Source organism: Bacteroidota bacterium (assembly GCA_018266755.1).
Taxonomy (GTDB): Bacteria; Bacteroidota; Ignavibacteria; order Palsa-1295; family Palsa-1295; genus JAFDZW01.
The window spans coordinates 519041-576711 of record JAFDZW010000005.1; the positions used below are offsets into that span (position 1 = coordinate 519041).

50 protein-coding genes (2 of these 50 running past the window's edge) are annotated in these 57671 nt (G+C 55.1%); 15 read left to right on the plus strand and 35 right to left on the minus strand.

Going from position 1 to position 57671, the window contains the following annotated elements:
• Positions 1-1447 carry the 5' portion of an aminofutalosine synthase MqnE gene (gene mqnE, locus JSS75_06765; protein MBS1903384.1) on the minus strand. It extends 437 nt beyond the left edge of the window, so the window shows 1447 of its 1884 coding nt (coding positions 1-1447); it begins with the start codon at positions 1445-1447; its stop codon lies off the left edge, out of view.
• Between the two features lie 198 nt (positions 1448-1645).
• Between mqnE and JSS75_06770 the strand changes: the two genes are divergently transcribed.
• The 3 genes from JSS75_06770 to JSS75_06780 all read left to right on the plus strand — a co-directional run bounded on the left by JSS75_06770 (position 1646) and on the right by JSS75_06780 (position 9447).
• Positions 1646-2548, plus strand: coding sequence for a cobalamin-binding protein (locus tag JSS75_06770; GenBank protein MBS1903385.1), 903 nt, complete (start codon positions 1646-1648; stop codon positions 2546-2548).
• A 175-nt stretch (positions 2549-2723) separates the two neighbouring features.
• Positions 2724-7433, plus strand: coding sequence for a hypothetical protein (locus tag JSS75_06775; GenBank protein ID MBS1903386.1), 4710 nt, complete (start codon positions 2724-2726; stop codon positions 7431-7433).
• 16 nt (positions 7434-7449) lie between these two features.
• The gene (locus JSS75_06780; GenBank protein ID MBS1903387.1) at positions 7450-9447 is read left to right on the plus strand and encodes an OmpA family protein; all 1998 of its coding nucleotides are present in this window, start codon (positions 7450-7452) and stop codon (positions 9445-9447) included.
• Between the two features lie 8 nt (positions 9448-9455).
• Here JSS75_06780 and JSS75_06785 read toward each other — a convergent pair whose 3' ends face one another.
• Positions 9456-10190, minus strand: a complete 735-nt coding sequence (locus JSS75_06785; protein ID MBS1903388.1) for a hypothetical protein — start codon at positions 10188-10190, stop codon at positions 9456-9458.
• Between the two features lie 387 nt (positions 10191-10577).
• A complete protein-coding gene (locus JSS75_06790) occupies positions 10578-11105 on the minus strand; it encodes a hypothetical protein (protein ID MBS1903389.1) in 528 nt (175 codons plus the stop codon).
• A gap of 287 nt (positions 11106-11392) precedes the next feature.
• On the opposite strand from JSS75_06790, the gene JSS75_06795 reads away from it, so the two are divergent.
• Together JSS75_06795 and JSS75_06800 are read left to right on the plus strand one after the other, a co-directional pair.
• On the plus strand, positions 11393-12160 hold the full coding sequence (locus JSS75_06795) for a hypothetical protein (protein MBS1903390.1): 768 nt from the start codon (positions 11393-11395) through the stop codon (positions 12158-12160).
• Positions 12161-12286: 126 nt separating this feature from the next.
• On the plus strand, positions 12287-12775 hold the full coding sequence (locus tag JSS75_06800) for a hypothetical protein (GenBank protein MBS1903391.1): 489 nt from the start codon (positions 12287-12289) through the stop codon (positions 12773-12775).
• A gap of 80 nt (positions 12776-12855) precedes the next feature.
• Here the strand turns inward: JSS75_06800 and JSS75_06805 are convergent, their stop codons facing one another.
• The 17 genes from JSS75_06805 to JSS75_06885 form a co-directional block, all read right to left on the minus strand.
• Positions 12856-13542 carry a deoxynucleoside kinase gene (locus JSS75_06805; GenBank protein MBS1903392.1) on the minus strand — a complete coding sequence of 229 codons (687 nt, stop codon included), beginning with the start codon at positions 13540-13542 and terminating at the stop codon, positions 12856-12858.
• Positions 13543-13600: 58 nt separating this feature from the next.
• Positions 13601-14092 (minus strand): 2-amino-4-hydroxy-6-hydroxymethyldihydropteridine diphosphokinase, encoded by a 492-nt coding sequence (gene folK / locus JSS75_06810; protein ID MBS1903393.1) that lies wholly within the window; start codon positions 14090-14092, stop codon positions 13601-13603.
• 21 nt (positions 14093-14113) lie between these two features.
• Positions 14114-14485 (minus strand): dihydroneopterin aldolase, encoded by a 372-nt coding sequence (folB, locus tag JSS75_06815; protein ID MBS1903394.1) that lies wholly within the window; start codon positions 14483-14485, stop codon positions 14114-14116.
• The gene (gene miaA, locus JSS75_06820) at positions 14472-15332 is read right to left on the minus strand and encodes a tRNA (adenosine(37)-N6)-dimethylallyltransferase MiaA (GenBank protein MBS1903395.1); all 861 of its coding nucleotides are present in this window, start codon (positions 15330-15332) and stop codon (positions 14472-14474) included. Before miaA ends, folB begins: the two co-directional genes overlap by 14 nt.
• Positions 15332-16018, minus strand: a complete 687-nt coding sequence (locus JSS75_06825; protein ID MBS1903396.1) for a protein-L-isoaspartate(D-aspartate) O-methyltransferase — start codon at positions 16016-16018, stop codon at positions 15332-15334. Before JSS75_06825 ends, miaA begins: the two co-directional genes overlap by 1 nt.
• Before the next feature lie 27 nt (positions 16019-16045).
• Positions 16046-16894 carry a TIGR00159 family protein gene (locus JSS75_06830; protein ID MBS1903397.1) on the minus strand — a complete coding sequence of 283 codons (849 nt, stop codon included), beginning with the start codon at positions 16892-16894 and terminating at the stop codon, positions 16046-16048.
• Positions 16895-16918: 24 nt separating this feature from the next.
• Positions 16919-17905: a PhoH family protein gene (locus tag JSS75_06835; GenBank protein MBS1903398.1), complete on the minus strand. Its 987-nt coding sequence runs from the start codon at positions 17903-17905 to the stop codon at positions 16919-16921.
• A gap of 136 nt (positions 17906-18041) precedes the next feature.
• Positions 18042-18440: a LysM peptidoglycan-binding domain-containing protein gene (locus JSS75_06840; GenBank protein MBS1903399.1), complete on the minus strand. Its 399-nt coding sequence runs from the start codon at positions 18438-18440 to the stop codon at positions 18042-18044.
• Between the two features lie 347 nt (positions 18441-18787).
• Positions 18788-19141: a hypothetical protein gene (locus JSS75_06845; protein MBS1903400.1), complete on the minus strand. Its 354-nt coding sequence runs from the start codon at positions 19139-19141 to the stop codon at positions 18788-18790.
• A 191-nt stretch (positions 19142-19332) separates the two neighbouring features.
• A complete protein-coding gene (locus JSS75_06850; protein ID MBS1903401.1) occupies positions 19333-27387 on the minus strand; it encodes a hypothetical protein in 8055 nt (2684 codons plus the stop codon).
• Positions 27388-27734: 347 nt separating this feature from the next.
• A complete protein-coding gene (guaA, locus tag JSS75_06855; GenBank protein MBS1903402.1) occupies positions 27735-29282 on the minus strand; it encodes a glutamine-hydrolyzing GMP synthase in 1548 nt (515 codons plus the stop codon).
• Positions 29283-29607: 325 nt separating this feature from the next.
• The gene (locus tag JSS75_06860; protein ID MBS1903403.1) at positions 29608-31176 is read right to left on the minus strand and encodes a glycosyltransferase family 39 protein; all 1569 of its coding nucleotides are present in this window, start codon (positions 31174-31176) and stop codon (positions 29608-29610) included.
• The gene (gene gcvH / locus JSS75_06865; protein MBS1903404.1) at positions 31173-31550 is read right to left on the minus strand and encodes a glycine cleavage system protein GcvH; all 378 of its coding nucleotides are present in this window, start codon (positions 31548-31550) and stop codon (positions 31173-31175) included. Before gcvH ends, JSS75_06860 begins: the two co-directional genes overlap by 4 nt.
• Before the next feature lie 33 nt (positions 31551-31583).
• Complete coding sequence (gene accC, locus JSS75_06870) at positions 31584-32933, minus strand: acetyl-CoA carboxylase biotin carboxylase subunit (protein MBS1903405.1); 1350 nt, start codon at positions 32931-32933, stop codon at positions 31584-31586.
• Between the two features lie 71 nt (positions 32934-33004).
• Positions 33005-33484, minus strand: a complete 480-nt coding sequence (gene accB, locus JSS75_06875; protein ID MBS1903406.1) for an acetyl-CoA carboxylase biotin carboxyl carrier protein — start codon at positions 33482-33484, stop codon at positions 33005-33007.
• A 99-nt stretch (positions 33485-33583) separates the two neighbouring features.
• Positions 33584-34156, minus strand: a complete 573-nt coding sequence (efp, locus tag JSS75_06880; GenBank protein ID MBS1903407.1) for an elongation factor P — start codon at positions 34154-34156, stop codon at positions 33584-33586.
• Between the two features lie 315 nt (positions 34157-34471).
• Complete coding sequence (locus JSS75_06885; GenBank protein MBS1903408.1) at positions 34472-36040, minus strand: hypothetical protein; 1569 nt, start codon at positions 36038-36040, stop codon at positions 34472-34474.
• A gap of 111 nt (positions 36041-36151) precedes the next feature.
• On the opposite strand from JSS75_06885, the gene JSS75_06890 reads away from it, so the two are divergent.
• Positions 36152-38731 carry an ATP-dependent Clp protease ATP-binding subunit gene (locus JSS75_06890; protein MBS1903409.1) on the plus strand — a complete coding sequence of 860 codons (2580 nt, stop codon included), beginning with the start codon at positions 36152-36154 and terminating at the stop codon, positions 38729-38731.
• Between the two features lie 75 nt (positions 38732-38806).
• Here JSS75_06890 and JSS75_06895 read toward each other — a convergent pair whose 3' ends face one another.
• The 3 genes from JSS75_06895 to JSS75_06905 are packed head-to-tail and all read right to left on the minus strand — an operon-like array spanning position 38807 to position 40572.
• The gene (locus JSS75_06895) at positions 38807-39193 is read right to left on the minus strand and encodes a hypothetical protein (GenBank protein MBS1903410.1); all 387 of its coding nucleotides are present in this window, start codon (positions 39191-39193) and stop codon (positions 38807-38809) included.
• A gap of 53 nt (positions 39194-39246) precedes the next feature.
• Positions 39247-39810, minus strand: coding sequence for a ribosome recycling factor (gene frr, locus JSS75_06900; protein MBS1903411.1), 564 nt, complete (start codon positions 39808-39810; stop codon positions 39247-39249).
• Positions 39811-39852: 42 nt separating this feature from the next.
• Positions 39853-40572 carry a UMP kinase gene (locus tag JSS75_06905; GenBank protein MBS1903412.1) on the minus strand — a complete coding sequence of 240 codons (720 nt, stop codon included), beginning with the start codon at positions 40570-40572 and terminating at the stop codon, positions 39853-39855.
• Between the two features lie 56 nt (positions 40573-40628).
• Between JSS75_06905 and JSS75_06910 the strand changes: the two genes are divergently transcribed.
• On the plus strand, positions 40629-41693 hold the full coding sequence (locus JSS75_06910) for a hypothetical protein (GenBank protein ID MBS1903413.1): 1065 nt from the start codon (positions 40629-40631) through the stop codon (positions 41691-41693).
• Between the two features lie 20 nt (positions 41694-41713).
• On the opposite strand, the gene JSS75_06915 is transcribed toward JSS75_06910, so the two are convergent.
• The 9 genes from JSS75_06915 to JSS75_06955 form a co-directional block, all read right to left on the minus strand.
• Entirely contained in the window at positions 41714-42586 is an 873-nt protein-coding gene (locus JSS75_06915; GenBank protein ID MBS1903414.1) for an elongation factor Ts, read from the minus strand.
• 112 nt (positions 42587-42698) lie between these two features.
• Positions 42699-43475 carry a 30S ribosomal protein S2 gene (rpsB, locus tag JSS75_06920; protein MBS1903415.1) on the minus strand — a complete coding sequence of 259 codons (777 nt, stop codon included), beginning with the start codon at positions 43473-43475 and terminating at the stop codon, positions 42699-42701.
• Between the two features lie 172 nt (positions 43476-43647).
• A complete protein-coding gene (gene rpsI, locus JSS75_06925) occupies positions 43648-44055 on the minus strand; it encodes a 30S ribosomal protein S9 (protein MBS1903416.1) in 408 nt (135 codons plus the stop codon).
• Between the two features lie 17 nt (positions 44056-44072).
• Positions 44073-44531, minus strand: a complete 459-nt coding sequence (gene rplM, locus JSS75_06930) for a 50S ribosomal protein L13 (GenBank protein MBS1903417.1) — start codon at positions 44529-44531, stop codon at positions 44073-44075.
• A gap of 132 nt (positions 44532-44663) precedes the next feature.
• Entirely contained in the window at positions 44664-45479 is an 816-nt protein-coding gene (locus JSS75_06935) for an RNA methyltransferase (GenBank protein MBS1903418.1), read from the minus strand.
• Between the two features lie 81 nt (positions 45480-45560).
• On the minus strand, positions 45561-45758 hold the full coding sequence (locus tag JSS75_06940) for a T9SS type A sorting domain-containing protein (GenBank protein ID MBS1903419.1): 198 nt from the start codon (positions 45756-45758) through the stop codon (positions 45561-45563).
• A 31-nt stretch (positions 45759-45789) separates the two neighbouring features.
• Positions 45790-47013 carry a PQQ-dependent sugar dehydrogenase gene (locus JSS75_06945; GenBank protein ID MBS1903420.1) on the minus strand — a complete coding sequence of 408 codons (1224 nt, stop codon included), beginning with the start codon at positions 47011-47013 and terminating at the stop codon, positions 45790-45792.
• A gap of 207 nt (positions 47014-47220) precedes the next feature.
• Positions 47221-48993: an aspartate--tRNA ligase gene (aspS, locus tag JSS75_06950; protein MBS1903421.1), complete on the minus strand. Its 1773-nt coding sequence runs from the start codon at positions 48991-48993 to the stop codon at positions 47221-47223.
• 57 nt (positions 48994-49050) lie between these two features.
• Positions 49051-49452: a DUF3052 domain-containing protein gene (locus tag JSS75_06955; protein MBS1903422.1), complete on the minus strand. Its 402-nt coding sequence runs from the start codon at positions 49450-49452 to the stop codon at positions 49051-49053.
• Between the two features lie 80 nt (positions 49453-49532).
• Here JSS75_06955 and JSS75_06960 point away from each other — a divergent pair, with 80 nt between their 5' ends.
• Positions 49533-50138, plus strand: a complete 606-nt coding sequence (locus JSS75_06960) for a hypothetical protein (GenBank protein ID MBS1903423.1) — start codon at positions 49533-49535, stop codon at positions 50136-50138.
• Positions 50139-50163: 25 nt separating this feature from the next.
• Entirely contained in the window at positions 50164-50547 is a 384-nt protein-coding gene (locus JSS75_06965) for a GerW family sporulation protein (protein MBS1903424.1), read from the plus strand.
• A gap of 74 nt (positions 50548-50621) precedes the next feature.
• Here the strand turns inward: JSS75_06965 and JSS75_06970 are convergent, their stop codons facing one another.
• The 3 genes from JSS75_06970 to JSS75_06980 form a co-directional block, all read right to left on the minus strand.
• Positions 50622-51323: a 50S ribosomal protein L1 gene (locus JSS75_06970; protein MBS1903425.1), complete on the minus strand. Its 702-nt coding sequence runs from the start codon at positions 51321-51323 to the stop codon at positions 50622-50624.
• Positions 51324-51327: 4 nt separating this feature from the next.
• Positions 51328-51753 (minus strand): 50S ribosomal protein L11, encoded by a 426-nt coding sequence (gene rplK / locus JSS75_06975; protein ID MBS1903426.1) that lies wholly within the window; start codon positions 51751-51753, stop codon positions 51328-51330.
• A gap of 474 nt (positions 51754-52227) precedes the next feature.
• Positions 52228-52623: a hypothetical protein gene (locus JSS75_06980; protein ID MBS1903427.1), complete on the minus strand. Its 396-nt coding sequence runs from the start codon at positions 52621-52623 to the stop codon at positions 52228-52230.
• A gap of 482 nt (positions 52624-53105) precedes the next feature.
• Between JSS75_06980 and JSS75_06985 the strand changes: the two genes are divergently transcribed.
• The 6 genes from JSS75_06985 to JSS75_07010 all read left to right on the plus strand — a co-directional run.
• Positions 53106-53360, plus strand: coding sequence for a hypothetical protein (locus tag JSS75_06985; GenBank protein ID MBS1903428.1), 255 nt, complete (start codon positions 53106-53108; stop codon positions 53358-53360).
• Position 53361: 1 nt separating this feature from the next.
• Positions 53362-54270: a hypothetical protein gene (locus JSS75_06990; GenBank protein ID MBS1903429.1), complete on the plus strand. Its 909-nt coding sequence runs from the start codon at positions 53362-53364 to the stop codon at positions 54268-54270.
• Between the two features lie 487 nt (positions 54271-54757).
• A complete protein-coding gene (locus JSS75_06995; GenBank protein MBS1903430.1) occupies positions 54758-55240 on the plus strand; it encodes a hypothetical protein in 483 nt (160 codons plus the stop codon).
• Positions 55241-56008: 768 nt separating this feature from the next.
• The gene (locus JSS75_07000) at positions 56009-56908 is read left to right on the plus strand and encodes a hypothetical protein (protein ID MBS1903431.1); all 900 of its coding nucleotides are present in this window, start codon (positions 56009-56011) and stop codon (positions 56906-56908) included.
• A gap of 240 nt (positions 56909-57148) precedes the next feature.
• A complete protein-coding gene (locus JSS75_07005; protein ID MBS1903432.1) occupies positions 57149-57358 on the plus strand; it encodes a hypothetical protein in 210 nt (69 codons plus the stop codon).
• A gap of 30 nt (positions 57359-57388) precedes the next feature.
• Positions 57389-57671, plus strand: partial view of a 30S ribosomal protein S18 gene (locus JSS75_07010; GenBank protein MBS1903433.1) — the 5' portion only. 29 nt of this gene lie beyond the right edge of the window; 283 of the gene's 312 nt are visible here — the first part of the coding sequence; its start codon is at positions 57389-57391; its stop codon lies off the right edge, out of view.

Here is a 57671-nt window from a genome sequence, read left to right on the forward strand (position 1 = left end):
TCTTTTCCAACAGTACCCGCAGCAATTCGACACTCGTCGATGTCTCGGCCGTGATCCCGATGCGCTTGCCGGAAAGCTCATTCCACTGGAAGTGCGAGTACAGCAGCACGGAATATGCCTTGCCGCTGACCGCAACGCCGTAGTCCATCATCTCGAACTGATCCTGATTCGCGACGTAATCCATAAGCGACATCGGGCCGGCATCGACAAGTCCTTCCGTGGCGAACTGTCCGAATACATGCGGCACCAACGGCAGCAATTTCAGCTCTGCCGAGTCGGTACGGTACGCCGAGTAGAACGGCACCGAATTCAGATACGGCATCTTGCTGACGACCGTAGAATCCTTCGGCGGAAAGATGTGCAACGGATTATACCACACATCGCGCTCGACCGGGACTTTCCCTGCTTCGTGGATGATCGAGACCAATTTCTCTTTCGCCATCTGCATTGGGCTTGTTGCCCCGGCATCATGGGCGATACGTTCGTACCCAACCGTGCCGTCCATATCGTCGGCGCCGAAGTTCAACGCAATCGCTGCGACTTCCGCGGTGAGCATCACCCAGTATGCTTTGATATGGGGGATATTATCGAGCATCAACCGGCTTACGGCGATGGTCTTGAGGTCGTCGATGGCGCTCGTAAAATTATTACGGGTCTTGATCCCCGTATCTCCGGGTTGGAAGGCCAGCGGAATAAACGAAAGGAAGCCGCCCGTTTCGTCTTGTACATCGCGAAGCTTGATCATGTGCTCGAGCCGCTCTTCGATCGTCTCGACATGACCGTAGAGCATGGTGACGTTCGAGTTGATCCCCATCTTATGGGCGGTACGATGCACCTCAAACCACGTCTTGGCACCAATCTTCTGATTGAAGAGCAGTTTGCGTACGCGTTCGCTAAAGACTTCTGCACCGCCGCCCGGCATCGTTCGCAATCCGACCGCCTTGAGCTCACGAAGTACTTCCTCGTGTGTCTTCTTAAATTTCTTCGCAAAAAAGTCGATCTCGACGGCCGTGAATGCCTTCACGTCGATCAGCGGAAAATCTTCCTTGATGCGGCGGACCATATCGACGTAGTACTGCCATTCCCAATCCGGGTGCAGCCCCATCGTGATATGCACTTCACGGATGTCCGGGTTAAGCATCCCGAGCATTTCCTCGATCGTCTGCTCGTAACCTTCCGGATCCCCCTTCTTGACGGCAAAGTCGCAGAACTTGCAACTCAGAACGCAGATATTCGTCGGCTCGAACTTCTGATTCAGCACGAAATACACCGCATCGCCGCTCTTGGCGCGCGCGACCTCATTAGCCATACGGCCGAGACCGATCACGTCATGGGTATGATAGAGAACGACACCGTCCTCAAGCGAAAGGCGTATCCCTGCGCGGACTTTATCCCAGATCGGCGCCAGCGCCGGGTCACGAAACGTCAGTTGTTTGGATGATAGCATCGAGGTTCAGCGAGTATAACGGCTCGGTAAGCGAGACTACGAATAAGGCGCATAAAACAGATTGCGAGGCGGATTCAATCCGCTGCAGAAACCAAAGCCTCAGGCCACCCCACCAGGAAGGGCTATGAAGGTACTTTCGATGAGGATAAGCCGTTTCTGTTCGGGGACAACCTACTGCGCTTCACTGTTTTGCCGTCCATGCGTATCGTATCCCTGCTTCCATCGGCCACCGAGATCTGTTTTGCGCTTGGGCTTGAGGATTCGCTCGTCGGGGTGACTCACGAGTGCGACTTCCCCGACGGCGCACTCGCGAAGTCGAAGATCACCCGATCCAAGGCAAGCGAACACCTCTCGAGCCAAGAGATCGACGCTCTGGTTCGGTCGCAACTCGACGAAACAGGGTCGATTTATGAACTTGACCTCCACGCCCTCGAAGCGCTGAAACCGGACGTGATCCTGACGCAGCGGCTGTGCACGGTCTGTGCCGTCAGCTTCGATTATGTTGCGGAGCAGGCTGCGAAGCTAAGCACCTCGCCGACGGTGATAAACCTCGAACCTCGGACGCTGGATGAAGTCTTCGATTCGATCCAGACCGTTTCCGAATTGGCGGGTAAGCGACAACGCGGTATTGACTATGTGGCCGGATTACGCGAGCATGTCAGCAAGATCGCCTCTCAGGTCGCAGACCTGCCCACAGCAAGCGTGCTGTTTCTTGAATGGGCCGATCCGCCGTTCGCCGCCGGGCATTGGATTCCAGAGCTGATCGAACTCGCAGGCGGGCGCAATACCAAGGCGTTCAAGCATTCTCCCTCTCGAGAAGTAACCTGGGAGCAAGTGAACGAGGCACACGCTGAGATCATCGTATTGGCCGAATGCGGTTTCGGGGTCGAACGCCAACGACGGGACGCCGAGACCCTTCGGACAAACCTTTCTTATTCTCCCGGTGAAATCTGGATCGCCGACGGCTCGCAGTATTTCTCACGCCCCGGACCTCGGCTCGTGGAAAGTATCCAGATCATCGCCGGAATCATTCACCCGACGCTTCGCGGGCAATTTCTACAACCATTCCAGGAGATGGGTCAAGTCGCACGATACCTCTAAGGGGTTGTCGTCCCCATAACGTCGTATATTCGTTCTGGCAACTGCCGCACGGGGTTGTGTGTGATCTTTTTCCCCTTTTGCGTCACACCGTTGACGATCGGTGTGTCCTATACGTAGCATTCGCTCAATTGGAGGTTACAGAGTGAAGTCTCACATTTGTATTGCTGCGACAGCAATGTTATTGCTGTTGTCTGCTCACACCATTACTGCTCAATCGAGGAACAGCAAGGCGTCGGTGCTCGCTTCGGCGCGCCGCAATAACGCGTCGGTATTCATCCCGAATCGAGGACAGTTGGTCGATCAATACGGCAATCTGATGCCGGAAGTACTCTTCAGCACGCATGACAGCCGAGTCCGCTGTTACCTGACCAAACACAGCCTTCACTTTGTCTTCGGCCGACACCTGGGCACAACATCGGATGCTGATGAAATCGAACGACTCAGTCATGCCCCGAGCCATCCGTCTCACGAACACGATTCGCTCCAGTTGACTCGGTTGGACATGGAGCTTGTCGGAGCGAATCCCGATCCTACCATCGAGTCCATCGACCGTACTTCGAGTTACTCTAATTTCTATCTTGCACAGTGCGCACTCACCCATGTGCCCCACTACAAGACGATCGTCTATCGCGATGTGTATCCGAAGATCGATCTTGTCGTCCGGGCACGTGCCACAGGAATCAAACACGAATTTATTGTGCATCCCGGGGGTGATCCATCTGTGATAGCGCTCCGATATGCTGGGATGGATTCCCTTCGCCTTACGGGCAAAGGCGATTTGAATATTGCCACCCCGGCGGGACTGCTGACCGAAGACCATCCGTACTGCTATCAAACCCCACACGATGAGAGTGGCAATATCAACCCGGAGATCGGTTCGGGGTTTGTGATCGAGCGGGATGTAGTGCGGTTTCGTCTCGATCGCTACGACCATACGAAAGATCTCGTGATCGACCCGCTTCACCCGGCATGGGGCTCATATTTCGGCGGCACCGGCGGCGAAGAGCAGGCGCAATCCCCGGTCATCAACCGAGCAGGAAATATCTACTTCTGTGGCTTTACGCAGTCGAATACAAACATCGCATCGAGCGGCGCATACCAAACGACGCGAGGAGGCGGATACGACGCGTATCTTGCGAAATTCGATCCGAATGGGAATGAGTTGTGGAGTACCTATTACGGCGGAAGTGGTGATGACTATGCAGGTGGTGTCGCGCTCGATTCGAACGGCGATGTGCTACTCTTCGGTCAAACCTCCAGCGCAACAGGCATCGCAACCAGCGGTGTGTATCAACAAACGATGGCCGGCGCCCCGGATGCTTTCCTCGTTCGGTTCGACTCGACCGGCACACGGCAGTGGGGTACGTATTACGGCGGCCCCGCACCAGAGTTAGTAAACGGCTTGCGTTCGATCTGTGTGGACCATGCCGGACGAATTTTTATCACTGGTACGACCAATAGCAGTTCGGGCATTGCATCCCCCACCGCTTACCAGCAAAACTTAAGCGGAGCCGGCTACGATGTATTCGTCGCGTATTTTCACTCGACCGGAAGCATCGGTTGGTCGACCTATTACGGAGGCCCGGGAGAAGATGTCGGGCTTGCAATAGCTGCAGATGCAAATCGCAACGTGTACGTCGGCGGCTACACATCCACGAATGGAAGTGGGTTCGTCACGTCGAGTGGAGCACAGAGTGTGTATGGAGGCGGTTCGCACGATGCGTTCTTGACCAAGTTCAACGCGACTACCGGCTCGTTACTTTGGAGTACGTACCTCGGCGGCGCAAGCGACGAAGGACTCGGCGGAGTATTTGTCGATCGCGATTCATCAATCTATATTTGCGGCAATACTGCGAGCAATTCCAACATTGCCACAGCCGGATCGTACCAACCTAATTTCAACGCGGGCATCGATGGCTATATCGCCCACTACAGCCCCGCATGTAAACGATTGTGGTCGACATACTACGGCGGTTCTACCGCCGATTTCGTGCAGGAGGTATTTCTCGATTCCGCGAGATTCTATGTGGCCGGACGTAGTTCAAGTACCGACGGTATTGCTGTGGGCACAACATATCAATCTGCGAACGCCGGTCTGTTCGATGCCTTCTTGAGCCGCTTCACCAGAGCCGGCACACCGATCTGGACGACATACTATGGCGGGCAATATACAGATTATGGCTACGGTTGTGTGATCGATAAACTTGAGAACCCGGTCATGGCCGGCTCGACACTTAGTCCTTCCGGTATTGCCACAACCGGCGCGTTCCAAACAAGCGGCGGCGGTGGGACGAACCGCGACGGATTTGTCGTACAATTCTGCGATCTCGAAACTCCGACACTCACAAATTCGCGCGACACCGTCTGTGGTGACGGACACGACACGCTTTTTCTGGTCATGCCCCAGACGTATCAACACATCTATTGGTACGATACCACCGCATTGCTACCGTGGCTGACCGATAGCACTTCGTACGTCGTTTCAGAAGCGCAACTCGGACTCGGCAAGCACACGATCAGTGTCGAAGTCCATAACGGCATCAACTGCATGGATGTCACAAACGCGATTGAGTTTACGGTAGTCCCGAGCCCTGTCGTCGATGCAGGGATCGACACCGGCACATGCGCCGGCGGCTCGGTGATACTCACTGCGACTGCATCCAGCGGACAACCACCGTATACGTACGCTTGGACTCCGACGATCGGTCTTGCCGGCGCAAACTCTGCGACACCGAAGGCTACCCCGACGAAGACAACTACCTATCATATACTCGTTACCGATGCACGGGGCTGCACTGCAGAAGATTCGGTAACGGTGACGGTTCACCCGAGCCCGGTGCTCAATCTAACGAGAAACGAATCGATCTGCCCGGGGTCGTCCACTGTCATCGGAGATACTGCAACTGGCGGAATAGCGCCATACACGTATGTATGGAGCCCCGTCACAGGTCTAAGTGCAGGCAATATCGCTACGCCTACTGCAAGTCCAGCAACGACGACGGTGTATTCCGTCATCGTCACCGATGCGTATGGCTGCCAGACGACCGGCAAAGTAACCGTCACCGTCAGCTCGAATGTTGTGCCAAAAGTGACTCCGGCAGGCCCGGTCGTGATCTGCAAAACCGATAGTGTCGTACTACATGCACAGAAAGGTTTTGCGACCTATCACTGGAGTACCGGCAGCACCGACGATTCGATCGTCGTCAGACAAGCAGGAAGCTACACTGTCGATGTAACGACGTCAAGTGGTTGCAGCGGGACGTCGCTGCCGGTCGTTGTAACCATTAGTCCCGATCCCGTCGCGACGATCAGTCCGGCAGGTCCGGTCGAGATATGTAGCGGCACAACCGTAACGTTGACGGCGAACGCAGCATCGGGTTATCTCTGGAGCACGGGCGAAACCACACGTTCGATCGTCGTATCCTCTGCTGGAAATTACTCGGTGACAATCAGCAGTGCCGCCGGATGCTCTGCGACATCGCAACCGGTGATCGTAACGATCGCGCCACCTGTACATCCGACGATCGCAGGACCGACATCCATCTGTGTCGGCGGCGGCGCAGAGAATTATTCAATCCCAGCGAATGCAGGCTCGAGTTATGATTGGACCCCAACGAACGGTACCATTACCTCCGGGCAAGGCACGAATACTGCTACCATACAATGGGCAGATGCAACACCCGGCACCGCATCATTGAGGGTTATTGAAACGACAGCAGGAGGTTGTAAAGATACCGGGACATTGTCGATCACGATCACCGCAGGATTACAACCGACAATTACCGGCGGACCACTCAGTTTCTGTGATGGCGATTCCGTCACGCTGGATGCAGGCGCAGGATACGACACGTATCAATGGAAGAAGGATGGGACGGATATCGGCGGAGCCACGGCACAAACACTTCGCGTTGGCAGCAGCGGTGCATACTCGGTTGCCGTGTCGAATACTGCCGGCTGCAACGGTGTTTCCGCTTCGGTAACGGTTACGGTCTTCCCTACTCCGCCTATACCGACGATCACACAGACAAACGATTCGCTGATCAGCTCATCGGCAAGTACATATCAATGGACATTCGGCGGCTCAGTAATCCCTGGTGCTACGGGACAGGTACTCACCCCTACCCCACCTGGAGTATACACGGTAACGATCACCGATGCGAACGGCTGTGAGAATACCTCGGCTCCGTTGACCGTGAATCCGACAGTGCTCGCATCCGCAACCGTGAGCGTGCCGGCGAGTATCGTCGCTGTCCCGGGCGATCCGGTACAGATCCCGATCACTCTGTCGAATGCAGTGAATCTCGCGCAACGCGGCGCACGCAATTATGTCGGCGTTATCCGTTTCAATAGCTCGATGCTTGCGTCGGTAGGCTCCACCGCAATCGGTGCCATGAACGGTGTCGAGCGGCTCGTTCCGTTCAGCGGCACGACAACTCCTGCAAGCGGCACACTGCAGACACTTGATTTCGTCGCTACACTTGGGACCGATAGTTGTACCGATGTTATAATCGATACATTCTACTGGACAGATGCGGTCGTTGCCGTTACCCGCAATAACGGTACGTTCTGTGAAACCGGATTTTGCAGTAGTGGTGGTACTGTTCGATTGATCGATCCGACGGGGATACTGAAGCTCGGGCAAAGTTACCCGAACCCTGCAACTGACATCGTGCGGATCGACTTCGAAGTGATCGAAGACGGCGTCACGAGTCTGACGCTCGATGATCTGTTCGGACGAGAAGTCCGGACGATATTCTCGAATCCGCTCAAAGCAGGTCCGTATTCACGGACGTTCGATGTTTCGGGCCTTGCGAACGGTAGTTATCTTTATTCGCTGCGGACACCGACGACGGTGCTCACGCGCATTATGCAGATCACCCACTAATCGGAACGAACGCATCATGCGCGCTATCACACGCATTCTCTTCTCTGTCGCTGCTTCGCTCATACTGGTTTCCGGTGCGTTTGCACAGGATACAATTTCGTATGAACGCCGTCCGAGTGTCGGCATCGTCGGTGGGCTCGCATTGAACCAGCACAGCGGCAATTTCGAACAACTGCCCGGCGTCCCGAATTGCGGCTCGATCTTTACAAACGGATTTGGCATCGGGCCGGATCTGGGGCTGCAATACAGACTCCCGATCGACGAGAATCTATCGATCGCCGTCAGGGGCCTCTACCTCTCACACGGAGGGACGTTCAATGCCGACGAGCACATTCCGCTTTCTGTCGGCGGTGTGCTCACAGCCGCAACCGATCGTCATACGCTGGATGTCTCGTTGAGTTCGCTGGCTCTGCAACCGATCGCACAATACGATCTGACCCCGCAACTCGGTGTGTTTGCCGGGTTGCAACTGAGCTATTTGCTCAGCGCAAGCTTCGCACAACACGAAGAACTGACATCTCCATCGAACGGAGTATTCTATGAGAATCGTCAGCGAACGAGGAATCAACAATCGGGCTCGATCCCCGATGTATCAACGATCGGCGCTGCGATCGTCGTCGGCGCAGGCTATCAATTGCCCCTGAATAGTTCAGGTACGCTTCATGCCGTACCGCAAGCGTTTTTTTCGATCGGACTTGCCCAGCAAGTGAGCGGTATCGACTGGAAGACGAACACGTTCAATGCGGCGGTCGCGGTGGAATACTCACCACGCAAGGAAGTTGCAGTTCCTCCTCCGCCTCCACCACCCCCGCCGCCGGCACCAACCCCGGTTCCCCCGCCGCCGATCGCAGCAAACATTCGAGCTGTCGGACTTACCAACGACGGTACCGAAACGCCGGCCATCGATGTCGTCGTCGAAGAACTCTACGCCAAGAATTTAGCGCCGATACTTCCGTTCGTGTTTTTCGACTCGGTATCGACTGCGATCCCGAACCGCATGCACATGATCGGCTCCGACGAAGCCGTTCGGTTCGAAGTCAACAAAGTTGCTACGAGCAATGCGCTCACGACGCACATGGATATGCTCAATATCATCGGTAGTCGCCTTGCCGCGTCGCCGAGCACACGAGTGACACTGACAGGGATTGTACATAGCACGACGGCACCCGCAATTGCGCGTGCACGAGCGGAGAACGTTCGAGATTATTTCACACGTATCTGGAAGATTGCAAAGAATCGGATCGTCATACAAACACAACCATCGCAGGTTGCTTCGAATCTCGACCCGGACATCATCACGGAAGAGAATCGGGTCGAGATCGCATCGAACGATGAGAGTCTGTTCGATCCGCTGGTAACCGTCGATACCGTACGGGCGGCTGAACCGCCTGCGCTGCGAATCTATCCGTTTGCGCTGCATATCTCGCGAGCAAGCGCGTGGCATATCGCAGCCCTTCAGAATGGCCAAGTTATTGCGTCGTGGGACGCTCGTGATTCAGTCCTCCCCGCTCATCTCGATTGGCAATTCACCGATCGCACACTTCCCAAGTATCCGGGCTCGCTGATGTTCGAGCTCACTGTGACGGACTCAATCGGCCGGTCAACCACATCGAGCACGTCGCTTCCGATCCGACAAGTCACGCTCGGCAAAGAACGTGCGACGCTCGTTGCAGGAAAGTCGATCGAACGATACAATCTCATTGTCTTCGATCGAGGATCATCGTCGTTAACACAGCATCACCGCAGGCTCACGGACCGAATTCGTGCCGAGATCAAACCGAACTCCAGCATCAGCGTGATCGGCTATACCGACCGCGTCGGCGAAGCTGCATACAATCAACGTCTGTCGGAAGATCGCGCGCAGGTAGTTGCAAAGGCACTGAATGTGGGATCAAATGCACAGGTTCGAGGGATCGGGGAAACGCAAGACCTCTATTCGAATACGCTCCCCGAAGGACGATTTTTTTGTCGAACGGTCGTGATCACGATCGAGACACAGCAGAAAACGCCATAGCACCGACACTACTTGAGCGTGTAACTTGTCAGTGTCATCGTCTGCGTCTCCGTTAAGGCACTAGAGTCGAGAGCACTGGAAATCTCTTGGTCGAGTGTAAAGTAACCGATCGACGGTGCAAAATCTACGTTACGTATTATATTAATCGTTTGTGTTAACAAACCACCGCTGCTTGGGTCGGTCGTCGTGGCTGTCGCGGCAAGAAGCATCTTGATCCGGCTTGTTTGCAGCAATTTCCCTTGCACGTCTGCAAATCCTGAACCGAGAAACGACACAGTATCGTACATCAATTCGTGAATTTGTTCGCCCTGAACGTTCAAGGTAGAATCCATCACTAAACCATTCCACGGTTGATGCGTGTACACAGGGTATGGGACCCAGATGGACTGATCTGGAAATGCCAGGCTTCCGACCTGCTGTGTGACGTCACCGGACGATTCGAAGTTATAGAACACATCCTCGGGCGGAGTGAACCCGTCGTTCACTGAACGAAGTACGTGCAACACGTTACGATGACTACCAAGCAACACTCCCGATTCAATGACAGAATCCGTTACAGTGATCGTATCGAATCCTCCGAATGCTCCGGGACTCGATAGCTGCGTATAGTGAAAGACACTCCCCGGCCCGGGCATGACAGAAATCCCGCCGGATCCGCTATTTACCGACGAGTCACTGCAGCCATAAAACTGTACTACCACCAGCACGACAGCGAGCGCGAAGCAACGACTATTGGTACTCATGTGCATCTATCGGTTTACCGGATAGGGGTTGAGACAGAAACACACTGATTACAAAATCCGCCTGGGGGATTGCTCGGATCGCCGCAGAAATTCGTCGGCATCGCACCCCCATACGTATAACTATTCGATTGGCCGAAAAGCAGTCCGTTATATGGCGATTCGTTCGGTCCGGCCTGTGAAGGGTAATACGCCGGGAAGACTTCCGTGCGTCGGTATTGCACTCTGCTTCCTTGCGTCAGCGGTGCACAAGAACACATTCCACCAACGACTACGATGATAAGAAGCAAAGAACCGATCGTACGACGCATGATACTCCCCTTAACGACGTGAATGACTACCGATATAATACGCCGACGGAGTGAAGAGTTTCAGTCACATCTGACCAAGCTAATAGTAGCTGATAACGGCCGTCAGCAGCACGCCTGCATCGGATCGTTTTGTGTTGATATTCGCAAACCCCACGAGACCGATACCGACGTATTGCAGGAGTGTGTAATGCGCTTGTAGTTGGATCGGTACGCCGAACCCCCATTCATAGGTATTGACATGTGAAGCGTTCGTATCGACGGGGACCGGAGCACCGACGCGGCCTCGGCCGCGTCGCCAGTTCGTTGCGAAACTATACCACGACAATCCGGCAGAGGCCGAGAGGGTGAGCTGTTCGGGCAGGAAACCGTATGCGATCAGATCGCGCGGCGCTGTTGCATAGCCGACGGTGGCATCGATCTCGGTCCAGGAGTACCGAGGAGGAGTTCGTTGTACACTCGTGTTTCTCAAGATGTCGCCGCCAAGCAGCAAGTGATACGATTGCCATGACAATCCACCGGCATATGCCAGCGGCGCCGTATGAGCCAACGCTCCACTACCACCAATCCCAGCCCAGAGCGTAATGTGGTGGTTATGCTGCTCTCGCATGCCGAGGACGCCGATGCTTCGGCTGCCTGACTCAGCTCCCCAATCATCCGAACTGCGTTCGGGAAATTCCTGGGATCGCGCAATATTAGCTCTCAGAAGCGATACGACGAACAATCCAATACCGAGTAGCACCAATACTCTCTGCCGACTCTCGCATCTCCCCCAATTGCGTTTCCTCCAGTACATCATAGAGGAAAGACACAGGAACGAACAAAGAGTTTCGACCCCCAAATCGAACGGCGAACCATACCTCACTGTTGGACTCTATCATCATTTCGGAATCGCCCATGCAGCAGTTACCCAGCACGATCGACGAAGTCATCTCCCGAATGGAGGAGATCGTACACCAGTGCGAACAAAACGCTTCCCGGCTCGGCTATTTTGCCGCACTCTATCGCCAGGTTACGATCGAGATTCGTCGTAATATCATCGAGCGCACGTTCGATAATCCGGAATTGCTCGAACGGCTTGCTGTCACCTTCGCGGGTCGGTACTTTACTGCATTGGAAGAGTTCGAGTCGTCCGCTCGGCCAACTGCTCCGTGGGTCGTCGCATTCGAAGCGTCCAACCGTCGTCGCCCGATCATTCTGCAGCACTTGCTCTTGGGGATGAACGCGCATATCAATTTTGATCTGGCGATTGCATCCGCCGCAACGTCGCCGTCGGTCGATATTCTCACATTGAAAGCCGACTTCATGAAGGTCAATGATATTCTCGCCACGCAAGTCCCTCAGGTATTGAAATCCATGAGCAAGTGTTCGCCGCTCATCGGTCTCGTGACCGTATTCTATAAGCATACCGAAGAGAAAGTCGCTCATTTCAGCATGGACATCGCCCGTGCATTCAGTTGGCTGACAGCCGAGGATCTTGCCGTAGCAGACCAAGCTCGCTACGCAACGCTCCTGCAGACAAGCACTACAAATAGCACGCAACTGGGCCGCAAACTTCGGAGCCCGAAATTTCTCGTCCGCACACTCTTCGCCATCATTGCGCTGCTCGAGTCGAACAATGTCCGGCGTAACATTGGGTATCTCGCAGGCAGCAGTGCAAAATAGCTCTCAAAAGTCAGAACTACATCCCGTTGTCTGTGTGTTGATTCATTGGATGTTGATACATCCAATAGCTTGCCGGGCTCCTTTGAAGTGTGTTGGGAGAGTTTGGACCACAATGTATTCGCTCGCATGACCAAGACTGTATCGTTCGTTACCGCTGCTATTGCAGCCGTCGCACTTGCGACCTACATCGCACTACCTTCAGCCGACACCATTCAGGCTACGCCCCATCACGTTGTGATCAATGCAGATTCGACCGGACTGACATGGGAGAAAATGTCCCATAAACAGCGGAAAGAGTATATGCATGAGGTCGTGATGCCGCAGATGCGCGATGTATTCAGGAAATTTGACTCGACCGAATTCGGCGAAGTGAAGTGCATGTTGTGTCATGGCGACGGCGTCAAAGACCAGAGCTTCAAAATGCCGAACCCGAAGCTTCCGAAGCTGCCCAAGACACCGGAAGGATGGAAGGCGCTCAACGAGAAAAAGCCCAAATGTATGAAGTTTATGTCCGAGACCGTGAAGCCGCAGATGGCACAGCTCCTCGGGATGAAGCCGTTCGACCCTAAGACCGGAAAGGGCTTCGGCTGCATGGATTGTCATACTGGCGAGTGATCGCCGTGTGACTCATGATGATGATGAAAGAACATCCCCGCAAGGGGATGTTCTCTTTTGGGGGTATTCGGTAGGAAATTCTATTCTTCGTTGGGGAGAAAGAACGACTCGCTCGATACCATATATTCGACCGGAGGATATGGAAAGCGCATGATCGTTTCTACCAATCGCTCGAAGTGGTCTGGGCGACCGAGGAAATCGAAGTGATCGCAACTGGCAACGATGAGCCGGCTGTCGCGATAATGGAAAAAGAAATCGTTGTAGGCTGTTACCAGCTCTTCGAGGTATTCCCGATTGATCCCCTGCTCATAACTGCGGCTGCGTTTACGGATGTTCTGCTGCAGCAAGCTTACGCTTCCTTGAAGGTAGATGACGACATCCGGAGTCGGCAGCGTCTTGTTGAGCGCATGTGCGACCTCGTCATAGAGTTTGAGCTCGTCCCGGTTCAAATTGACCTCCGCAAAGATGCGATCCTTCGCGAAGAGATAATCGCAAACGACATTTTCGTAAAAGAGATCGGTGTGCGTCATCTCCTGATGCTGCCGATAGCGCGAAAGCAGGAAAAACAACTGTGTTTGAAACGCGGAGCCCCTGCGGTCGCGGTAGAACTTCTCGAGGAATGGATTTTCTTCGTAGCGTTCGAGGATAAGCTGCGCCCGGAATCGCTCGGCGAGCAGCTCGGAGAGCGTCGTCTTACCGACCCCGATCGGTCCTTCGACGGCGATATAGCGCGGCTGCGGCGAATCGAACTTCGTCGAGCGGCTCATTGCATACTGCTGGTCGTTGGTAACTGCGATCTTCTCCACGCGGCGGTGCACTCCGTCGTTAGTCGGTACTCGAATATACGTGAACGCCGCCCCCTGTCCCACCTAATTCTCCAAGTGACTGGGCCATCGTCTTCTTGAGGACCGGGTGGACTAAGTCCGGGGCGATCTCGGCAAGCGGCACAAGCACGAACGCCCGACGCAACATTTCCGGGTGCGGGACGGTCAGCGTTTCGCTCAGGATAACCTCGTCATCGAACAGTAGCAAGTCGAAGTCGATCTCTCGCTCGTGCCAGCGTTCGCGGTGCTGACGGCCGAGATGACGTTCGAGCCCTTTGAGCGCTGTGTGGAGTTCGGTCGCACTCAGATCGGTCTCAAGCCGAACGGCAGCATTCAGGAAGTCGGATTGCTCCGTGTATCCCATCGGGGTGGTCTCATAGATCTCACTTTCGGCCGCAATCGAACCGATCATCGAAAGTGCTTCGATAGCCGCTCGCATTCGTTCGAACCGTGGTTCGATGTTCGTCCCAATGCCAATATATGCGTGATGCATAGAGGGGTGGAAAAGGAGAGACTATGGTAAAGTCATTCGTACGCTGACGCTCTCAAGTTCATGCGGCATCGGAGGTTGCAGTTTCCGAACTTCTACCGTCACACTCTGCACCTCGGGATGCAATTCCATAACCTCGCGGCAGAGGTCATGCGCAAATGCCTCCAAGACAGTATAATGTTTTTGCGATGACACCAGATGGACACATTCTGCCAGGCTGACATAATCGATCGTGTCTTCGAGCGAGTCGCTCGTTGCCGCTCGGGGCACCGGGATCTCGACCGCCAGGTCGATCTCGAAGTGATTCCCGCGTTCGCGTTCTTCGGCATAGGCGCCGTGATAGGCGAATAGCTTCAGCGTATTGAGTGCGATTCGAATCGTATTACGATCTGACATAGCGTTTCATCCACGTGACTTGACGCTTGGCATACTGTCGCGTTTGCACGATAATCTCGTCACGCACTACCTCTAACGTTTTTGTGCCATGAAGAACTTCCACGAGCGACCGATAACCGATCGCTTTCATCGCCGGCATTTCCGGCCGGACACCGTGCTCGATCAGCTTCTTCACTTCGGCGAGCCAACCGGCTCCGAGCATTCCATCGACACGTTGTTCGATGCGCCGACGCAGTTCGTCGCGTTCAATCTGAAGCACGGTGAACTTCGGGCGATGTTCGAAGGGCTCGGGCTTTTCCGATCGAGCCTTGCCGAGCGGAGTGCCGGTGGCTAAATAGTACTCCCATGCTCGTTGCAACCGTCGCGGATTAAGCTCACGGGCAATCTGCGCGAACAGTGTAGGATCGATCGGCTCCAGCTCGGCAAGCAGTGTGTCGAACCCCTTTTCTTCAAGCTGTGCTTCGTACGATCTGCGTGCATCGGCAAGGCGAACAGGATCAACCTCAGTTACAGACAGCCCGTCGAATAAGGCATCGATATAGAATCCGGTCCCACCGACGACGACAGGTATCTTCCTACGCGAGAGTATGTCGGAAATAGCATTCCGAGCCTGTATCTGAAAATCGGCTGCGCTAAAGGACTCGTCAGGATCGAGAATGTCGATGAGATGATGTGCAACACTGCGCTGCTCGTGGGGGGATGGTTTTGCTGTGCCGATGTCGAATCCCCGATACAATAGCGAGGCATCGGCATTGACGATCTCAATTCGCGGTTCGCTTCGAGCTCGCTCGATAGCCAGAGCAGTCTTGCCGCTTGCCGTAGGGCCGGTAATGACCTCGATCTCCACTACCCTTCCCAGCCTTCTTTACCGATCAGCGGGACGAACTTGAACTCCGGAAATTCCTTCACCGAAAGCTTTCCCTCGTGCGAGGTCACCAGATACATTCGCTGCACATCACGCGTTCCGACGGGGATGATCAGACGACCGCCATTCGGATTAAGCTGCTTCACCAGTGTCTCCGGTACATCGGGTGCGCCGGCGGTAACGATGATCGCATCGTACGGTGCATATTCATCCCACCCGCGAGAGCCATCGCCTGCCCGAGAAATAATATCGTGATATCCGAGGGCATCGAACCGCTTGCGTGCATCTTGTAAGAGCGGAAGATGTCGCTCGATCGTAAACACTTTGCACCCAATAGCGCGGAGTACTGCCGCTTGGTAGCCCGACCCGGTGCCGATCTCCAAGACTCGGTCTCCCGGCTTCAACCCAAGGGCTTGCGTCATGAAGGCGACAGTGTACGGCTGCGAGATGGTTTGTCCGGAGCCGATCGGAAGCGCGGAGTCTTCGTAGGAACGACCGGCAAAATGTCCTTCGAGAAATATCTCGCGCGGAAGCGTTAGCATTGCGTTTAATACTGCGGGATCACTAATTCCTCGTGTTCGGAGAAAATCGACCATTGCGCGGCGCTCCTGCGCGTATCGGTTCGATGCGGCGTGCTGTGTCCGTCCGGTAGTTCTGGATTCCAACATGTGCTACGTATTCGATCAGCAGATTGATTATCGATCGGGTCCTTCGCGAGATTCGAGTGCGTAATCCTTTGCCGTTCCGACAAGTGATATCTGCTCTTGTTTCGTAGGGATGGGGCCGGTGATCGCTTCGGTGATGCGTTCACGCAGTTCGTCACTCGTCAAGTTCAGAGACAACCGTCCGTTTTTTGCCAGGGCGAACTCGCCTGTTTCCTCGCTCAGTACCAATGCTACAACATCCGCTTGTTCCGAGATGCCGAGCGCCGCACGATGTCGGGTCCCGAGCATTTTCTCGCCCATCGACTCCACCTGCGACAACGGAAGCGTGCATCGTGCCGCCTCGATGTAGCGGTCTTTCACGACGACTGCTCCGTCGTGCAGCGGACTGCGCTTATTGAAAATACTCACCAGCAGTTCTTTCGAGATCTGCGCATGCAGCGGCAAGCCGGTATCGACGAATAGCTTGATATCTGTCGTCCGTATGACGACGATGAGCGCCCCCTCGTGACGCATCCGTAGCTCTTCGAATGCGCGAACGATGATGTCGGCATATTCCGACACGTCTGTACGGATAAAGAACTTGAAAATCGGATTACGACCGAGGAATAGCAGCAACCTGCGAAGCTCCGGTTGGAACAACACGATCAGCGCGATGACCCAAATATCGGTAAGCGTCTTGAGTATCCATGACAGCGCCTTCATATCCACTGCCTTGGCCACAACGGAACCGACGATCACAAGCATGAGCCCGAGAAACACCTGCGCGGCGATCGTCCCGCGCATTGCCATATACAGCCGGTAGAACAGGAACGACACAAGCAGAACATCGAGGATGTCCACCCATGTGATCGTCAAGAAGCCGATGGAAAACAGATCCACGCTCGTGTTTTGGGAAACAGATCGTTATGATTTATCGGCCGGAAGTTGCAGCTCCGGTCCGCTATTGAACTTCTCGTAGGCCTCGATAATCTCGCGCACCAACCGGTGACGAAGTACATCCGCCTTCTGGAAATACACCATCTCGATGCCTTCTATTCCCCGCAGGACGTCTTGTATCTGCACCAGGCCGGATTGCGTACGGGTCGGCAGATCGATTTGGGAAACGTCACCGGTGATGATCGCCTTCGAGCCGTTGCCGATACGGGTCAGAAACATCTTCATTTGTAACGCCGTCGCGTTCTGTGCTTCGTCGAGAATCACGAATGCATTGTTGAGCGTTCTGCCGCGCATATATGCCAGTGGCACAACCTCGACGATATTTCGCTCGACATACCCTTTGAGTTTTTCGGCCGTCATCATTTCTTCGGCTGCATCGTACAATGGCCGCAAGTACGGATCCACTTTCTGCGTCAGATCGCCCGGCAAAAAACCGAGGCTCTCGCCGGCTTCAACCGCCGGCCTGGCGAGGATGATCTTCGCAACCTCCCGGTTCTTGAGTGCAGCGATCGCCATTGCAACCGCAAGGTAGGTCTTCCCGGTACCGGCCGGTCCGATCGCAAAGACGACATCATTCCGTTTGACGGCTTTGTAGTATGCGATCTGCGTCGGCGTCTTGACGCGGATCGGCTGGCTGTGTGTAAAGAGCACGATCGATTCGAGCTCATCGACATTCTGCCGGACTTCCTTCCCCGACGAAATGATATCGATGATGTTCGTCACATCTTTTTTCGACAGAGCGCCGGACTTCGACAGAACAAATGTCAACTCGGCGAAGATGCGTTCGATCATCGACACTTCTTCCGGCGATCCTTGTAACAGGATCGAATCGCCGCGTGCGATAATGCGCGCATCGAACGATTGCTCGATCAGATGCAAGAATTGGTCGGCGGGACCGAAGAGGACTGGCGCCTCGGTCGGAGAAACTCGGATCTTCCGTTCGATTACTTCCATGCAGGGGTCTCGTAGTTCACGGGACAACAGTGTCCCATATAGAATACAAAAGACCGTCTTCCCGGCGTTCCGGAAAGACGGTCTTTTTCAAACTTCGACCTTGTTTCGACGTTGGTGTCAGAAGGTCGTCTCAGGATTAGTGCTTACGATGGCGATAGCCCGTCAAGTCCTTGTCCTGATCGGTCACCGGCGTGTCCGAGATCTTGAGCACCTGCCCCGGATAGATCAGATCCGGATTCTTGATCTGCTCCTGGTTATTGTGCCAAATCTTCGGCCATGCGAACGGATCGTTGTAGATATCCGGCTTTTTGGCGATGTTCCACAAGCAGTCGCGGTCCTTCTTCCACGTACCGACGGTGTAGGTCTTTTCCGGCGGAATCATGCCTTTCTTCATCTGCATGAAGCCGTTCGAGAGTGCCTGCACGCGGGTGCGGTGATCAGGGATCAACACAAGCTTGTTGCCACGCAGGCTGCGAATTTCGGTCTCGAGTGCATCCACGCGAGCCTTATTCTGCGCAAGCTGTGTCGGCGACATCGAACGCAGTGCAGCAAGCTCCTGCTCGGCACGTGCGACGCGTTCGCGATAGGCATTGTAGCCGTTGCGATCGGAGCCGCAGAGTGCATAGAGCGAGTTGCGACAGTTATCGACATCGGCCATGCGCTGCTGGATGTCAGCGTTGGTCTTGGCGATCGCGTCGTTGGTCGTCTTGAGGTCCGCTTCGAGTTTTTCGATCTCGGCGCGGCGATACTTAATGGTGGAATCAGCCTGGTCCTTGGTGAAGTTTTCGCCGTACTGCGCGAAGGCGCTCGTAGCGAACACGAATCCAAGAAGAGCGATACTATAGATAAGAATCTTTTTCATGTTCTATCTCTCCTCGTGAATTAGTGGTGTTTCTTTTTTGCTTTAGGTTCGACGGCCGGCGGAGGCGGCGGCGGCGGATTCCATTCGTTCGCATCCGGCCAGATGTTCGGCCACTGGGCCAAGCCATCGCGGACTGCCTGCGTTTGCTGCTGGCAATCGGCCAGATCACGGTCCTGTGCAGCGAGTTTCCCCTGCGCATCACGCAGCGTATTCTTCGCCCGATCAAGGTCTTGTACGAGTCCGTCGCGACGCTGATCAAGTTCGTGCAACGTCTTCATCTGCTCTTCAGTGGCCTTGTTCGAGCAGCTCGAGAGCGTCGCCGCTACCGCAGCGGCAGCAACAAGCAATCGAATTGTCTGTTTTGGTGATGTCATCTTCAGAACTCCTTTACAGTAAAGTAGTTAAATTCTCAAACTCCGAGTCCTTCGGCTATACAAAAATACAACATTAATCGTGGCACTGCAAATATAATCAATATTTGTGCCAATCTCAACAAAAAACGGTCGGCAAGGCTGCCGACCGTTTTCCGTAACCGTAAAAGTACCTTGAATATATGGGGCCGATGTCAGTTCGTGCTCACCACGACCCATCTCGACTCGTTTGTACTATATATAAGGGTAACCACGCCGTACTGTCCGACCGAGACGTTATTGGTGGCTTTGCAGAGGATGCGGTCTGCCGCCGTCGTCGAGGCTACGTCTTGATGCGATACGGTCATCGTCTGGCTGGTCGAGTTAAATAAAATGACCATTTTACCGTCGACGCCGCCTGCGATCCCCGTGATGGTAAATGCAGCCGTCGGACCACTGATCCGAACAAAGCTCATCCCACCGATCGAGATGTCGTTATTGTTGCCGTTATTCGCGGAGAAGCCGGTCTGTCGCAGCGATACATCACCGTTGACATCCACCCCAGTCGCAGGTGAGTTCGTATTCACGCCGATCTTGCGCGCGGTGCCATCGGTGTTGTTGACAAGCAGATTCATATTGCCGAAGTACGCGACTTTTGACAAGCCGCGAATATCGGCTGCCGTGCCCATGTTCACGCCGAAGCTGAAGTTACCGAGTTTAAGGTTCTGGCCTCCGGGTATGACTGCGTACTGCGAGTCGGCAACGTTACTCTGACCGCCACCGATCACACCGTACCCTGCAGCGCTGGAAAGTGTATTTCCTGCGCCACCCGCGATCACGGAATACTGACCGAGAGCGACATTGTGTTGTCCTGCACCGATAAAGGAATACTGCCCCGTTGCAGAGTCCGTCTCTCCGCCAACGATCGCGCTGGAAGCAGAGCTGGCGAAGTTATTATGTCCACCGGCAACGACACCATAGTAACCGCTGGTGCTTACTGCATTGCCCAGGCCGCCGCCAACCGTTGCATACGAACTGCTTGCGAGATTCGACGCACCTGCTCCGATGAACGAGTATTGACCGGATGCCGTGTTCGTCAAACCGCCGACGATCGTTGCGTAGGTTTTGCCTGCGCCTGAATTTCCGGCAAGGTTGCCGGTACCACCGCCGATGAATCCGTAATTATCGCTAACGTTGTTCGCACCGCTGGCAGAACCACCGCCTGCGATCACCGCCCCAACGGCTGATCCGGTAACCGAATTACCGGAGTACCCACCGACAATGTTCGCGCTGGTTGCATTCGGCTGATATTCCATCACGCGCAGATTATTCACCCGTATGTCCATGGCAACATTATCGGTAGTGCCGAGAAAGTTCGTGCCTGCCGTCGTTCCAGAGTTTCCGGTCGTCGACCAACCCGAACCTGCACCCGCCGGAGTGCTCCAAGCAAGTGTCACCGCATACGGTCCTGCGCCGCTTACGCTCGATGCTGTGAGCACCTGATTCGCAGTCGGCTGCGCACTCGGCAATGTATAGACGATATCTGCCGTCTGAGCTTGTGCGACAAACTTGCTCACATTCGTGCCGCTGCCGCTTGGCTCTTCCAGTGCAATCGACCCCGCCGAGTTCGTATTGTTCGAGATCAGTACGTTGCCATTATATACCTCGAGCGCTTGCGTCGGGTCTTTCCGTCCGATGCCAACCTGACCCGCCGATGTGATCGCAACCGGTGCGTTCGTGCCGGAGCCGTCATAGACAAATGCACGCTTGGTCGTACCGTTCGTCAGATTTTCTACGTAGACTCCGTTAAATGTCCCGATGGCCGAAGACGGCACGCTGGCACCGAGCACAGGATTTTCTACGTAGAGTCCGTATGCATTCGTGAACACCGACGAAGCATTGCGCATATCAAAATCCGATCGCAATGCTGAGGCATTCGTCACAGTCGTCCCGGTGCTTCCGGCTGTTCGCACCGTGCCGTACTGGCCGATCAGTGATCCATGTGTGAGTCCGGCCGTCGAATGATTCACGACGATCACTCCATCGTTGGCACGCACGACATTCGTCCCGGCGGTACCGGTCAGTGACACCGTTCCGTTGAGGCCACAGTACACATCGGACGAACTCATGACGAAGCTGTTATTGAGTGTCGAATTCGCAAAGAGACCGCCGACAGCGAAACCGGAAGCCGTCGCCGAACTTGGCAGCATCGTTTCAACGGTCATCCCAGTCATCAAGCCGCTGCCGCCACCCGGGAGCACCGAACGAGTATGAATGATACCCGTCGTCGTACTCGCGATCGTTGTTGAGGACGATGATATCCTCAAATGCTCTGCCGCATTCGTTGCCAGTACGAAGTCTTTCGCATCGCTCGTACCGAGATAATTCTGGTTTGCCGCCGTACCCGGAGTCGTCCCCGAATTGCCGGTCAGTTTCCATGCGCTCAGGAGCGTGTTCGGATCCGTCCATTGCGGAGTATTCCCCGTACCGAGCGACGAGAGAACATACCCATTTGTCCCAGCGGAGCCATTGGCAAGCAACGGACTCGTTGTGCCATTGAGGTTCACGCCCGCATTCGCGGTCACCTGACCGGCAGCGCTCGACTTGACGTTCGCGCTTTCGACCCACGCGGTGCCGCTCCAGCGTAACGTGTTATCGGTCGCCGTTCCTGCGGTGAGGGTCGCAAGCGTCGTCCAGGTCGGCGTTGCGCCTGCGCCGGCACTCGTGAGCACTTGTCCGGATGTACCGACCGACCCATTGAGACTGACCGGGCTCGCTGTCCCCGCAAATGCAACGCCTGCATTCACAGTGAGCTGCCCCCCTGCGCTTGATTTCACGGCGGACGATTCTACCCAGCTCGTACCATTCCAGCGCAACGTATTATCGATTGAAGTACCCGAAGCAATAAGATTACCGGTTACCCATGTTGGCGTTGCACCCGCTCCGGCACTGGCAAGGAACTGCCCCGAGGTACCGGCAGCGTTATTGAGCAGAAGCGGGCTTGTGGTCCCGCTAAAGTTCTGGCCAGCAGCGACAGAGACCAAGCCTGCTGCGGTGGCCGTCACGTTCGTGTTCTCCACCCAACTCGTACCACTCCATCGGAGTGTGCTGTTCGTTTGTGTTCCTGCCGCAACCGAGCCGATCGACGACCACGTCGGTGTCGCACCTGCACCGGCGCTTGTGAGGACTTGTCCGGAAGTACCGGCACTACCGTTTGCAAGCAACGGGCTTGCCGTCGAATTCAGGTTTACACCGGCGTTGACAGTCACGAGTCCGGCAGCGCTCGACTTGACTGCTGCACTCTCAACCCACGACGTGCCGTTCCAACGCAACGTATTATCGGTTGCAGAGCCGGTCGGCAACAACGTACCGGTCGCCCATGCCGGAGTCGCACCCGCACCCTGACTAATAAGCACCTGACCACTTGTACCCGCCGCTCCGCTAAGAAGCATGGGGCTTGCTGTTCCGCTGAGGTTTACTCCGGCATTGACCGTCAACTGTCCCGCCGAACTCGATTTTACGTTTGACGTTTCAACCCATGCGGTGCCGCTCCACCGAAGCGTGTTGTCTACAGTCGTACCACCGGCAACGAGTGTCCCGGTTGCCCATGTCGGCGTAGAACTTACTCCCTGACTCATGAGAAACTGCCCGCTCGTACCGGCAGAACCGGCCAGTTGCAACGGACTCGCAGTGCCCGCAAAATTTACACCTGCTTGTACGGTCACCTGGCCAGACGATGACGAGAGCACATTCGTATTCTCGATCCAACTCGTGCCATTCCAACGCAACGTGCTATTATTTAACGAACCGCTCGGCAATGTTTGGAGCGTCGTCCAGGTCGGCGTGCTCACCGAGCCGGCGCTCGTAAGTACCTGCCCAGAAGTCCCACCACCGCCGTTGACCAACAGCGGGCTTGCCGTACCATTCAAATTGACGCCTGCATTCACAGTGACTTGACCGTTACTGCTCGACTTGACATTTGCACTTTCGACCCACGACGAACCGTTCCAACGCAATGTGTTGTCGGTCGCTGTACCCGAAGCGATCAGGTTGCCGCTGACCCACGACGGGGTCATGCCGGAACCGTTGCTTGCAAGGAACTGGCCGGATGTGCCGGAACCTCCGTTGAGCACGATCGGGCTTGCGGAGCCATTGAGAACGAGACCGGAATTAACCGTGAGCTGGCCGGATGCCGTGGCGAGGATACTGGTGTTCTCCACCCACTGCGATCCGTCGTATCGCAACGTGCTATTCGTCGTCGAACCGTTCGGCAGCAGGCTCAGCGTTGTCCATGCAGGCGTCGCACCTGCACCGGCGCTCACAAGCACCTGCCCGTTTGTTCCTGCCGAGTTATTTGCCAAGAGCGGACTTCCCGTCGCTGCGAGATTGATCCCCGAGTTGACGGTTACCTGCCCACCTGCACTTGCCAGTACGTTTGTGTTCTCTACCCACGTCGTACCGTTCCACCGTAACGTACTGTTGGTCGTCGTTCCGGTCGGGATCGTCCCAAGAGTCGTCCAGGTTGGAGTTGCACCGGCACCGGCACTCGTGAGAATCTGTCCGGATGTCCCCGCAGAATTATTCACAAGCAACGGAGCGGCAGTACCTCCAAGATTCACACCGGCATTCGCAGTGACGAGTCCGGCAGAAGAAGCAAGAACATTCGTATTCTCAACCCATGCCGTACCATTCCAACGAAGTGTCGAATTCGTCGTAGTACCCGTTGGCAACAGGTTGATCGTGGTCCACGTTGGCGTCGCTCCTGTTCCTGCACTCGTCAATACCTGGCCGGACGTGCCTGCCAGATTGTTCAGGAGCATCGGACTCGATGTCCCACTAAGGTTCACACCCGCATTGACTGTAACAAGCCCGGCAGAAGAAGCGAGAACATTCGTGTTCTCGACCCAGGCCGTGCCATTCCAACGCAGCGTTGAATTCGTTGTCGTTCCGTTCGGAAGCAGATTGACGGTCGACCATGTCGGCGTCGACCCTGCGCCTGCGCTGGTCAATACTTGACCGGATGTGCCGGCCGCATTATTGAGCAGCATCGGACTGGAGGTACCACTGAGGTCCACACCGCCGTTTGCGCTCACCTGACCTGCCGCTGTCGAGAGTACATTCGTGTTCTCGACCCATGCAGTCCCATTCCAACGGAGCGTTGAATTGGTGGTCGTGCCGTTTGCCAGCAAGTTGACCGTCGTCCATGTTGGCGTTGCGCCTGCGCCCGCACTGGTAAGAACCTGCCCACTGGTCCCCGCTGCATTGTTGAGCAACAACGGGCTCGCCGTCCCGCTCAGGTTTGCACCGGCGTTCACGGTAACCTGTCCTGCGGATGTTGCAAGCACATTTGTATTTTCCACCCATCCGGTGCCGTTCCAACGCAAAGTAGAATTCGTCGCAGTGCCGGTCGGCAAAAGATTGACCGTCGTCCACGTCGGCGTGGATCCCGTACCCGCGCTCGTCAGTACTTGTCCGGAGGTTCCTGCTGCATTGTTAAGGAGTAGCGGCGACGTAGTGCCGCTCAGATTCACTCCGGCATTAGCACTGACCTGTCCGGCCGATGTTTCAAGCACATTTGTATTCTCCACCCATGATGTGCCATTCCACCGCAGCGTTGAATTTGTCGTCGTACCCGTCGGCAATACACTGATCGTCGTCCAGGTCGGCGTCGCTCCGGTACCGGCACTGGTGAGTACCTGCCCGGAAGTACCGGCTGCATTGTTCAGCAGCATCGGTGCTGCCGTTCCGCTGAGGTTCACTCCAGCCGAGGCACTGACCTGACCCGCTGAAGTCTCCAACACATTTCCATCTTCCACCCACGCAGTACCATTCCACCGAAGTGTGGAATTTGTCGTCGTGCCAGCGGGCAGCGCATTGATCGTGGTCCAAGTCGGCGTTGCACCCGTACCTGCACTGGTCAACACCTGCCCCGACGTCCCGGCGGCATTATTCAGAAGCATCGGTGCCGACGTGCCACTGAGATTTACCCCAGCGACTGCACTTACCTGCCCGGCCGACGTTTCAAGCACATTTGCATTCTCAACCCAGGCAGACCCGCTCCAACGCAAGGTTGAATTCGTCGTCGTACCCGTCGGCAGGAGATTCACAGTCGACCATGTGGGTGTCGCACCGGCACCCGCACTCGTAAGTATCTGACCGGAGGTACCGGCAGCATTGTTGAGTAGCAAGGGGCTTGCACTCCCGCTGAGATTCACTCCGGCGTTCGCACTGACTTGTCCCGCCGAGGTTTCAAGCACATTCGTATTCTCGACCCACGACGTCCCGCTCCAACGCATCGTAGAGTTTGTGGTGGTACCAGACGGAAGCGTATTGATCGTCGTCCAGGTCGGGGTCGCTCCGGCGCCGGCGCTTGTCAGCACTTGTCCCGAAGTGCCCGCTGCATTGTTGAGTAGCATCGGGCTTGCGGTGCCTGCAAGGTTTGCTCCGGCATTCGCTGTCACGAGCCCACTGGCAGATTCGAGCACATTTGCGTTCTCCACCCATGTACTGCCATTCCAGCGAAGTGTCGAGTTGGTAGTCGTACCGGTTGGCAAGGTTGCGATCGTGCTCCAGATCGGCGTCGCATTTGCACCGGCACTCGTCAACACCTGTCCGCTCGTACCGGCGACACCATTCGCCAGTACCGGACTTCCAGTGCCGTTGAGCGCAAGACCGGCATTGACACTCACTTGTCCGGCTGCAGTGGAAAGAACATTCGTATTCTCAAGCCACTGGGTCGTTGCAGCATTCCAACGCAACGTGGTGTTATTCGCCGTGCCTGTCGGAAGCGTCGTGATCGTTGTCCACGTTGGCATCGAAGCGCCATTACTCGTGAGCACTTGTCCTGCCGTACCGGCATTGAATTCTACAATAGCTCCGCCATTTGAAACCATCATGCGATTACCGGCAAGTGCAGTACCGGAATTGGTACCACCATTTGCGATGGGTAGGATACCTGCCACTTCGCTCGTTCCGAGATCGACGGAATTCGTCACCGATCCCTGACCGACAAAATGATTCGCTTCGATGATGCCAGTACCTCCGACAAGCAACGACGAACCGTTTGCGACCGTAAGCGTCTGCCCTTGATTGATACCAGTTTGTACCTGATCGAAGGTCACAGCCGATGAAGTGGACGGAGCCCATGACATTGCACCGGTATTATCAACACGAAGGAAGCCGCTCGTGCCCGGAAGCGATGTCGGGAGCGTATAGATAATATCGCCGGTCTGGCTCCCCGCCTTGAACGACGAATAGTTCGTCCCGTTACCTACCGGTTCGTAGAATCGGAGTTCGCTCGCATTCCCCGCGCTGGCGAGCACAAGCGAGTTGTTGACAGTCGTAAAGCCTTGGGGGTTGCTGGTCAGGTTCGTGTTCTCTACCCACTGCGCGCCGTCCCACCGCAGCGTGGAGTTTACAAGCGTCCCGGAAGGCAACGGTTTCGATACCGCAATGCTCGAGCCGGTAATGGTAATTCCGTTTCCAGCGCTATATGCACTGCCGCTATCGTTGGCTGGCAACCACTTCGTCCCGGACCATTTTAGCACCTGCCCAGTTGTAGCACCGGCTTGATTTAACTTGGAAGGCGTTACTGCGCCATCGGCAATATTCGTAGTCGTGATTCCTCCATCGGCGACACGGACACCAGCGACGGGGCCGTTTGGATTCTGCACGAGTACCGATTTATCGAGCGCAGAGACTCCGGCAATCCCGCCGCTTCCGCCTGCTCGGGCGTGGAACGAGATGAGGTTATGATCTTGCGTGATGACGATCGAGCTATCGCCCACAAAGTGAATCGCACCGCTGATCTCGTTAATGCTTGTCACGACGCCGGTCGCATCCGGTGTGAGGCCGTTTGCAACTTGCGCGACATCGGCATGCATCGCATACGGTGCGGCAAGCAGTGCCGTGCGAGGCTGAACTTCCGCACTCCCATCGATGCTCACGCCGACATACATCGGCACATCGAAGAGCACCGAATTCGGAATGCCGTTCTTCCCGCCGATCAGCAACGAGAAAAGCCCGCCATGCGTGCGGGTTGGGTATGCTTCGCTGAAGACCGGAGTGCCGCCGACGGAATCCCGATAGATCGAGACGGCAACAACATGCTCTCCATCCGAAACCGGCTGGCCTGTACTCGTTGCGATCACACCTTGATAAGAGAATGCTCTTGGGGTCTGAGCTTCTGCGATCGAATGAGCAATAAAGAAAATAGCGAATGCACAGAGGAGCACGACGCTCCTACGAGACGTACACGGGTATCCAATCATGATATTTCGTCACACTACACAAAAGAGCGGACCGGATCGTACGGGCCTGTCTAGGGAACCAGGGGTACTCATCCGGGGCATCGGGACAAACTACGCTCGATGCCTTTCGCAAGATGGCAAGCTCCGCGCATTGCGGAAGCAAGTACTCAAATATAATCAACAGCTTTCAAAAATGCAAGAGGGAAAAACGAAAAGCTCCCGGTCGAATGACCGGGAGCTTTCCATAACGCTAAGAAAAGGATTGTGTTAGGGCGTAGAAAAATATTTCACTTTTTTTCTACACTCACTGCTCTTTCAGTGCTCGTTGGTAGAATCCCTGTACTCCCTATAGATCTTCTGTAATATCATTATTCCCATTCGATCGTGGCGGGCGGCTTTGAACTAATATCGTAAACGACTCGGCTTATGCCTTTGACTTCATTCGAGATGCGACTAGAAATCGTCGCAAGTGCCTCATGTGGAAGCCGTGCCCAATCGGCTGTCATACCGTCAACACTGGTAACCGCACGAATTGCACACACGGAATCGTATGTACGTTCATCGCCCATAACGCCGACTGTGCGGACCGGTAAGAGCACCGCAAAGGCTTGCCATGCCGAATGATAGAGATTATTCGAGTGCAATTCCTCAAGGAAGATTGCATCAGCGGCTCTGAGCAAGTCCAGCTTCTCGCGGCTCACATCTCCTATTACTCGAATGGCAAGACCAGGCCCCGGAAACGGATGACGCTCAATGAATTGCTCGGGGATGCCGAGGGCACGGCCGACATTTCGGACTTCGTCTTTGAAGAGTTCGCGCAGCGGCTCGATCAGATCGAGCTCCATCAACTCGGGCAAGCCACCGACGTTATGATGCGACTTGATCGTCTGCGACGGACCTTTGAACGACAATGATTCGATAACATCGGGGTAGATCGTCCCCTGCACAAGATACTTCGCACCCGAGAACTTCTTGGCCTCGTCGGCAAGGACGTCGATGAATGCCTTGCCGATAATCTTGCGTTTCTGTTCGGGGTCGGTAACACCTGCGAGTCTGGTTAGAAACAACTCGCTTGCATCGACAAAGTCAAGATCGATGCCGAAATGATCGCGGAAGGTGTGTACGACCTCGGCACTTTCGCCGCGACGCATCAAACCGTTATCGACGTGAATGCACTTGAGCTGGCTTCCGATCGCTCGGTGGACCAGTGTCGCTGCAACTGCCGAATCGACGCCGCCACTGAGTGCACAGATGACGGTATCGCTTCCAACCGCGTCGCGAATCTCACGAATCGTCGCTTCGATGAAATTCGCCGAATTCCAGCCGCCTTTGAGGCCGGCAACATCGAAGAGGAAGTTTGCGATGATCTGCGATCCACCCGTCGTATGAACGACTTCCGGATGAAACTGTACGCCGTATATCTTCTTCGCGTCGTTTGCGACGGCACAGATCGGAGAGTTGGCGCTGTGGGCAACCACACGAAAACCCGTCGGGAGCTTCGTGAGCTTGTCGCCGTGCGACATCCACACGTTCGCTTGTTCCGGAAGATCGGTAAAGAGCGGACAGGAGCGGTCGTCGATGATGAGCTGCGCACGCCCGTATTCACGGTGGGCGCTCTTGTCTACTTCGCCGCCCATGTCATAGGCGATCATCTGCAACCCGTAGCAGATACCGAGAATCGGCAGGCCCATTTCGAACACTTCCGGTGCACAGCGAGGCGCATCGTCGGCATAGACGCTCGCGGGTCCGCCGGATAAGATAATCGCCGACGCACCGTACTCGCGGATGGTTTCTATCTTGGCGTTACAGGGGTAGATTTCGGCATACACGCCTTGTTCTCGGACACGGCGGGCGATCAGTTGTGTGTATTGCGAACCGAAATCGAGGATGAGAACGGAGTCTCCGGAATGCGCCATCGTGGTCAAAAAAAAAAGGCCGCGCGAGGCTTTCCCGTGCGTCCCTATTTTCAAAGGTCTATAAATTCGATTTCCGTGAGGAAAGTTTCAATGCAGCGCTGCAGGCAGTCCCTCAAAGTAAGACTGTATTGAATACAGTCATTCTGAGCACATTCGCTTTGCTCAGCGTAAACTCCGCGAAGAATCCCTCGATGAAACGCAGTGACGCATCGCCACAGCGATTCTTCACGAAGCATACTCTCATCAAAGCGAACGGCTCAGACTGTCTTCTGCCGAAACCATACAAACCGAGCCACTACCTCACATCACCATAGCAGAAGCACGGCTACTTCTTCAAATAATAGATCGAATTCTTAAACGTATCGATCGGTACGAACACTGCTCCCTCGCGCGTTGCTTCGTCGATGCTCGGACGGTCCATGTCGAGGATCACATTGATGCCGGACTTGACGATATACTTGCCCATTGTTCCGTCGTGTCTGGCACGCAGCGCGTCGAAGTTTACCTTCCCATCGAGATTTACGACCGATCCCGATACGAAGTTTGCCGTCCCTGACGACGTCATGCCCAAACGGTATTGCGGATGCTCCTTCGCCCACACTCCGGCCCAATACAGAGGACTGGTCTCCTTAATTGTAAAATTATACACGTAATGCGTTGCATTGAAGCCTATCGCGACAAGCACGTACAGATATAGCACATATCGCTTCCAAACAGGGGTGTGCGCCGTCTTCAAATACGATACGATCATCGGCACGACGAGCGCAGCCGTCAAGAGTGCCGTCACTCGAACCGGGTGGAAATAACGACCGATAAAATGCGGTGCGGAGAACACAAATGTGTAATACAGGACGATCAGCCCACTGAACAACGCAAGTACCGTGATCGGTGGAAGCACATACAAATCGGACAGCTTTCTAACAAGCGAAGTGCGCCACTTCACCATCGCGACAATCCCCAATACGAGAAATGCAACGATCGTTGCGATCGGACCAGGCGGAAATTCTGTCGGTACATAGAACAGCACAAAACAGATATTTGCCAGCACTGTCGACGAAAATGAAATATTCGTCGTGAGCATTGAACCGATCGATTCCGATTGACCGCTGATCGGCATCAGACTCCCGAACGTCGTATAGTTATAAATCCACCACGGAGAGCTGACAAGGATCGCTACGATGCCCGCTACTGTCGCAAGGAGAAGACGTGATCCGAACGGCCGCGACGTTCGTGCAAACACATCGTATACGAGCATTGCCCCCACGAGGAATACGGCATCGATGCGTGCGAGAACCGTAAGTCCGAGGACGATTCCGAGAACCGCATAACTACCTATCCCGACCGTGTTCGTATCCGCTCGCCTAATAATCCGCGCATACAAGTAACTCGAGAGCAGAATCATCATCGCATAGAGCCCGGTCTCGAGTCCGATGGCGTTGTGAATGAGATTCGAGAGCACGAAAGCCCAGAGTCCCGCACCGACGATTGCAGGATCGACAGAATATGTAGCCTCTGGCCACTTCAGTTCGTTGATGAGTCGGAAGATCAGCACGACGCTCAGCGCTTCGAAGAGCGCAACAAGACCAAACGTCAGCCTCACCCCGAGCCATTTGTCATTACCGGCAAGCCGAAAACACGCGGAGTAGAAAAGGACGATCAGCGGCTGAACGCCATTTGTCGGATGGACGCCATCAACAGAAAAGCCCTCGCCGTGCGCAACATGGTTGGCAACGTCGAGGGCATAAAATGCATCCTCTTGATAGAGGCGCTCCGTCAGCTGTGTTTCCGGACGAAACGCCAGCGCAAGCCGAGTAACGACCGTGAAGAGTATGAAGAGGGTGAGTTTCGTCCGCTTACTCGTAGCGCCTCCGTCTTCGCGGGGTGAAGGGCTTATTGCCCGATGAGCGCCCGGTAGTCAGCGACCGAAAGGGTCTGCTTGAGCTCCTCGGGATTCGACATCTCGATCTTCAGCAACCAGCCGTCGCCGTATGGATCTTTGTTCACCGTCTCCGGCGCATCATTGACCGCCGTATTGACTTCGGAAATCGTCCCGGACACTGGGGAGTAGATATCGCTGACGGTTTTCACTGCCTCGACCGAACCGACCGAGCTGCCGGCCGACACCGTCTGACCAGCGGCGATATCGACGAAGATCACATCGCCCAGTTCGCCCTGTGCAAAATCCGTGATACCGATGGTTGCGACGTTCCCGTCGACTTTCACCCACTCGTGTTCTTTGGTGTACGTAAGATTCTCTGGAAATGTCATTGTCGTTTGAATAGAAAATTGCTCGTGGAATCGTTATGGCTTGACCGTCGACCAGTCGAAGGTCTCGAGAAATTTGGTATCGAAATCTCCCGATCGAAATTGGTCGTTTCGCATGAGCGCCTTATGGAACGGGATCGTCGTCTTGATGCCCTCGATCACGAATTCATCGAGTGCCGAGCGCATCCGGTCGATCGCATCGTCGCGGTCGCTGCCCCAGCAGATGAGCTTGCCGACAAGCGAATCGTAGTACGGTGGGATGCTGTATCCCGCATACGCATGCGAATCGAGGCGAACGCCGAAGCCTCCCGGCGCATGAAAACCGGTGATCTGGCCCGGTGACGGACGAAAATCTTTCTCGACATCTTCCGCATTGATGCGGCATTCGATGGCATGGCCGTTCGGCTTACGGATCTTCCGCGAGATCTTACCGCCATCGGCAACATGTAACTGCTGCTCGATCAGATCGACGCCCGTGACCTGCTCGGTCACACAGTGCTCGACCTGAATGCGGGTATTCATCTCCATAAAGTAGAAGTCGCCGTGCGCATCGAGCAGGTACTCGATCGTGCCAGCACCGACATAGCCGACGCTCATGCAACCTTTGATCGAAGCCTCTCCCATCTTTTCGCGAATCGCATCGGTCACGACCGGTGACGGCGATTCTTCGACGAGCTTCTGGTGGCGGCGCTGGATCGAGCACTCGCGTTCGTTGTAGTGAACGACGTTGCCATGGTTATCGCCGAAGACCTGAATCTCGACGTGTCGCGGTTTCTCGACGAACTTCTCGATATAGACGTCCCCATTGTTGAAGGCGTTCGCCGCCTCGGAGGTCGCCATATTAAAATTGCTCTCGAAATCTTCCGGCTTGGTTACCAACCGCATTCCGCGTCCGCCGCCGCCGGCAACCGCTTTGATCATCACCGGAAATCCGATCGCTGCTGCAACTTCCTTTGCTTCGTGGACGTCACGGATCACGCCGTCCGAACCCGGAACAACCGGGACGCCGGCTTTCTTCATCGTCTCTTTCGCGCGGGCCTTGTCGCCCATCGCTTCGATCATGTCCGGCGTCGGACCGATGAAGGTGAATCCGCTTGCAGTGCAAATATCCGAGAATTCTGCATTCTCCGCAAGGAATCCGTAGCCGGGATGAATGGCTTCGGCGCCCGTCAGATGGGCTGCGGATATGATCTGCGGAATATTGAGGTACGATTGTTTCCCCGCTGGCGGACCGATACAGACCGCTTCGTCTGCGAAGCGGACATGCAAAGCATGTCTGTCTGCCTCGGAGTACACGGCAACCGTTTTTACGCCGAGTTCACGGCAGGTGCGGATGATCCGAAGTGCGATCTCGCCGCGGTTGGCTATAAGTATCTTCTTGAACACGAGTTCTTCGCCGTTGATGAGTAATCCGGTCTATCGGAGGCTTGCCCCGACGACCCGTCATGTTCGGTCGATCAGTCGAGTTCGACCACAATGAGCGCCTGGCCGTACTCGACGGGCTGCGCATTGTCGACAAGAATTTTGATGACCTTCCCGCTAGCATCGCTTTCGATCTCGTTCATCAGCTTCATTGCTTCGACGATACAGATCGTTTGTCCGGCCTCGACCCTCTGCCCTACCTGCACATACGGATCGGCGTCGGGCGATGGCGCGCGGTAGAGAGTACCGACGATCGGCGACTTGATCTCGTGATGCTTCGAGTTTGCGGCAGGAGCCGCAGCGGCTGCGGCAGGCGCGCTTGGCGCTGCGGCCGTTGGTGCTGCAGGCGCCGGAGCCGGAGCATACCCCATCGGCGGCGCCGCATACTGAACAACCGGCGGTTGCTCGATGCGACGAGCAAGGCGGATTTGCGTGCCTTCTTCTTCGATCTCCAGATCGGTCAGCGTACTGCCGTCGAAGAGCTTCACAACTTTCTCCAGGTAACTCAGATCCATACGACACGAATGGTTTGTTACTCCAGTATCGGTATCGTACAGGCAGTCATTATCACACTGCATGCAGCAATACCCGAACGGGTAGCGTGGTCTCGAGAATTACTTTACTTTTACACGTTCGAGGTAGGCGCCCGTGCGCGTATCTACCTTCACCATCTCGCCCTCGTTGAGGAAGAGCGGTACGTTCACAACGGCACCTGTTTCAAGCTTTGCAGGCTTCGTCCCTCCGGTCGCGGTATCTCCGCGCATTCCGGGATCCGTCTCGACGATCTTCAGCACGACAGCCGCCGGCACGTCGACCGAGATGACCTCGCCGTCTTCCGAAAACAGTATGTCTACCGTGTCCGACTCTTTGATATAGAGCGAAGAATCGCCGACCTTAAGCGGGGACACCGTCACCTGCTCGTACGTCTCGTTATCCATGAACACGTAGTCATCGCCGTCCTTGTAGAGAAACTGGAACGGCTTCTTTTCCATGCGGACAAGATCGACCTCTTCACCGGAGCGGAAACGGACTTCCTTCAGATTGCCCGAACGAAGCGAGCGCATGCGTGCCTGAACGAACGCACGAAGGTTACCGGGTGTGCGGTGTTCATACTCTTCGATCCGAAAGAGCTCGCCACCGTCCATGCGAAGTACTGCTCCGACGCGAAAATCGTTTGTAGATGCCATAGAATACGAAAATATGAAAATATAGGGTGTATCCGGCGAAAAAACGCCACCCGAGATAATCGAGCCACGTATAACACCATTCCCCCGAGAAACGCTTCCGGCTCGCAACGACAGGTAGCGCCTCAGGTTAAGGCCGTTAATAGTGCAGTCATTCTGAGCGTAGCGAAGAATCCCTCCGGCGGAGCCTCACAAGGTTTCATCGAGGGATTCGTCGCGGAGTTTACTCTGAGGAAAGCGAATATGCTCAAAATGAATGCTGTGTCCGACACCCAGACGGGCCGTAACCGTTCCACCATTCAAACGGTCGGCGAGCCCCTATTTGCGGACCACCACGATCTTGCCGCTTGTCACAGAGCCATCGGTTCGCAGCGCATAGGTGTAGATGCCGGAGGATACTACCCTGCCGTGATCGTCCGTACCATCCCAACGCACAAACCACTTCCCTGCCGTCAGTTCGGGCGTCGGTTCGCTGTAGCGGATGAGCCGGTTGTCGAGATCATGGATATTGAGCTGACACGAAGCCGGCCGTGACATCGTCCCGTCATCATGGACGGTCGCAATCGAAGCCAGGATACTCAGGCGGTCAGTTGCAGGGTCCGAAATGACAAATGGCTGTGGGTAGGCGGTAACGCCAACTTGCGGCAGACTTTCCCACCGCGAACAGATCTTGTCTGCCTGTGTCGAGGAATATCCGCTTGCCGTGAGGTGAAGCTGGTAATCGAGCACTGTCGCATAATACGGTGCGGCCGAGAGCACCAGCACATCGCCATATGGATTACTCGGGGCTCGAAACAGCAATAGGGATGCGGGATTGATATATGCCCCAAGTTTGGTAGAATCGAACGACCCGACCCGTAATTTCTCAAGTGAAGTCTGATCGATCGGCAGACTCGGTTGATGCTCGTAGCGATATTGCAGGCCGACCAGATCGCCGCCGAACTTTCCATACAGCTCGCAGAAGCTCGTTCCATGCTGTTTCAGGACAGTGTCCATCGTTGGAAGATACTCGGCTCGCTTGTTCGCGAACCACGTCCAGAACTCGCGAACGAGTGAATCACCAAGATTTCCTGCGACATATTGCATCCAGATCGATTGTCCGTACCCGCCCTGCACGTCTGCTTGCGGAAATGCCTGATCGAGATCGGCGATGTAGGACGGCAGATACTGCGTATAATCCGGGATCCACGGTGAACTCCGCATCTCCATCCACGTACTTGTCATCTCGCGGAAATTCAGATCGCTTCCGGTCGGGCTGCTGCCGTAATCGGCAAATTGGATGACGTGGTGAAATTCGTGGAAGATCGTTATCCGCGCCGCATCGAGTCCTTTCGTTGGGTATTTATCGTCCGAGAACGAGTGGTCGATCGTAATGTACGAGCGGCTGCGCAGCAAACCGGTCGGCGAATTCCCCAGGCTGCCATCGTCGGTTGTCGCCGTCATTCCGTAGGCGGAGCCGAGCGCCATGAGATAGATATGCCAGGTAGAGTCGGGAAAACCATAGGCCGGTTTCGGGTATCCCAGCGTGTCCACCTCCAACATATACGCAGTGTCGGCAATCGCAGCCACGAAGGCCGCATACTCCGGCGTCGCAACATTCGCCCCGGTGTGGTCGTAAAAGACTTTGAAGCGACCGCTCGCAGAGACAATACTATCCTGAAGTTGCGGCGTTGTCAGAATCATCCTGTCTCCTTTGATCCGATGTGCGCGCGAGACTTCGAGTGCGGCTTCGGTGGCACAGTGGGTATGCGGACGGGAGAGCACCTCGCGAACGAACACTTCGAGCGACGATTGGGCATGCAGGAGCGACGGGAACAATCCCGGAACGCATACGGCAATCAGGAACGCAACCGATCGCCCGAATGCACGAACCGTGTCTATACCCATTCTGTTGGAATAGTTGGTTGACAGGATGAATCGAAACTCACAATTGTTTTCGTAACAAAGAGTAGGTAGATTTCGTCTTATAAGTAAGGGGCATTATTTAAGGCTACGATCATGGCACAAGAAGGTAATTTTTCCAACCGGGTACAAGATGTCATCCGCCTGTCACGTGAAGAAGCGATCCGACTCGGACACGACTACATTGGCACGGAACATCTCTTGCTTGGTATCATCCGCGAAGGCGAAGGTATCGCCGTAAAGATTTTACGGAATCTCGGCGTCGATCTGTACAAAATCAAAAAAGCCGTCGAGGACACCGTTCGTTCGGGCGGTGCGACGCTCACCATCGGCAACATCCCGCTGACCAAACAAGCCGAGAAGGTACTGAAGATTACCTATCTCGAAGCGAAGCTCTATAAGAGCGAGGTCATCGGCACGGAACACCTGTTATTATCTCTGTTGCGCGATGAGGATAATATCGCCGCACAGATCCTGAACCAATTCAATTGTACGTACGATAGCGTCCGCGCCGAGCTTGACAATATCATCTCCGGCCGTGCGACCAGCGCACCCAAGCAACCCGCGCAAGAGAAGAAGCCCGAGCGCACGAAGACGCCGGTGCTCGACAACTTCGGCCGCGACCTGACCAAGCTTGCGTCCGAAGAAAAACTCGACCCGATTATCGGCCGAGAGAAAGAAATCGAGCGCGTTGCACAGATTCTCTCGCGCCGCAAGAAGAACAATCCGGTGCTTATCGGCGAGCCGGGCGTCGGCAAGACGGCCATTGCCGAAGGATTGGCATTGCGGATCGTTCAAAAGAAAGTACCGCGCGTGCTCTTCGATAAGCGCGTCGTGACGCTCGACCTCGCAGCGCTTGTTGCGGGTACGAAATACCGCGGTCAGTTCGAAGAGCGCATGAAGGCTGTCATGAACGAGCTGGAAAAAGCGAAGGACGTGATCCTCTTCATCGACGAATTACATACGATCGTCGGTGCCGGCGGCGCCTCGGGTTCGCTCGATGCATCGAACATGTTCAAGCCTGCCCTTGCTCGTGGTGATATCCAGTGCATCGGCGCCACGACGCTCGACGAGTATCGCCAGTTCATCGAAAAAGACGGCGCACTCGATCGGCGCTTCCAAAAGATTATCGTCGATCCGCCGACGGTTGACGAGACAATCCAGATCTTACAGAATATCGCCCCGAAATACGAGCAGCACCATCAGGTGCACTACTCTGCCAAGGCGATCGAGTCGGCAGTCCGTTTGAGCGATCGCTACATCACCGATCGTTTCCTTCCGGACAAAGCAATCGACGTCATGGACGAAGCGGGTTCGCGCGTCCATCTGGCGAACGTCCATGCGCCGAAGGACGTCGAAGAGTTGGAGAAGAAGATCGAAGAAGTGAAGGTACAGAAGAATCTCGTCGTCAAGACGCAGAACTTCGAAGAAGCTGCCAAGCTTCGCGATCTCGAGAAAAAGCATCAGCAGGACCTCGAAGCTGCGATCACCAAGTGGGAAGCAGAGCTTGGTTCGCAAGTGTATGAGGTCAACGAAGACGACATCGCCGATGTCATCGCCATGATGACGGGCATCCCCGTCAACAAGGTCGCCGAAAGCGAGAGCATCAAGCTCCTGAAAATGCAGGATGCGTTGCGCGGTTCGGTGATCGGGCAGGACGAAGCGATCGAAAAGCTCACGAAAGCGATTCGTCGTACTCGTGCTGGCCTGAAAGATCCGGCTCGGCCGATCGGAAGTTTTATCTTCCTCGGACCCACCGGCGTCGGAAAGACCGAACTCGCAAAGGCGTTGGCCCGCTACCTCTTCGATAGCGAAGATGCGCTGATCCGCGTTGACATGAGCGAGTACATGGAGAAGTTCTCCGTCTCACGGCTTGTCGGTGCGCCTCCGGGATATGTCGGCTACGAAGAAGGCGGTCAATTGACCGAGAAGGTTCGCCGTAAACCGTACAGTGTTGTGCTGCTCGACGAGATCGAGAAGGCGCATCCGGACGTCTTCAATATCCTCTTGCAGGTACTCGACGACGGACAACTCACCGATTCGCTCGGTCGCAAGGTCGACTTCAAGAACACGATCATTATCATGACGTCGAATGTCGGCTCGCGCGATATCAAGAAGCAGCCCAAGATCGGCTTCGGCGAGTCGTCGAGCACCGACGAACACGGCCGCATGAAAGAGCAGATCGACGAGTCGCTCAAGCGTTTGTTCAATCCGGAATTCCTGAACCGCGTTGACGAAACGATCGTGTTCCGTACGCTTACGAAGGAAGATATCGTGCAGATCATCCAGATCTCGCTCAATAAGCTTCTCAAGCGCGTGCAGCAAATGGGCGTAAGCGTCGAGCTGACGCAGACCGCGCTCGAATATGTTGCCGAGAAGGGCTTCGATAAACAGTACGGCGCTCGTCCGCTTCGCCGGGCCATGCAGAAGTACATCGAAGACCCGATCGCGGAAGAGATCCTCAAAGGTGCCGTGAAAGAAGGGACGATCGTCAAGGTCGATGTTGCGACCAACGGCGCAGAGCTGCTCTTCCACATCGAACACGCAGGCGAAGCCTCGAAGACGGTTTCATCGCATCCGACGACTATCGAGGATGTGATGAAGGAAGCAGGCATCAATCCGGCCGACACGCACGAAACCGAGGGTGAAGACACCGTCGGCGAAGAGCAGAAGTAGTAGTTCTTACAAGCAATGAAAAAGCCGCGGACCTAAGTCCGCGGCTTTTCTTTTTGTACTCGCCTTGAGCGAAGATTACTTCTTGAGATAGACTTTCTTGCCGTTCTTGTTCATGTAATACTTCCCGCCCTTCGGGCCGATGTGCACGGCCTCGCCGTTCGGGCCTTTTGAGGAAGCATCCACTTTGTCCTTGGACTCGGACTTCTTCATCTCCTTCGACTTCTCATCTTTCTTCTTCTCGATCTTCTTCTTGTCGCCCTTCAGCTTATCCTTTTTCTTCTCGGTTATCTTCTTCTCAACTTTCTTGTCGTCGTGGTCCTTCTTGGCCTTTGCCTTTTGCTCCGTTTTGCCGGCAGCAGGCTTCTTGTCCTTCGTTGCGTCATCGGCGAAGGAACGCGTTGCCGGTGCGATCGCGGCGCCCAGCATGAACAGGGCGAGCAACAGTCTGAGTGCAGTTCTCATAGTGGTGGATCTGGTTTTGTGAATGTTAGGATAGTTATGCAAACAACATACGCTTAGACGGCCATCACTTCCTTCTCTTTCGTGGCAACAATGGCATCGATATCCTTGACTTTTCCGTCTGTCTTTTTCTGGACGTCGTCTTCCGCGCGCTTGCGGTCGTCCTCTGAAAAATGCTCCGCCTTTTCAGCTTTCTTGAGGTGCTCCATGGCATCGCGGCGGACGTTCCGGATCGACACCTTCGATTCCTCGCCGAGCTTCTTGACGAGCTTCACGATCTCTTTGCGGCGTTCTTCGGTCAGCGGCGGCATCGGGACTCGGATCATCGTTCCGTCATTCGATGGCGTCAGGCCGAGGTTCGCAGCCATGATCGCTTTCTCGATCGCGCCCATCAAGCCCTTATCCCATGCCTGGATTGCAATGGTGTGCGCATCCGGCGTCGTGACGTTGGCGACCTGATTCAGGGCCATTGGCGAGCCGTAGGCATCGACACGGACGGTGTCGAGAAGCGCCGTCGAAGCACGCCCGGTGCGGATTTTAGACAACTCGTGCACAAAACTTTCGACCGCCTTCGTCATGCGGACTTCACAATCGTGTAAGATCTCTTTTGTCGTATTCATACCGTAATAACTTGGTCGTTGGAACGCGGAATTCGCGTCGGCCTACATAACAACTTTTGAGCCAACTCCGTCCTCTGTAAGTACACGAAGCAAATTCCCACGATCGTTCATATTAAAGACGACAATGGGCAGCCCGTTTTCCTGGCAGAGCGTGATCGCCGTCATATCCATCACGCGCAGCCCCTTCTGCAACATCTCGGCGTAGGTGATCTGTGGGATCAAATTTGCGTTCGGGTTCTTCTCCGGGTCGGAATCGTAGATGCCGTTGACACGTGTTCCCTTGAGCACGACATCCGCATCGATCTCGGACGCGCGTAGCGCGGCTGCGGTATCGGTCGTGAAGTACGGGTTGCCGGTGCCGGAGCCGAAGATGACGATGCGACCTTTCTCGAGGTGCCGAATGGCCCGGCGTCGGATGAACGGCTCGGCGATCTGTGTCATCGTGATTGCCGAGATGAGTCGGGTGTAAATCCCTTTTGCCTCAAGGGCGTTCTGTAATGCGAGGCAGTTGATCATCGTGGCGAGCATCCCCATGTAGTCGCCTTGTACTTTCTGCACCCCATCGACGCTGCCCTCGACGCCTCGGTAGATATTCCCGCCACCGACGACAACGGCGATCTGCACGCCGAGCGCATGGGTTGCGATAATCTCCTCCGAGAACTGGTTGATCACCGCTGGGTCGATGCCGAACTCGCGTTCGCCCATCAACGATTCACCGGAGAGCTTGAGCAGGATGCGCTTGTATTTTGGCGTTTGCGACATAACAATTGGATATCCGACACGTACGAACTGCAAAAATACGGTAATTTGCACTCCTGATGACTGACATCCGCTTCCTGCCATACGAACGAGCCCACGAAATCGCAGCCGACGAGTTGATCGTCTGCGACTGCTACTACCATCGCGGGCTTAACCTCACACACCTCTACAGCGAACGTGTCCCGCCACCCTATCGCGCGAACACGAGCACCGAGACAGGGCTGAACTGGCTCGCAGACAAACGCAGCAACAAACCCGGCGCAACGGCACACTACGTCACCTGCAATCATTGGGATATCGATGGCATGCTCTCGGTCTGGTCTGTGCTGAATCCAGACCTTGCGCTCGCGAACCGCGAGCTGCTCGTCGCGGCTGCGCATCTCGGCGACTTTCGCGAGTTCGATCATCGCAGCGCACTCAGCCTCGATGCACTGAAGCTCTGCTGCATTCTCAATCGTGTCGAAGCCGACGAGTTCTGCCTGCCATTTGGCGACCTCAACGATGCGACGATGGAGTTCGAGGTCTCGGCACAGAAGTTTGAATACTTCCTTCCCCGCTTCGCCGACTGGCTTCGCGATCTCGATGCGTTCGAACCACTCTGGAGACCGGAATACGACGACGTGATGCGCGACATCGCGGCCATTGAGGCGGGCGAGGTCGCGATCGACGAGATCGCTGCCCCTGCGATCAGTGTGGTCAAGACCAACCGTCCGCTGCATTACTATGCGATCTTCTCACATGTGCGAGGCGGAGCGGTACTGACCGAAATCAGTGAACCGCACTACATCGAATTCGAGTACCGATACGAGACTGCTGTTGGCCGCAATGACAAGACGGTCATGGAGCGATGCGATCTCTCGGACGTTGCAACTGCGCTCAACCGCAACGAGAGCGCACCGGGAGTCCGCTGGGTCTTCGACAACATCAACGAAGGAGGCTCGATGCTTCGGCCTGAGTATTCGAACAAGCCTCTGAGCCGCGAGGACCGCTACCAGAGCCTGGGGTATCGTCTTAAGAACGGACTTGCCCCCTCGACGACGATCGACGCCTCCGCTGTTCTCAAGCTGATCGTGCAGGAGTACGAAAAACAAAAGGAGCGTACACCGTCGGTGTACGCTCCTTGAAATAGAAGTTCGATTCGAACTTACGCGGCTGCTTCTGTGGTATGGTGATGTCCCTCACCGAGCTGCATGCGAACGTAACCGGTGACGGTCACGCCGTTGCCGGCTTCCTTCAAGAGATCGGTGATCGTCTTGGAAGCGTCTTTGATGAAGCTCTGCTCGAGGAGCGTATTCTCCTGATAGAACTTATCCATCTTGCCGCCGAGGATCTTCTCGATGATCTCGTCCTTCTTGCCCTCGTTCTTGAGCTGGGTACGGAAGATGTCCATCTCCTTCTCAATCGTCGTGGCATCGACGGCAGAGCGGTCGAGCGCAAGGGGGTTCATCGCAGCGACCTGCATCGCGATGTCGCGGCCGAGCGGCAAGCCCTTCTCAGGGTCGATGCCCTTGAGGGCAACAAGCACGCCGAGCTTTGCACCGGGGTGAATGTAGCTGGCCACAACGCCGTCCTTCGTGTCGACGAGTTCGAACCGACGTGCTTCGATCTTCTCGCCGATACGACCGGTCTGCTCACCAACACCTTCGGCGATGCTGATACCGTTCGACATCTTCGTCATCAGGAATTCCTCGTGCGAGTTCGGGCTGGCCGTGAGTGCGGCATTCGCCACATCCTGTGCGAACGCGACGAACGACTCGTTGCGAGCGACGAAGTCGGTCTCGGAATTCACTTCGGCGATCACGGCCTTGGACTTATCGTCGCTGACGGCTGTGACGATCACGCCTTCTTTTGCGACGCGGTCGGCGCGCTTGGCGGCGCTGGCAGCACCCTTCTTGCGAAGGATCTCGATCGCCTGCTCTTCGTTACCGTTCGCCTCTTCGAGGGCTTTCTTACAATCGGCCATACCTGCGCCGGTACGGTCGCGCAATTTCTTTACTAATTCTGCTGAGATTGCCATGATGGTATCCTTGTATTATTAAACTCGTGTGTGATTTTGCTATGAGGAGCAAAAACGGCGAGCAGTCATTAAAGAAGGCTCGCCGTCCGCGGAGATCGATGTACGTTCCGGCTTAGCCTTGGACAGCAGCGGTTTCTTCGATCTCGTCGATGTCGGCTTCCTTCTGAGCCATTTCCTTCGACGCGCCTTCATCGAGCCGCTTGACTTTTGCTGCGGCGCGACCGGAATTGATCGCATCGGCAAAGGCATGGATGAAGAGCTGGACGGAACGAAGCGCATCGTCGTTCGCCGGGATCGGATAATCGACGAGATCCGGATCGACGTTCGTATCGACGAGTGCGAAAATCGGAATGCCGAGTGTACGGGCTTCCTTCACTGCGATGTGCTCCTTCTTGATGTCGATGATGATCATCGCACCCGGAAGTCCGCGCATGTCGGCGATACCGCCGAGCGTGCCGTTGAGCTTCTCGTGCTCGCGAGAGAACAGGAGCTGTTCCTTCTTGGTGTAATTCTCGATCGAGCCATCCTCTTCCCACTTTTCAAGGTCGCGCAGACGCTTGATGGACTTGCGGATAGTCGTAAAATTGGTGAGCATACCGCCCGGCCAGCGATCGGTCGCAAAGTGCTGACCGCAACGCTCGGCTTCTTCCTTCACTGCGCCACGGAGCTGCTTCTTGGTTGCAACGAAGAGGAAGCGCTTGCCTTCGGCAGCCATCTTCTCGGCGGCATTGAGCGCCTCTTCGGCAAGTTGCTGCGACTTGTTGAGGTCGATGATGTGGATGCCGTTGCGCTCCATGAAGATGTACGGCTTCATCTTCGGATTCCAGCGACGGGTCAAATGCCCGAAATGCGCACCGGCGGCGAGCAGGTCTTCTAACTTGATTCTCATTGTGTTGGTTGGTTTGATCTCTATACCCTTCTCGTCGGATCACACGCAACGCGTGACCAGAGCCGACTCAAGCGAAGAGCATATATGGTATTAATTCTGCCCGGAGCAACCGGTGGTCGATGCTTGGAATAACGCCAATCATCAACAACCGGCCACCCCGAACACACTTGCGTTAGCGCTTCGAGAACTGGAATCTCTTACGCGCTTTCGGACGTCCGTACTTCTTGCGTTCGACCATACGCGGATCGCGCGTCATGAGGTCTTCCTTACGAAGCACGGGCTTAAATTCTGCGTTGATCTCGACGAGCGAGCGGGCGATCGCCAGACGCACTGCGCCGGCCTGGCCGCTGGTGCCGCCACCCATCACATTTGCCGTGACGCTATAGCTGCCGAACTGACCGGTAGCCTTCAGCGGACGAACGACATCCTCACGGTGAATCGGGTTCGCGAAATACCGCTCAAACTCTTTTCCGTTGACCGAGATATTCATCGGCTTGCCGTCGGAGACCGGAGTGAGGTGGACACGTGCGACCGCGTTCTTGCGGCGGCCGACATTGATCGATGCGTGGTGCTTTGCCATAGGTTCGGTCTAACGAGTTATGCGATCTTCAACGTCTTGGGTTGCTGTGCAGCATGCGGGTGCTCTGCGCCAGCGTACACTTTCAACTTCATGCCGGTGCGACGACCGAGCGAATTCTTCGGGAGCATGCCCTTCACGGCAAGCTCGACGATGCGGTCCGGATGGGTCGAACGCATGTCTTTGAACTTCGTGAAGCGTGCGCCACCCGGATAGAGTGTATTGTGGTAGTACTCTTTCTGGTCTTCGCGCTTACCGGTAAGGCGAATCTTGTCGGCGTTGATCACGACAACAAAATCACCGGTATCGGTATGCGGGGTGAACTGCGGCTTGTGCTTGCCGCGAAGGACGCTCGCAACCTTGGTTGCAAGGCGGCCGACTGTTTGACCTTCTGCATCGACAATATACCAGTCGCGCTTGACTTCGCCTTCCTTGGCGGAGTAGGTCTTTAGCGCATAAGTGTTCGTTTTCTTCGACACGTTCGTTCTCCAGAAAAAAAGTACGGAAACCCCTCCGTTCTCGGACGGATTTAGAGCACGGTACAAAGCGATTTTTTTACGGGATAGTTCCTAAATACCCTGATTTCGTAGTTGTTATGGCTATATCCGCCCCTATTTGGCCCGAAGCCCTCGCTGACGCAACGCTTCGTAAAGGAACACCCCTTGGGCAACCGCAACATTAAGAGAGTCAATAGATTGCGGCATGGGTAGCGTGACTTCTCCCTCACACTCGGCTATTACAGATGGTTGTACACCGTACCCCTCGGAGCCGAAAACAAGGCCAATATCGCCACCGAGCGGCGTTTCCCGGAGGTCCGATGCAGAAGTAGATAATGTAGTAGCGTAGGTGCGAACTCCGTGATCGCGCAGGGTATGTACGCTTGCTGCCAGCTCCGGTACCATGACGGTCGGAAGGTGGAAGATCGCTCCCATCGAGACCCGAACAGACCGGCGATTCCAGGGGCTCACACTTTTGCGATCGACAATGATTGCGGTTGCCCCCATTGCCAATGCCGTTCGGTAGATGGCCCCCATGTTCTCCGCGTCTGCGATCTGGTCGAGCAGAACATAGAGATGCGGATGGGGTGCGAGGGCGATCAAACCCGAAAGATCCGGCGAAGTCGGGATGCGAGCGCTCGCCATAATCCCCTGGTGCAACGGAAATCCGACGATTCGCTCCATCTCGGCTTTCGAGCCCAGTAGCACACGAATCTCCTCCGATTGACGATGCGATTCGATCAGCGATCGTTTCAGGTCGAAGTGCTCCGGCGTCAGATAGATCGAGTCGATATGAAATGTCGATTCGAGAAGTCGGGATACGACCTTCTCGCCTTCGGCAATAAAGTGATCTTGTTGTTGCGAAGAACGAAGATCGGAGTACCGAGCAACGTCGTCACTGCTCGGCTCGCGAACGAGATGCAAGTGCATGGGCACACAAGTAAAAACGACGGCAAGCAAGGCGATCGGCCATACTTGCCCTCAGCAAAGCAATTACGGGGAAGGAATTGATCAGCGGACAACGAGCGAGAGACGCTCGCGGTGAGCTCCGCTATGTAATAGAACAGTATACACTCCTGATGTGATTCCTCTCAGATCGAGCGTCGGATTCGCTCCGCGTATGTTCGTCTGCAATACCGTTCGTCCGAGCATATCGATAACAGACACGACATACTGCTCGTCGCTAAGCCCGGTAAGCGTCGTACTCACGCTGGCAGGATTCGGATTCGCCGCAATCGGGCTATGTTCCGGATTGGGGTACTTCTACCCCGTCGAGCCCAGTACGAATGATCTCGAAGATATGATCCGGAACCCAGTCGATGCTCCATACATTACTCGTCGAAACAAACACTCTTCCGTCGGGCGATATGCACACATCACGAAGCCTACCCGCAAGCTCGCCGGTGTCGGAGGGGGTAGTCCGCAGGCGGAGGTTGTACCGATTCTGTTGTACGACAGTACGATGGGAATCGTCGAGTTTCAAATGCCACAGGCTTTCGTCCTTCAGGGTCATCAGTAAGATTGAGTTCTTCCACTCCGGAATTCTATCCGAATTGTAGTATTCGATGCCGCACACGGCAAGCGTCGGTGTCCAGGCAGCAACCGGCTCGACGACATTCGAGTCTGCACAGAATGTCATCTCCTCCGGTTTATCGCAAAAGCCCTCCACCGACGGCCAGCCGTAGTTTCGTCCTCGCTCGATGATATTAAATTCGTCATCGTTCGCAGGACCGTGTTCACTCTCATATAATGTGCCGTCGGGTCCGAACCACAATCCTTGCGGATTGCGATGCCCTTTCGTCCATACTCTGCTTCCTGGCCAAGGATTGTCGTCGGGAATGCTTCCATCAAGGTTGATGCGCAGAATTTTGCCGTTGATGCTGGAATCCTGTTGTGCCAAGCCCGGATCGAAATACGTCTCGCCCGTCGTGATATATAACTTACGGTCAGGCCCCACCAAGACGCGAGAGCCATTGTGCGCACTATATGCACGTATATGGTCGACATACGTGATCCGGTCCACCAATGTATCGTGTGAAGATGCCAACGCGGCGATCGAATCATGGCGAACCCGATAGCGAACTACTTTCTCGAAGTATAGTACGGTATCCTTCACCGATGTAGAATCGGCATACGTGTAATCAATGAAGACATACGGTGAGTCGGGAAAATCAGGATGGAAGTCGAACCCAAGCATTCCTAACTCGCCGAGTGAATACACTTCCGATTCGGCCAGCAACACATGTCGCTCTCCGGTTTCCGGATTCACCCGATTGAACCTCCCGGCTCGTTCGGTAAACCAGATCCAATTGTCCTTTCCCCATCGGATCTCCCACGGACAGTTCAGTGAATTAGCAACTTCACGAGTCTTGTAGGAGATGATCTGAGACCGGACAGAACCGATGTCACAACAGCATACCATGCATCCGATTGCGATGCCCAACAGATACAGCGTGCGATTCATATCGTAGCAGAGATGATCAATCAGACAATAGACACGCTGTGCCGTTCTTCGAGTGGGGTAAGAGTAGGGCAAGAGTTCGAGCCCTGAAGTAGCTATCCCGCGTGGTCCGTCAGTAATTCATCGCATAAGTGCAACTCTCGCACCAATGCCCAACAAATATACCACCGAGAACAGGAGCCAATCCGCAAACAGATTGGCGCCAATATATCATCGAACAGCTATCTTCAATTCGGCAAGCTGCCGTGGATCGATCGTCGAAGGGCAATCCTCCATCAAGCCTTGCATCGACGTCGTTTTCGGGAAGGCGATCACATCGCGGATATTGTCGGTGCCTGCGCAGAGCATGGTGATACGATCGATGCCAAGTGCCATGCCGCCATGCGGCGGAGCGCCGTAGCGGAATGCATTCAGCATGAATCCAAACTTCTTCTCTTTCTCTTCTTCGCTGAGTCCGAGCATGTCGAATACTTCTGACTGCAATGCGCGGTCGTGGATACGGATCGAGCCGGAGCCGAGTTCATACCCGTTGACAACGATATCGTATGCGCGTGCTCTGATCGCCGCGAGGTCGTCCGTCTTGTTTTGCCAATCTTCGACGACCGGAGATGTGAAGGGATGGTGCATCGCGTTGTACTGCCCCGACTCTTCGTCGAGCTCGAACATCGGGAAGTTCAGCACCCACAGTGGCGCAAAGACGAACTGCTTGCCATCGAGGAGGTTGAGTCGCTTTGCGATTTCGATGCGAAGCGCACCAAGGATTGTGTATGCACGGCTCCACTTCTCGTGGCATGCAATGAGCGCGAGATCGCCGACCTTCATGTCGCATGCTTCCGCGATTTCTGTGTGAATCTCGGGCGAGAGAAATTTTTTCGCACTCGAATCGACGCCTTCTGCTGTCTTCTTGAGCCACACCAATCCGCCGGCACCGTATGTCTTCGCGATCTCGGTCATCTCGTCGATCTGCTTGCGGCTCCACGCAGCGCCGCCCGGCACGACCACAGCGCCGATCGTGCCCTGCTTCTTTTTCAGGACATCGTTGAAGACCTTAAACTCCGTGCGACCGCGAAGACGCTCGGTGAGCGTTGCAATCTCGACTTCGTAGCGAAGGTCCGGCTTATCGGAGCCGAAACGCTCCATCACCTCTTTGTACGAGTAGCGCTGGAATGGCGGCAGTTCGAGACCGACATCAGTCCAAACCTTTCGCAAGCAGTGTTCCATAACGTCATAGACCATCTCCTCATCCGGAAAGCTCATCTCGACGTCGAGCTGCGTGAACTCGGGCTGTCGGTCTGCGCGGAGATCCTCGTCGCGAAAACATTTGACGATCTGGAAGTAGCGATCCATTCCGGCGACCATGAGGATCTGCTTATAGATCTGCGGTGATTGCGGGAGAGCATAGAATTCGCCTGGATGGATGCGGCTCGGCACCAGAAAATCGCGCGCGCCTTCCGGCGTTGCTTTCATGAGCATCGGCGTTTCGATCTCGACGAAGCCGCGTGAGTCGAAATGATCGCGGATCGACTTCGTGACCCGATGGCGAATCAGCAAATTGCGCTGCAGCTTCGGGCGCCGAAGATCGAGGTAACGATACTTCAATCGCAGATCTTCATTTGCTTTGACCTCGTCCTCGATCACGAACGGCGGCACTTCGGCCTCGTTGAGCACAACGATCGAACTGACCAGTATCTCCACTTCGCCGGTCGCGATCTTCGGGTTCGGGTTCGACCGCTTGCGAAGCGTGCCTTCGATGCTGACGACAAATTCACTGCGCAGCCCCTTGCCTTCCTCATAGAGGAACATCGTCTCCGGTGTCGGTTCAACGACACACTGCACGACTCCAAACCGGTCTCGGACGTCGAAGAAGAGCAGGCTGCCCAGATCGCGATGCGAGTTGATCCAGCCGTTGACGACGATACGAGTTCCGACGAGCGACGCATCGACTGCGCCTGCATAATGGGTTCTTTGCGGAGTATGCGACATATGCTGTAGTCTTGAAGCGTTGGCAACAACCACGCTTACTGTTTAAGTTTAATATTGTTAACGATCCTTCAGACGACGGACGAACTTCAGGCCAGACCATCGTTCGTCGATCGCGCAGACCTTGACGTCAACCAAGCCTGCATCGAGCCCGACGCGGCGCACTATGTTTTCGTCGAGATCGGTCTTCATCTTCGATGCCTTTTTCGGCCAACCGATCCAGAGCATCCCATTGACCACGAGCGCATCGGCCAGAGATGCGAACCTCGAATGCAACTTCGATGCCGAATCGGTAAAGTACAAGACGAAGTCGAGCTCACCTCTGAGCTGTTTGAGCTGGTGTACTTCGGGCAGTTCGCCAAGTGTATCGCTGAAATCATGCGGTGCGCCGAGGATGCAGAGCCGCATCCCCTGTTTGATCCCCAGCTTCGTTACGAGCGGCGTACCGGAATAGCCTGCCATAGCGTCTTCTATCTAAGTGTTACAACACAGTCCGTCACGACCAGCAACCGTAACGAACCTTGTCTTCGGAATTCAGTACCGTGTACCAGACATCGCAGTCGTTGCCCGATCAACGCACGAATCGTGCGTTGCGGCGGATGGCATACTTCTTGCAGCCATCCATACGACAAACCGAACTCACCATGATCTGGTGGATAATCGCCTTCGTTCTGCTCGGGCTCCTGACGTTCATCGTCGCGGCGCCGATCTCGCTGGAGATCGATTCCGTCCGTCGCAGGTATCGTATTGCGATCGGAGGGATAGTCTCGCTTCGCGTTGTGCTCGTCGAATCGCAGCTCATACTTCGGTTGCGTGTCTTCGGGTTGCCGATCGACATCGAACCATCGATGCCAAAACGAAAGCCCACTGCTGCAAAAACCAGAGTACCGAAGCAAAAGAAACGGTTGCACCTGTCCCCTTCGGACATTGTCCGCAAAGTGCGACAATTCCCAACGGCATTCGACCTCACCCGTTTCGAGCTTGACCTCGACACCGGCGACTTCGCACTCAATGCGATACTCTTCCCGATCGCGTATCGTCTTTCGGACGGTGCACGTCGGATACAGCTCAATTTTCAGGGTACCTCGACCCTTCGCATGCGGCTCGTAACGACAAGCAGCCGGATCGCTGCCGCATTGCTAACCTAACATCCAACTCAGCACTATTACGACAATGAACGAGCACTTTGATGATGTCATCTCCAAGTTGGCCGACTTCCTCAAGGAAGAGGGTCAAACCAAAACCGTCGTCGGCGAAGAATTTCGACTCGGCGAATTCTCCTGCGTTCCGGTCATCCGCCTCGGCATTGGCTTCGGCTTCGGACGCGGCGAAGGCGAGGGCGACAACGCCAAGTCCGGCAAAGGAAAAGGCGAAGGCGGCGGCGGTGCAGGCGGCACCGGCATCGAACCGCTTGGCTTCCTCGTCACACGAGGCGACCATATCCAGTTCATTTCAACCCACGCCACAAAAGGCCTCAGTGTGCTTTTCGAGAAAGCTCCCGATCTGCTTGCCAAGTACTTCGAAACCAAGGAGCCGGAAGTAGCACACACTGCATAACCTCCCAAAATGTCGAAGAGCCGGACGATCACTCGCCCGGCTCTTCGCATATAGCCTTTGGTTGAAGCTACAGCTTAGCCGTGCGCCTTGAGCGCTTCGGTGGTATCGATGCGGACCGACGGTCCCATCGTCGTCGAGATTACGACGCCCTTCAAGTAGTGGCCTTTCGCACTCGCCGGCTTCGCGCGAAGAATCGTGGCGATGAACGTGTTGACGTTATCCGCCAACTTCGCTGCATCGAACGACGCCTTGCCGACCGTCGAGTGAACATTGCCCTGCTTGTCGACGCGGAATTCGATCTTACCCGCCTTCACTTCTTTGACCGCCGTCGCGACATCCTGCGTCACCGTACCCGACTTCGGGTTCGGCATCAGGCCGCGGGGTCCGAGCACACGACCGAGCTTACCAAGCTCGCCCATGACTTCCGGTGTTGCAACGATCACGTCCGTGCCCGTCCAACCGCCCTTGATCTTCTCAAGGATCGTCTCGAAACCGACTTCATCGGCGCCCGCTGCTTTCGCTGCGGCTTCCTGGTTCTTCGTCACGACCGTCACGTGCACCGTCTTACCGATACCGTGCGGCAGAGCGACCGTACCACGGATGGCCTGGTCGGCCTTACGAGGATCGACGCCGAGGTTCAAGGCGATATCGACTGACTCGTCGAACTTCGCCGACGCCAGCTCTTTCACCTTCTTGACTGCTTCGGTGACCGGCAACGACTTGATGCCGTCGGTCTTCTTCTTCAAATTGATGTAACGCTTTCCGTGCTGTGCCATGGTCTTATCCCTCCACTGTTAAGCCCATCGAGCGGGCGGTACCTGCGACCATGCTCATTGCAGTCTCGATCGACGCTGCATTGAGATCCGGCATCTTCAATTCGGCGATCTCGCGGACCTGAGCCGAAGTGACCTTGCCAACCTTCGAACGGTTCGACTCTTTCGAACCCTTCTCGAGCTTCGCTGCCTTGAGCAAGAGCACCGCAGCCGGCGGCGTCTTGGTGACGAACGTGAAGCTCTTATCGGAATACACAGTGATCACGACCGGCGTGATCATGCCGTCGGCCTTCGCCGTCTTTGCGTTGAACTGCTTGCAGAACTCCATGATGTTCACGCCCTTTTGGCCAAGGGCGGGACCAACCGGCGGAGCCGGAGTGGCCTTACCACCCGGGATCTGCAGCTTGATGTAACCCGTTATTTTCTTTGCCATTGCAGTAGTTTGTTTAGTGGTTCAGGCGTCGCCCCAAAGGCCGACTCCCACGTTTTTCGAGCCCGATATAAACGGTTTTTAACCCAAAAAGTTCGAAGTTTTGGCCCTTGCTTACCCCAAGACGTCATTCTGAGCAAAGCGAAGAATCCCTTAAGGATCGTACGAACGATCCGTCCGCCCCTCCCCAAAACCAAAAGCACTTCTACTAAAGCCAGTAGGACGGACTCTCAGTCCGTCCCCTTTCGCACACGACCGAGTCAGTCGTCGCACCCCAAACCCCGCCCACGAATGAATTCGTGGGCTCACACCTGTGGCAGTGCTCCGCACGCTGGGTTCGCGATGACTCAACCACGGCGTCATTCTGAGCAACGCAAAGAATCCCTGCGGCGGAGCCATTCGAATAATCAACCCAGTAGGACGGACTCTCAGTCCGTCCCCTTTCGCACACCACGAAACTACCCGCCTCTCCCCTCCTTAGCGCTGCCGAATCAACAACCGACTCCCGAGGAGATCCGGCATATCGCCGTATGGATTGAGGGACATCGTGTCTTGCGTGATGAGGTTCACGCGGTACGGCTGGCTCAATTGGCTGACCGGAGTAACCGTACGTTCGAAGTAATAATACTTGTCATTATGATTGCGAAACTTCATCCGCCCATCGTCACTGAAGTTGGAATCAGTAACCCCGAACCGCATGAACCTGTCCGACCCGATCTGAAGATAGTGTATATAGTTAATCTTCACCGAATCATTCACACTTGCGGGAGTATCGACAACATTGAGCATTTTCCAAACGCCTTGCAGTTGCTCGAATCCGTCAGATTCCGGCGCCGTGCTGCATCCCACCGCGAAGACTGCCGCTGTGAGCAAAACACTGAATATCAAATCATGTGCGGAGGGTAAACGGAATACATTTCGACCGACTTGCTTCATACTCGAGTTGTTGAATGATGAATAGACATACAATTGTATAGCACTACCACCTCGTTCCGACGCCGACCTGACAACTTGGTGAATTCCACTTCATCGCACCCCATCCCGAACCCGCCCCTCCCGAACCCCACCCGTCATCAACCCACCAGTCATTCTGAGCAAAGCGAAGAATCCCTTCGGCGGAGCCATTCGAACCATCAAGCCAGTAGGACGGACTCTCAGTCCGTCTCCTTTCGCACACCACCCGTCATTCTGAGCAAAGCGAAGAATCCCTTAAGGATCGAACGAAAAATCAGACCGCCCCTCCCCATGACCAAAAGCACCTCTATTACAGCCAGTAGGACGGACTCTCAGTCCGTCCCCTTTCGCACACCACGATTCCCAACTCCGCCACCCGCCGCAACTTATATTTGTACCACATGACTCCTTTTAAGCAGACATACAGTGAGGTCGCCGATCTCGTCCGGCAATTCGAAGAAATCGAAGCACACGATCTGTCCCTGAAGGTTGGACAAACGTTTAACGCCATGAAGCGCCTCGCCGCTACGCGCAGCGACGCGGAACGCACCCAGCTCGAACGCAAATCCCACTACCTCGACGCGGAGATCGACAAGTTGGTGTACCAACTGTACGGGTTGAACGAGGAGATCAGAATTATGGATGGGAGGGAATAGAATGCTACCTGGGCACCACGCCTCATTTTACAAAAACTACGCAAAAAACTACTTTAGAATAAAGGCTTCGCTTCTCAGGCATGAGTGGGAAGCATCTGAGGCTTTCTTCGCGGGTCTGGAGAACCTTCGTGTCGACGGGACTGAAGCCGCGACGTGTCTGAAACTTGAGATCCGAGGTGTATTCTTTCAAGCAATAGAGACTTTGTTTGAGCTGATTTTCGCTCTCGAATCGGGCAACGACGCCAATATCTGGCAATCATTGGTGGATGCCCCTTGGTCGAAGAATTATGCAAGGATTCAAGCATTTTCTGAAGGAAGAGATGGATTCTTGGACAAGAAACTCAGCTTTCCTGGCAACGATGCGGACTCGTTGTTCGAGCCAACATTTCTTCAGTATGTCTTCTTTTTTATTTATGTGCCTGACCTTCCAGATGACGGATTCCAGAAGACTCTCAGTTTCATCCGAGAGTTTCTTGTCGTTGCTGCTCGCGAGTTTTCCGATAGAGATGACTACAATGCGTACAAGCATGGACTGCGTTTGTTCCCTACGATTGTTGGAATGAATTTAAGTAATTCGCTCGCCACGGTTGATCTCGATTTCGGAGACACATACACGATCTTGAGACAGAATGACCCGTACACGCACTATATCAAGACCTTTGACATTGACCGCGACTTGCGGATGATTAATGTGTGCGGTGAATTGATTTCCAATATTATTAACTTCCGCAAATTTTTCTTCTTTCCAGATACTGGCTATGCCGGGTATTATTATTACGCTGACGAAGACGTGAGTCAGGTAACTAGCCCAAACTTGAAGGCGGCAAACATATCGTTCTCAGTAACACCCGTCTTTCGGGAACAGAATGAAACGCGTAGCGGAGAGCCGAATGTATCCAATGTTGGTTGAGAGTTGACTTCCGTGCGAGGCGAGAGCGAGGATGTAAGCCGAGGGCGCAAACGCGACCACCTCGACGCCGAGACCTCGACAAGCTAGCGTACCAACTGTATGGGCCCCGCCCCTTCGGTACCTCAGGGCAGGCTACGGAGGAGATTGAGATTGTGGGGAGGGGGGAAATCAGTGAACTTTCGATGAATTGCCAATTGTTCATTTTTCATGTTACAGATAGATCAGAGCACACAGCGCGACGGGTACACCTTTAGTTTGAATCCGCGGAGCAAGCAGAACCTTCGCGACAAAGAGCCGAACATCCAGCCCCTCCCACGTGTCTTTATAGCGTTCGATACCGCGAGTGATTTTCAACGAGAACGCGGCGACTTATATGAACAGATAGCAGAACTTCTTACACGGCTGAGTGAATCGGAGTTGAGGGAAAAATTCGGGGGATACGAGATTGTCGATCCGGTGACTGGTCAACTCCTCTTCTCCCGTCCAAATGCCTGACCGACGATCGCTGTTCATCGGTCGCAGCGGTGAATTGGCGGTACTATCCGAACTCTTATCTCGTGGGTACAACGCTGCGACACCAGAGATCGATGCAGGTGAAGACGTCTTCGTAATAGAAGATGGTAAAGAGGGATACTGGCCTGTCCAGGTTAAGACGGCGACCGCCGCCGAGCGCACTGATGGTTCGTGTAGCGCTCAGTTCAATTTCCGAAAAGATCAATTGGTGACGACGCCAAACGTTGAACTGACCTATATCCTTGCGTTGCGTCGCAATAAGCAGTGGTTGAGTTTCCTGATCATCCCTCGCGCAACACTGTATGAGCTGTTCCAATTAGGCAAACTTGGGCAACAAAATGGAGACCAGCTGACATGGTCGGTTATGTATGACGGCACGAGCCGTACTTGTCAGAGTGCCGATTTGAGCATGTTCGAATCCGATTGGGAAACCCTCTGGCCCGATCTTCTGAACTAGCACGTCAGTGCGCGCAGCGACGCGGAACGTACCCAACTCGCACACAACTGCGACTACCTCGACGCCGAGACCTCGACAAGCTGGTGTACCAACTCTACGGGCTAACCATTCTATGCTCTGGGCAAATTCTCTGGAGGAGAATAAAATTGTGGAGGGGCGTGGATTGAATGCCCCTTCCCCCCTACCCCTTCCCGTAACGGGAAGGGGATTTTATTTCTTTGCTAACGCCTGATGCTTTTATAGTCTTACTCTTCAACCGGCGTAAGCAAAGACAATAATAAGCCATACCGTTACGGGAGGGTTGGGGAGGGACTTTCGGCAGCCGGTATGCCCCGCGATGAACTGACATCTTCGATCTTGAGACGCGCATTTGCGCGTCTCTACAAGGCCTATTCCCTACTCAGGTGCTCGTAATATTAAATCTCAAGAATAAGGAGTTAGCATATTGACAAAAGAGACATATTTCCGTATATTTGTGACATGAACAATGCGCCCCCGCTCGGGAGACAGATCGTCAGAAAAACGTCCGCTTCGGCGGACGTTTGTGTTTGGGGAAGTTCGGGGACTGTGCAATATTATATCGTTTAATTCTAATGATTTAGACATACCTCTTTTCAAATTCCGGCTCACGGTGCACACGGCACGGCGATGGGTGCGGGGCGCCCCGTGAGGTGCAGGCGTGCAGTGGGCGGTCGGTGGCATGTGAAAATGGGAGCATTGATTACCGAGCGGATTTTGTTGAGACTCGTCAGAAAGGAGTCTGCTCCGATGAGATCTTCTCACGCTGTCGCCTCTCCCCCCGCCTCCGGCAAACGCCACAATCTGTTCGTGCTTGCGTTCAAGCACTTCCCCGAGAAATTCGCCATCGTGACGGTGAGCCTATCATTCTTATCCGCCCCGTTGCTCTACGACCGGTTCGTGCGCGATGGCATCGAGTCCGTCTTCGAGCGCATCCTTCTGACGGGTTGTGTAGTGGTTCTCTTTCCGTTGCTCGCATTGTACCTGGTGATGCTCGCGCGGTCGGCACGCATCCGCCACCGCCTCGAACGCGACGAGGACATACGGATGACGTCGATGTCGCAGGAGATGGATGTGCTCCGAGCACAAGAAGTGAAAGACGAGCAGGAGGTCCTTGCCCTGGAACATCGGGTGCAGGAAGGCGTGACAGCCAGTGATGTGAAGAACAAGATCGAAGACATGCGCTGGGAGTCGCTCAACGAACGCTTGGGAGTGCAGGAACAAGGTGAGCAGTTGCGCACCGACGAATCAGCGGCCCGACACGCGGCTCAGGAAGTGACCGACACCAAAGCCAGCGATGTACGCAGACGGTCGGACGCGCTCAACGAGACCCGCTGGGCCGAACTCTTCGGACGGCTCAACGCGATCGAGGAAGAACATCGTAAGGAGCGCGAGCGCCGAGCCGCGCGGCCGAAGACGGATACACGGTCGTCCGAGATCCCGACCGAGGAGGAGCTGAAACATCAGTACCTGACGCTCTACCAGCGCTACATCAAGCATTCTCCCGGCAAGCACGACTCGGGCACCATCGACGAGATCTCGACGTCGATCCCCGAATCGTGGCTGAAGGATCAGCCGGAGATCGCCTCGAATCCGAATCTGTTCGTCTGGCTGCGGCAGCACAACGAGCGGCACCTGCCAATCTATTAAAGAGTCCGACGACGGTATGGTACTCAGACATCGGTCGTTCGAGCATTCGTTTGTCGGCATCGCGGGTGGTCCCCGGAAGCGGACGGAGTGGTGGGTGTGGTGTGATGATGTTGTGCTGAAGATACTAAATACTGTATTTTTCGCGAACTTTGGGGGACTTGTCGGCGTTTTCAGTGGGCTTTTCGAGGAGTGCGCCCGTTACGGGTGAATAACCTCGTTTTCTAAAAGGAATTACGCGATATGGCAAAGCAACAGACATTCGGCGATAAAACGAAGAAGCAGTCGGTCGAGAAGATCGAGTTCGTGCCGCAGCTCGGCAAGAAGGCGAAGCTCGTTCCTGTACGTTTCATCGGCATCTCGAAGAAGGCCGGTACGAACGGGTATGTGTTCGAGGACCGCATTGCGCGTTTGGCCGAGCCCGAAGGCGGCGGAGACGCGATCATCGTCTGATTACCCGCAATACGATTTTAATCAGGACCAATGGCACCAATCAAGAAAACAACAGGACCGGGCTCGGCACAGGGCCGTCCGGGACAAGGCGGTCGCGGCCAGCAGGGCAACAACAAGCGCGACCCGAATAAGAAGAAGGTCGATCCGCTGAAGCTTCGCGGCATTACGTATCTCGATTATCGGGATATCCGAATCCTCGAGCGTTTCATCAACGATCGCGGCAAGATCCTGCCGAACCGCATCACGGGCGTGAGTGCCAAGGGGCAGCGCACGATCGAGCGTTCGATCAAGCATGCACGTCACCTTGCACTGC

Excerpts from the sequence above, each read along its gene's own strand:
- JSS75_06995 (MBS1903430.1), top strand. The coding sequence starts at position 54,758 with ATGCCTGACCGACGATCGCTGTTCATCGGTCGCAGCGGTGAATTGGCG.
- folK (MBS1903393.1), bottom strand. The coding sequence starts at position 14,092 with ATGCATCACGCATATATTGGCATTGGGACGAACATCGAACCACGGTTC.
- JSS75_06780 (MBS1903387.1), top strand. The coding sequence starts at position 7,450 with ATGCGCGCTATCACACGCATTCTCTTCTCTGTCGCTGCTTCGCTCATA.
- JSS75_06890 (MBS1903409.1), top strand. The coding sequence starts at position 36,152 with ATGGCACAAGAAGGTAATTTTTCCAACCGGGTACAAGATGTCATCCGC.
- JSS75_06785 (MBS1903388.1), bottom strand. The coding sequence starts at position 10,190 with ATGAGTACCAATAGTCGTTGCTTCGCGCTCGCTGTCGTGCTGGTGGTA.
- aspS (MBS1903421.1), bottom strand. The coding sequence starts at position 48,993 with ATGTCGCATACTCCGCAAAGAACCCATTATGCAGGCGCAGTCGATGCG.
- JSS75_06915 (MBS1903414.1), bottom strand. The coding sequence starts at position 42,586 with ATGGCAATCTCAGCAGAATTAGTAAAGAAATTGCGCGACCGTACCGGC.
- folB (MBS1903394.1), bottom strand. The coding sequence starts at position 14,485 with ATGTCAGATCGTAATACGATTCGAATCGCACTCAATACGCTGAAGCTA.
- JSS75_06790 (MBS1903389.1), bottom strand. The coding sequence starts at position 11,105 with ATGCGAGAGCAGCATAACCACCACATTACGCTCTGGGCTGGGATTGGT.
- JSS75_06775 (MBS1903386.1), top strand. The coding sequence starts at position 2,724 with ATGTTATTGCTGTTGTCTGCTCACACCATTACTGCTCAATCGAGGAAC.
- JSS75_06905 (MBS1903412.1), bottom strand. The coding sequence starts at position 40,572 with ATGTCGCAAACGCCAAAATACAAGCGCATCCTGCTCAAGCTCTCCGGT.
- JSS75_06910 (MBS1903413.1), top strand. The coding sequence starts at position 40,629 with ATGACTGACATCCGCTTCCTGCCATACGAACGAGCCCACGAAATCGCA.
- JSS75_06965 (MBS1903424.1), top strand. The coding sequence starts at position 50,164 with ATGAACGAGCACTTTGATGATGTCATCTCCAAGTTGGCCGACTTCCTC.
- frr (MBS1903411.1), bottom strand. The coding sequence starts at position 39,810 with ATGAATACGACAAAAGAGATCTTACACGATTGTGAAGTCCGCATGACG.
- JSS75_06840 (MBS1903399.1), bottom strand. The coding sequence starts at position 18,440 with ATGTCGCCGACACAGCTTGCGCAGAATAAGGCTCGCGTGGATGCACTC.
- JSS75_06895 (MBS1903410.1), bottom strand. The coding sequence starts at position 39,193 with ATGAGAACTGCACTCAGACTGTTGCTCGCCCTGTTCATGCTGGGCGCC.
- JSS75_06990 (MBS1903429.1), top strand. The coding sequence starts at position 53,362 with ATGCTACCTGGGCACCACGCCTCATTTTACAAAAACTACGCAAAAAAC.
- efp (MBS1903407.1), bottom strand. The coding sequence starts at position 34,156 with ATGGCATCTACAAACGATTTTCGCGTCGGAGCAGTACTTCGCATGGAC.
- guaA (MBS1903402.1), bottom strand. The coding sequence starts at position 29,282 with ATGGCGCATTCCGGAGACTCCGTTCTCATCCTCGATTTCGGTTCGCAA.
- JSS75_06805 (MBS1903392.1), bottom strand. The coding sequence starts at position 13,542 with ATGAGCCGCTCGACGAAGTTCGATTCGCCGCAGCCGCGCTATATCGCC.
- JSS75_06970 (MBS1903425.1), bottom strand. The coding sequence starts at position 51,323 with ATGGCACAGCACGGAAAGCGTTACATCAATTTGAAGAAGAAGACCGAC.
- JSS75_07000 (MBS1903431.1), top strand. The coding sequence starts at position 56,009 with ATGAGATCTTCTCACGCTGTCGCCTCTCCCCCCGCCTCCGGCAAACGC.
- rpsB (MBS1903415.1), bottom strand. The coding sequence starts at position 43,475 with ATGAGAATCAAGTTAGAAGACCTGCTCGCCGCCGGTGCGCATTTCGGG.
- JSS75_07005 (MBS1903432.1), top strand. The coding sequence starts at position 57,149 with ATGGCAAAGCAACAGACATTCGGCGATAAAACGAAGAAGCAGTCGGTC.
- JSS75_06850 (MBS1903401.1), bottom strand. The coding sequence starts at position 27,387 with ATGATTGGATACCCGTGTACGTCTCGTAGGAGCGTCGTGCTCCTCTGT.
- JSS75_06985 (MBS1903428.1), top strand. The coding sequence starts at position 53,106 with ATGACTCCTTTTAAGCAGACATACAGTGAGGTCGCCGATCTCGTCCGG.
- JSS75_06835 (MBS1903398.1), bottom strand. The coding sequence starts at position 17,905 with ATGGAAGTAATCGAACGGAAGATCCGAGTTTCTCCGACCGAGGCGCCA.
- rplK (MBS1903426.1), bottom strand. The coding sequence starts at position 51,753 with ATGGCAAAGAAAATAACGGGTTACATCAAGCTGCAGATCCCGGGTGGT.
- rpsI (MBS1903416.1), bottom strand. The coding sequence starts at position 44,055 with ATGGCAAAGCACCACGCATCGATCAATGTCGGCCGCCGCAAGAACGCG.
- JSS75_06955 (MBS1903422.1), bottom strand. The coding sequence starts at position 49,452 with ATGGCAGGCTATTCCGGTACGCCGCTCGTAACGAAGCTGGGGATCAAA.
- gcvH (MBS1903404.1), bottom strand. The coding sequence starts at position 31,550 with ATGACATTTCCAGAGAATCTTACGTACACCAAAGAACACGAGTGGGTG.
- JSS75_06795 (MBS1903390.1), top strand. The coding sequence starts at position 11,393 with ATGCAGCAGTTACCCAGCACGATCGACGAAGTCATCTCCCGAATGGAG.
- JSS75_06845 (MBS1903400.1), bottom strand. The coding sequence starts at position 19,141 with ATGACATCACCAAAACAGACAATTCGATTGCTTGTTGCTGCCGCTGCG.
- JSS75_06945 (MBS1903420.1), bottom strand. The coding sequence starts at position 47,013 with ATGAATCGCACGCTGTATCTGTTGGGCATCGCAATCGGATGCATGGTA.
- JSS75_06935 (MBS1903418.1), bottom strand. The coding sequence starts at position 45,479 with ATGCACTTGCATCTCGTTCGCGAGCCGAGCAGTGACGACGTTGCTCGG.
- JSS75_06825 (MBS1903396.1), bottom strand. The coding sequence starts at position 16,018 with ATGTTGGAATCCAGAACTACCGGACGGACACAGCACGCCGCATCGAAC.
- accB (MBS1903406.1), bottom strand. The coding sequence starts at position 33,484 with ATGGATCTGAGTTACCTGGAGAAAGTTGTGAAGCTCTTCGACGGCAGT.
- JSS75_06770 (MBS1903385.1), top strand. The coding sequence starts at position 1,646 with ATGCGTATCGTATCCCTGCTTCCATCGGCCACCGAGATCTGTTTTGCG.
- JSS75_06885 (MBS1903408.1), bottom strand. The coding sequence starts at position 36,040 with ATGGGTATAGACACGGTTCGTGCATTCGGGCGATCGGTTGCGTTCCTG.
- JSS75_06800 (MBS1903391.1), top strand. The coding sequence starts at position 12,287 with ATGACCAAGACTGTATCGTTCGTTACCGCTGCTATTGCAGCCGTCGCA.